This window comes from Chromobacterium sp. INPA-IVC, from assembly GCF_059047085.1.
In genome coordinates this window covers 623503-676041 of record NZ_JBTNLS010000001.1, presented here as the reverse complement: position 1 = coordinate 676041, position 52539 = coordinate 623503, and the positions used below count along the sequence as shown (strand labels likewise).

The 52539-nt window shown below is 62.3% G+C and carries 44 protein-coding genes and 1 pseudogene; 26 read left to right on the top strand and 19 right to left on the bottom strand.

What is annotated here, in order from left to right:
* Window positions 1-553 (top strand): ATP-binding cassette domain-containing protein (locus ACX17K_RS02850; protein ID WP_493773597.1); only part of this gene is annotated, 553 nt, incomplete at its 5' end.
* A gap of 52 nt (window positions 554-605) precedes the next feature.
* Here the strand turns inward: ACX17K_RS02850 and ACX17K_RS02845 are convergent.
* Window positions 606-980: a hypothetical protein gene (locus ACX17K_RS02845; protein WP_347371827.1), complete on the bottom strand. Its 375-nt coding sequence runs from the start codon at window positions 978-980 to the stop codon at window positions 606-608.
* Window positions 981-1168: 188 nt separating this feature from the next.
* On the opposite strand from ACX17K_RS02845, the gene ACX17K_RS02840 reads away from it, so the two are divergent.
* Window positions 1169-1471, top strand: coding sequence for a hypothetical protein (locus tag ACX17K_RS02840; protein ID WP_147297278.1), 303 nt, complete (start codon window positions 1169-1171; stop codon window positions 1469-1471).
* Between the two features lie 4 nt (window positions 1472-1475).
* Here ACX17K_RS02840 and ACX17K_RS02835 read toward each other — a convergent pair whose 3' ends face one another.
* Window positions 1476-2357 (bottom strand): LysR family transcriptional regulator, encoded by an 882-nt coding sequence (locus ACX17K_RS02835; RefSeq protein WP_046166576.1) that lies wholly within the window; start codon window positions 2355-2357, stop codon window positions 1476-1478.
* An 89-nt stretch (window positions 2358-2446) separates the two neighbouring features.
* Here ACX17K_RS02835 and ACX17K_RS02830 point away from each other — a divergent pair, with 89 nt between their 5' ends.
* The 8 genes from ACX17K_RS02830 (at window position 2447) to ACX17K_RS02795 (ending at window position 14557) form a co-directional block, all read left to right on the top strand.
* Entirely contained in the window at window positions 2447-2896 is a 450-nt protein-coding gene (locus tag ACX17K_RS02830; RefSeq protein WP_021474861.1) for a multidrug/biocide efflux PACE transporter, read from the top strand.
* Between the two features lie 3 nt (window positions 2897-2899).
* Window positions 2900-3232 (top strand): SMR family transporter, encoded by a 333-nt coding sequence (locus ACX17K_RS02825; RefSeq protein WP_021474862.1) that lies wholly within the window; start codon window positions 2900-2902, stop codon window positions 3230-3232.
* Between the two features lie 373 nt (window positions 3233-3605).
* Window positions 3606-4361: a cellulose biosynthesis protein BcsQ gene (gene bcsQ, locus ACX17K_RS02820; protein WP_493773596.1), complete on the top strand. Its 756-nt coding sequence runs from the start codon at window positions 3606-3608 to the stop codon at window positions 4359-4361.
* Window positions 4358-6949 carry a UDP-forming cellulose synthase catalytic subunit gene (bcsA, locus tag ACX17K_RS02815; RefSeq protein ID WP_493773595.1) on the top strand — a complete coding sequence of 864 codons (2592 nt, stop codon included), beginning with the start codon at window positions 4358-4360 and terminating at the stop codon, window positions 6947-6949. Before bcsQ ends, bcsA begins: the two co-directional genes overlap by 4 nt.
* A 2-nt stretch (window positions 6950-6951) precedes the next feature.
* Window positions 6952-9207 carry a cellulose biosynthesis cyclic di-GMP-binding regulatory protein BcsB gene (gene bcsB / locus ACX17K_RS02810; protein WP_493773594.1) on the top strand — a complete coding sequence of 752 codons (2256 nt, stop codon included), beginning with the start codon at window positions 6952-6954 and terminating at the stop codon, window positions 9205-9207.
* Window position 9208: 1 nt separating this feature from the next.
* Window positions 9209-10336: a cellulose synthase complex periplasmic endoglucanase BcsZ gene (gene bcsZ / locus ACX17K_RS02805; protein ID WP_493773593.1), complete on the top strand. Its 1128-nt coding sequence runs from the start codon at window positions 9209-9211 to the stop codon at window positions 10334-10336.
* Window positions 10321-14154, top strand: a complete 3834-nt coding sequence (locus tag ACX17K_RS02800; RefSeq protein ID WP_493773592.1) for a cellulose synthase subunit BcsC-related outer membrane protein — start codon at window positions 10321-10323, stop codon at window positions 14152-14154. The genes bcsZ and ACX17K_RS02800 overlap by 16 nt, the downstream gene beginning before the upstream one ends.
* Before the next feature lie 10 nt (window positions 14155-14164).
* Window positions 14165-14557, top strand: coding sequence for a hypothetical protein (locus tag ACX17K_RS02795; protein ID WP_493773591.1), 393 nt, complete (start codon window positions 14165-14167; stop codon window positions 14555-14557).
* 38 nt (window positions 14558-14595) lie between these two features.
* Here ACX17K_RS02795 and bcsG read toward each other — a convergent pair whose 3' ends face one another.
* From bcsG to ACX17K_RS02770, 5 genes are all read right to left on the bottom strand, one after another.
* Window positions 14596-16197, bottom strand: a complete 1602-nt coding sequence (gene bcsG, locus ACX17K_RS02790) for a cellulose biosynthesis protein BcsG (RefSeq protein WP_493773590.1) — start codon at window positions 16195-16197, stop codon at window positions 14596-14598.
* A 6-nt stretch (window positions 16198-16203) separates the two neighbouring features.
* On the bottom strand, window positions 16204-16419 hold the full coding sequence (locus ACX17K_RS02785; RefSeq protein WP_493773589.1) for a hypothetical protein: 216 nt from the start codon (window positions 16417-16419) through the stop codon (window positions 16204-16206).
* An 11-nt stretch (window positions 16420-16430) separates the two neighbouring features.
* Window positions 16431-18044, bottom strand: coding sequence for a cellulose biosynthesis protein BcsE (gene bcsE / locus ACX17K_RS02780; RefSeq protein ID WP_493773588.1), 1614 nt, complete (start codon window positions 18042-18044; stop codon window positions 16431-16433).
* A gap of 98 nt (window positions 18045-18142) precedes the next feature.
* Complete coding sequence (locus tag ACX17K_RS02775; RefSeq protein WP_493773587.1) at window positions 18143-19201, bottom strand: type 1 periplasmic-binding domain-containing protein; 1059 nt, start codon at window positions 19199-19201, stop codon at window positions 18143-18145.
* Between the two features lie 129 nt (window positions 19202-19330).
* The gene (locus ACX17K_RS02770) at window positions 19331-21277 is read right to left on the bottom strand and encodes an amidohydrolase (RefSeq protein ID WP_493773586.1); all 1947 of its coding nucleotides are present in this window, start codon (window positions 21275-21277) and stop codon (window positions 19331-19333) included.
* 242 nt (window positions 21278-21519) lie between these two features.
* On the opposite strand from ACX17K_RS02770, the gene ACX17K_RS02765 reads away from it, so the two are divergent.
* From ACX17K_RS02765 to ACX17K_RS02745, 5 genes are all read left to right on the top strand, one after another.
* Window positions 21520-24339: a valine--tRNA ligase gene (locus ACX17K_RS02765; protein WP_493773585.1), complete on the top strand. Its 2820-nt coding sequence runs from the start codon at window positions 21520-21522 to the stop codon at window positions 24337-24339.
* Window positions 24340-24406: 67 nt separating this feature from the next.
* Window positions 24407-25369, top strand: coding sequence for a hypothetical protein (locus ACX17K_RS02760; RefSeq protein WP_493773584.1), 963 nt, complete (start codon window positions 24407-24409; stop codon window positions 25367-25369).
* Window positions 25370-25460: 91 nt separating this feature from the next.
* Window positions 25461-26669: a tetratricopeptide repeat protein gene (locus ACX17K_RS02755; protein ID WP_493773583.1), complete on the top strand. Its 1209-nt coding sequence runs from the start codon at window positions 25461-25463 to the stop codon at window positions 26667-26669.
* A 553-nt stretch (window positions 26670-27222) separates the two neighbouring features.
* On the top strand, window positions 27223-27897 hold the full coding sequence (locus ACX17K_RS02750; protein ID WP_493773582.1) for a BRO-N domain-containing protein: 675 nt from the start codon (window positions 27223-27225) through the stop codon (window positions 27895-27897).
* Window positions 27898-28197: 300 nt separating this feature from the next.
* On the top strand, window positions 28198-28695 hold the full coding sequence (locus ACX17K_RS02745) for a GNAT family N-acetyltransferase (protein WP_493773581.1): 498 nt from the start codon (window positions 28198-28200) through the stop codon (window positions 28693-28695).
* Between the two features lie 140 nt (window positions 28696-28835).
* On the opposite strand, the gene ACX17K_RS02740 is transcribed toward ACX17K_RS02745, so the two are convergent.
* Together ACX17K_RS02740 and ACX17K_RS02735 are read right to left on the bottom strand one after the other, a co-directional pair.
* Entirely contained in the window at window positions 28836-29678 is an 843-nt protein-coding gene (locus ACX17K_RS02740; RefSeq protein ID WP_493773580.1) for a PhzF family phenazine biosynthesis protein, read from the bottom strand.
* Window positions 29679-29835: 157 nt separating this feature from the next.
* On the bottom strand, window positions 29836-30258 hold the full coding sequence (locus tag ACX17K_RS02735; protein ID WP_493773579.1) for an Rrf2 family transcriptional regulator: 423 nt from the start codon (window positions 30256-30258) through the stop codon (window positions 29836-29838).
* Window positions 30259-30450: 192 nt separating this feature from the next.
* Between ACX17K_RS02735 and ACX17K_RS02730 the strand changes: the two genes are divergently transcribed.
* A complete protein-coding gene (locus tag ACX17K_RS02730) occupies window positions 30451-31425 on the top strand; it encodes an alpha/beta fold hydrolase (protein ID WP_493773578.1) in 975 nt (324 codons plus the stop codon).
* Between the two features lie 348 nt (window positions 31426-31773).
* A complete protein-coding gene (locus ACX17K_RS02725; protein ID WP_493773577.1) occupies window positions 31774-32853 on the top strand; it encodes a calcium:cation antiporter in 1080 nt (359 codons plus the stop codon).
* Window positions 32854-33090: 237 nt separating this feature from the next.
* On the opposite strand, the gene ACX17K_RS02720 is transcribed toward ACX17K_RS02725, so the two are convergent.
* Together ACX17K_RS02720 and ACX17K_RS02715 are read right to left on the bottom strand one after the other, a co-directional pair.
* Window positions 33091-34638 (bottom strand): FAD-dependent monooxygenase, encoded by a 1548-nt coding sequence (locus tag ACX17K_RS02720; RefSeq protein ID WP_493773576.1) that lies wholly within the window; start codon window positions 34636-34638, stop codon window positions 33091-33093.
* A 350-nt stretch (window positions 34639-34988) separates the two neighbouring features.
* Window positions 34989-36581: an FAD-binding oxidoreductase gene (locus ACX17K_RS02715; RefSeq protein WP_493773575.1), complete on the bottom strand. Its 1593-nt coding sequence runs from the start codon at window positions 36579-36581 to the stop codon at window positions 34989-34991.
* A gap of 473 nt (window positions 36582-37054) precedes the next feature.
* Here ACX17K_RS02715 and ACX17K_RS02710 point away from each other — a divergent pair, with 473 nt between their 5' ends.
* The gene (locus ACX17K_RS02710; protein WP_493773574.1) at window positions 37055-37330 is read left to right on the top strand and encodes a hypothetical protein; all 276 of its coding nucleotides are present in this window, start codon (window positions 37055-37057) and stop codon (window positions 37328-37330) included.
* 124 nt (window positions 37331-37454) lie between these two features.
* On the opposite strand, the gene ACX17K_RS02705 is transcribed toward ACX17K_RS02710, so the two are convergent.
* The 3 genes and pseudogenes from ACX17K_RS02705 to ACX17K_RS02695 form a co-directional block, all read right to left on the bottom strand.
* On the bottom strand, window positions 37455-37835 hold the full coding sequence (locus tag ACX17K_RS02705) for a hypothetical protein (protein ID WP_493773573.1): 381 nt from the start codon (window positions 37833-37835) through the stop codon (window positions 37455-37457).
* 209 nt (window positions 37836-38044) lie between these two features.
* Window positions 38045-39181, bottom strand: coding sequence for an NHL repeat-containing protein (locus tag ACX17K_RS02700; RefSeq protein ID WP_493773572.1), 1137 nt, complete (start codon window positions 39179-39181; stop codon window positions 38045-38047).
* A 169-nt stretch (window positions 39182-39350) separates the two neighbouring features.
* Window positions 39351-41057, bottom strand: a pseudogene (locus ACX17K_RS02695) (PAS domain-containing protein); the annotation flags it as partial.
* Window positions 41058-41740: 683 nt separating this feature from the next.
* Between ACX17K_RS02695 and ACX17K_RS02690 the strand changes: the two are divergent.
* From ACX17K_RS02690 to ACX17K_RS02660, 7 genes are all read left to right on the top strand, one after another.
* The gene (locus ACX17K_RS02690) at window positions 41741-42157 is read left to right on the top strand and encodes a PaaI family thioesterase (RefSeq protein WP_493773571.1); all 417 of its coding nucleotides are present in this window, start codon (window positions 41741-41743) and stop codon (window positions 42155-42157) included.
* A gap of 164 nt (window positions 42158-42321) precedes the next feature.
* Entirely contained in the window at window positions 42322-43056 is a 735-nt protein-coding gene (locus tag ACX17K_RS02685) for a Phenylacetic acid catabolic protein (protein ID WP_493773570.1), read from the top strand.
* Window positions 43057-43090: 34 nt separating this feature from the next.
* The gene (locus tag ACX17K_RS02680) at window positions 43091-43894 is read left to right on the top strand and encodes a hypothetical protein (RefSeq protein ID WP_493773569.1); all 804 of its coding nucleotides are present in this window, start codon (window positions 43091-43093) and stop codon (window positions 43892-43894) included.
* Window positions 43895-44092: 198 nt separating this feature from the next.
* Window positions 44093-45505 (top strand): cytochrome P450, encoded by a 1413-nt coding sequence (locus ACX17K_RS02675; protein WP_493773568.1) that lies wholly within the window; start codon window positions 44093-44095, stop codon window positions 45503-45505.
* Window positions 45506-45578: 73 nt separating this feature from the next.
* Window positions 45579-45968, top strand: coding sequence for a GFA family protein (locus ACX17K_RS02670; protein ID WP_493773567.1), 390 nt, complete (start codon window positions 45579-45581; stop codon window positions 45966-45968).
* Between the two features lie 118 nt (window positions 45969-46086).
* Window positions 46087-46797 carry a helix-turn-helix domain-containing protein gene (locus ACX17K_RS02665; RefSeq protein WP_493773566.1) on the top strand — a complete coding sequence of 237 codons (711 nt, stop codon included), beginning with the start codon at window positions 46087-46089 and terminating at the stop codon, window positions 46795-46797.
* 76 nt (window positions 46798-46873) lie between these two features.
* Entirely contained in the window at window positions 46874-47218 is a 345-nt protein-coding gene (locus ACX17K_RS02660) for a tRNA-binding protein (RefSeq protein ID WP_493773565.1), read from the top strand.
* 46 nt (window positions 47219-47264) lie between these two features.
* On the opposite strand, the gene ACX17K_RS02655 is transcribed toward ACX17K_RS02660, so the two are convergent.
* Window positions 47265-47477, bottom strand: coding sequence for a hypothetical protein (locus ACX17K_RS02655; protein ID WP_493773564.1), 213 nt, complete (start codon window positions 47475-47477; stop codon window positions 47265-47267).
* Window positions 47478-47863: 386 nt separating this feature from the next.
* Here ACX17K_RS02655 and ACX17K_RS02650 point away from each other — a divergent pair, with 386 nt between their 5' ends.
* The gene (locus tag ACX17K_RS02650) at window positions 47864-48496 is read left to right on the top strand and encodes a 4'-phosphopantetheinyl transferase family protein (RefSeq protein ID WP_493773603.1); all 633 of its coding nucleotides are present in this window, start codon (window positions 47864-47866) and stop codon (window positions 48494-48496) included.
* Between the two features lie 15 nt (window positions 48497-48511).
* On the opposite strand, the gene ACX17K_RS02645 is transcribed toward ACX17K_RS02650, so the two are convergent.
* From ACX17K_RS02645 to dsdA, 4 genes are all read right to left on the bottom strand, one after another.
* Entirely contained in the window at window positions 48512-48970 is a 459-nt protein-coding gene (locus tag ACX17K_RS02645; RefSeq protein WP_493773563.1) for a hypothetical protein, read from the bottom strand.
* Between the two features lie 20 nt (window positions 48971-48990).
* Window positions 48991-50058, bottom strand: coding sequence for an extracellular catalytic domain type 2 short-chain-length polyhydroxyalkanoate depolymerase (locus ACX17K_RS02640; RefSeq protein ID WP_493773562.1), 1068 nt, complete (start codon window positions 50056-50058; stop codon window positions 48991-48993).
* Window positions 50059-50234: 176 nt separating this feature from the next.
* Entirely contained in the window at window positions 50235-51152 is a 918-nt protein-coding gene (gene dsdC / locus ACX17K_RS02635) for a DNA-binding transcriptional regulator DsdC (protein WP_493773561.1), read from the bottom strand.
* A gap of 6 nt (window positions 51153-51158) precedes the next feature.
* On the bottom strand, window positions 51159-52505 hold the full coding sequence (gene dsdA / locus ACX17K_RS02630) for a D-serine ammonia-lyase (RefSeq protein ID WP_493773560.1): 1347 nt from the start codon (window positions 52503-52505) through the stop codon (window positions 51159-51161).
* Window positions 52506-52539 lie beyond the last annotated feature (34 nt).

Here is a 52539-nt window from a genome sequence, read left to right as displayed (position 1 = left end):
CCACGCCTACAAGAAGCGGATCCAGATCATTTTCCAGAACCCGTACGCGTCGCTGAACCCGCGCTTCACGGTGGAGCAGATTCTGACCGAGCCGATGCTGCTGCACGGCATCGGCCAGGACGCCGGCCAGCGCCGCAAGCTGGCGCAGGACCTGCTGGACAAGGTGGGTCTGCCGGCGGGAGCTTTGGCCAAGTACCCGCACGAGTTCTCCGGCGGGCAGCGGCAGCGGATCGCGATCGCGCGCTGCCTGACCTTGAAGCCGGAAGTGCTGATCTGCGACGAATCGGTGTCGGCGCTGGACGTGTCGGTGCAGGCGCAGGTGCTGAACCTGCTGCAGGACCTGCAGGACGAGTACAAGCTGTCCTACCTGTTCATCTCGCATGATCTGGCGGTGGTGAAGCACATCTCGGACCAGGTGCTGGTGATGAACAAGGGCAGGGTGGTGGAGCAGGCGGACGCGGACGTGATCTACCGCGAGCCGCAGGACGGCTACACCAAGAAGCTGCTGGGGGCGATTCCGCAGGGCTGGAGTCCGGCGCTGGCGCCGGCGTAGCGCGGAAGACGCGATGCAGGACAAGCCGGCCCCGTGGGCCGGCTTTTTTGCGTCAGCTGTCGGCGAAGTCCATGGTCATGCTCCATGGCGTCTGCTGGCTGATGGAGTAGGCTATCTTGGCTTCGCCGCCGCCATCCGTCACGTCCAGCAGGCCGCTGTCTTCGTCCTGGCCTATGGTCAGCTGGTAGAAACCGTCGCCGCCGTAATCGTAGTCTGGGCCGTCGGCGAAAATCACGCCCATCATGTAAGCGTTGCCGGGGCCGCTCCAGTCCACGCTGATCCGGGCCGCGCGATCCGGTTGCAGCGCAAAGCCGCGCCGCAGCGGCTTGTCGTCCAGTAATAGTTCCTGATCGTCCCAGTTTGGATCGCTGTCGATGTATATGGCGCGGCTGGAGTGGTTTTTCACCGTCACGACGGGTGAGCTCATCTGTTTTCTCCTTGGGGGAAGAGTCGCGTTATTTGGCGGATTGGCGCTTGCTAGAATAGGCGGGATGTGGGAGCGGGCTGGTCTGCGCCACTCTTTCGGACAGGCATTGCCGACTGCGGCCATGGGATAGTGGCGAGTCATTTCATTGATGGCCCGCGAAGAGTGGGACAAGATAAATGGAGAGGAAAATGACGAGATGGATGATGATGGCCGGCGTCGCCTTGATGGGGTCATGCATGGCGCAGGCGGCGGAAACGCCTGTCTTGCCGGATGGCGCTTATGGATTCGACTGGTATGGCGCTACCCCTTGCCGCAAGATAGGCAAGGCGGATTTGCGGCGCTTTCAAACCTGCGAGAATGGCGGCAGCGGCTTTGGCCATGTGCAGCCGCTGTTGACCTGTCGCCATGGCAAGAACGACGAATGGGTGATTTACGCCAACAAGGCGCAATGCCGGGAGGAGCACGAGACGATGGAGGCCAACGCGCCGTGATCCTCTAGTCCGTCTTGGACCATTTCTCTCCGCCGGCCAATTGCCGCAGCAGCCATCCCGCCGCGGCGCCAAGCGGGCGGTGGGCGGCCCATACCAGGTCCACCGGCATCCGTTTGGGCCAGCCGGCCACATCCAGTTGTTTCAGCTCGCCGCCGCCAAAGCTTTTCACCAGCCAGCACGGCAGTTCGGCCCAGCCCACGCCCAGGCGCGCCATGTCCAGCAGCATCAGATAGCTGGGCGCGTACCATTGCCGTTGGCCGGTGCGCGCGGGGCTTTTGTCGTTGTAGGTGTTGAGCCGCAACTGGCGATGCAGGGCCAGTTGCTGTTCATCGACGCGGTCCATCTCAACCAGCGGATGCCGGTATGCGGCGTACAGGGCCAGCTCGCTGGCCTCGCGCTGGCGCTGATGGCGGATATCCGGCGGGTACTGATCCAGCGCGCCGACCAGGCCAAGCTGGGCGCGGCCGGACAAAATCAGGTCGAGCACGTCTTCCTGCTCCCCGGCCAGGCACTCCAATTCCAGCAAGGGGTAGCGCTCCTCCAGCCGGCAGGCGACGTTTTCCAGCGTCTCGGACTGAAAGGTGTCGGACAGTACGATGGTGAGCCGGCTTTCCACGCCGGCGCTCAACTGCTCCGCCTGCCGCTGCATGTCTTGGCTGGCGGTCATGACTTGGCGCGCTTGCGGCAGCAGCAGCCGGCCGGCCGGGGTCAGCGTGGGGGTCCGGGTGCCGCGGTCGAACAACGGGTTGCCCAGGTCGATTTCCAGGTTGGCGATGGCCTCGCTGACGGTGGATTGGCTTTTGCCCAACCGTCTGGCAGCGGCGGAGAAGGAGCCGAGATCGGCGGCGTAGACGAAGGCGGATAGGGCGTCGAGGGAAAGAGTCATATCGGCTTAACCGATGATTGGTATTTTTATAGTATCCGAAAACCCAATCATAATGCCAAGCATTGAATTTCAGCATTAGGGAGAAGTCAATGCAAACGACAAACAAGAAACTGGGCGAGCGGGTATTGCACGCCGTGCTGTACGAGGCTTGCGCGATGGCCTTGCTGGTGCCGCTGGCGGCGCTGGTCATGCAGAAAGACATGCTGCACATGGGCGCGTTGGCATTGATGATGTCGACGGCGGCGATGTTGTGGAATATGGTGTTCAACGCGCTGTTCGAACGCGTCGAGCGCCGTTTCCAGTGGCGTCGCACCGCCGGCGTGCGCTGTCTGCACGCGCTGGGCTTCGAGGGCGGACTGGTGGTGTTGCTGGTGCCGTTGGCAGCCTGGTGGCTGAACAGCAGCTACTGGCAGGCTTTCCTGCTGGACCTGGGCTTCTTTGTCTTTTTCCTGCCCTATACCTATGTGTTCAACTGGCTCTACGACCATCTGCGCGAGCGTTTCGTCGCCCGCCGGAGTCTGTCGGCCGCTGTGGAGTGATTGATGAAAGTCTGGCTGTTCCTGATGGGGGCCATCCTGTCCGAGGTGGTGGCCACCTCCGCCTTGAAGGCTTCCGATGGCTTTACCCGGCTGTGGCCGTCCGTGCTGACCGCAGGCGGCTATATGTTGGCCTTCTATCTGTTGTCGCAAACCCTGCGTCATATTCCGGTGGGCGTCGCCTACGCGCTGTGGTCCGGCATCGGCATCGTGCTGGTATCGCTGATCGCCTGGCTGCTGTACGGCCAGAAGCTAGACCTGGCCGCGGTGGCGGGCATGGGGCTGATCATCGCCGGCGTGGCGGTGATCAATCTGTTCTCGAAAGCGTCCGCGCATTGAGCGGCGCGGGCAAGTCAGCCAGGCGCTCGCCAGGCTGGACTTGCCCGCTCACCAGACTTGTCTTCGCAAGATATCCATGAGAGTCCATGCGCGGCATTTGTCCGCGCCGCGCATGGATGACGTCCATTCCCGATTTCTTCCGTCAGTCGCCAGCAGCCCATCCGTGGCTGCCGCCCAATTCGCCTGCTTATGGCGGGCGCTCGCTCCGCCGCAGCAATGAGCCGCCGTGCTGGAAAACTCATCCATACTATATTCATCAATATATTTCCCTTTTCGCATCCTACCGCGCCGCCAGGCTTGCCATCATCAGGAGCGGGCCCGGGCGTCGAGATGGGGGAAACAGCCGGCGATACGGTTTTGGGCGAGGCGAAGCATGGCGATTTTGGCGATATGCGGCGTGAAGGGCGGCTGCGGCGCGACGACAGTGGCCGCGTCGCTGGCCCTGTTGTGGCAGCGGCAGCAAAGGCCGGTGCTGGCGATGGACCTGTGCCGGCAGAACATGCTGCGTCTGCATTTCGGCATGGCCCGGGAGGAAAGCGATGGCTGGCGCGGCCGGCTGGATGCGGGCGCCGACTGGATGCGTGCCGCCTGGGAGGTGGGTAATCATCACTTGATGCTGGTGCCGCATGGCCGGGTGGGGCTGGATAGCGGCCAGGCCGGGCCCGAGGATCACTGGCTGCGCGAGGAGTTGGCGCTGCTGGAGAAGCGGGCCGGACAGCGCACCGTGCTGGATTTGCCGGCGATAGGCGTGGCCGAACGGCGGCAGGGCTTGAACGCCGCCAGCCACGCGCTGGTGGCGTTGTCGGCCGAACCCGCCGTCTGCGCGCTGTTGGAGATGACGGAGGCGGAGCTGGCGGCCAGCGGCTTGCGGCCCGAGCGCGTCTTGTTCGTCATCAATCAATTCAATCCGCTGCGGCGGCTGGACAACGATGCCGAGGCGATGTTGCGCGAAGCGTTGGGCCCGCGGCTGGCGCCATTGCCCATTCATCGCGACGAGGCGGTGAGGGAAGCCTTCGCCAGCCAGCAGCCCTTGTTCGATTACGCACCGGAAAGCCAGGCCGCCGACGATTTGCGCCAATTGGCGGCCTGGCTGTCGGTGCGCTTGGATGCCGGGGGGCATGTCTCATGAAGCTGTCGGCGGCGGGCTGGCTGGAGTGGGGCGTGCGGCTGCGCTTGCTGCATCCGGCCGATGCGCCGCGCTTCTCCTTGCTGCTGCTGTCCTTGTTCATCGTCACGCCTTCCCGGGGCTGGGCCGCCTGGAGCGGCAGGGCGCGGCAGTATTTTCCCCAGGTCGACTTCTCCCGGCCCCGGCCGGGCGATCCGGTGAGGATCTTGTTGCAGCTGGCTTGGCTGTCTCTGGTCAAGCCGCCGCCCGTGCGGCGAGCGGGAAGGACGGCATCCTGGCCTTACTGGCTTGGGCTTTGCCGTCGCGCTTTGGCCTCGGCCGCCGACTGGCGGCGCCGCGTCGGTTTCTGGCTGGAGGCGCGCTTTCCGCGGGCGTTCGATCCCGCCCGCTTGCGCGTCTCGGTAGAAGGCGTCGCCGAGCATGCTTGGTGGCGGAACGCCGCCATCCGCGCGGCTTGCTATCTGGCGGCGGCCTTGCTGGGCGCGCTGCTGGTGACCACGCCGTTCGACGAGTATTCGCAAGCGGTGTTCACCGTGGTGCTGTTGTTGCTGGCCCTGTGGGTGCGGCGCATTCCCGGTCCGGTGCCCACCTTGATTCTGATGGTGTTTTCCGTCGCGGTTTCCACCCGCTACATCTGGTGGCGCGCGACGTCCACCATCAATGACGACAGCTGGCCTAACTTGATCGCCGGGCTGATTTTGCTGAGCGCCGAGCTGTATGCCTGGCTGGTGCTGTTGCTGGGCTTTTTCCAGTCGTCCTGGATGCTCGAGCGCGAGGTGGTGCCGCTGCCTGCCGATGCCGCGCTCTGGCCCAGCGTGGACGTGTTCATCCCCATCTACAACGAGCCGCTGCGGGTGCTGAAGCCCACCGTGTTCGCGGCGATGAGCATGGACTGGCCGCCCGGCAAGCTGCGGGTGCACATTCTGGATGACGGCACGCGCGACGAGATCCGCGAATTCGCCAAACAGGCGGGCGTCGGCTACATCGTCCGCCGCGAACACAAGCACGCCAAGGCCGGCAACATCAATCACGCGCTGGGCGTCACCGACGCCAGCTTCGTCGCCATCTTCGATTGCGACCACATTCCCACCCGCTCCTTTTTGCACAACACGATGGGCGGCTTTCTCAAGGACGACAAGCTGGCGCTGGTGCAGACGCCGCACCATTTCTTCTCCGACGATCCGTTCGAACGCAACCTGGACACCCGCGGCGAGGTGCCCAATGAGGGCGAGCTGTTCTACGGCCGAGTGCAGGACGGCAACGATTTGTGGAACGCGTCCTTCTTCTGCGGCTCATGCGCGGTGCTGCGGCGCGAAGCGCTGTTGTCGGTGGGCGGCATCGCAGTGGAAACCGTCACCGAGGACGCGCACACCTCCTTGAAAATGCATCGGCGCGGCTATCGCTCGGCCTATATCAATATGGTGCAGGCGGCGGGGCTGGCCACGGAAAGCCTGTCCGCCCATGTCGGCCAGCGCATCCGTTGGGCGCGGGGCATGGCGCAGATTTTCCGCAGCGACAACCCCATGCTGGGCCGGGGGCTGACGCTGGGGCAGCGCTTTTGCTACCTCAACGCGATGATGCACTTCTTGTACGGCATACCGCGGCTGGTGTTCCTCACCGCGCCCTTGGCTTTCCTGCTGTTTCACGCCTATACCATCTACGCGCCGGCATTGGGGCTGGTGTTGTACGTGGTGCCGCACATGGTGTTTTCGGTGATGTCCAATTCGCGGATGCACGGCGAATTCCGCCGCTCGTTCTGGGGCGAGGTCTACGAGACGGTGTTGGCCTGGTACATCACGCTGCCCACGACTGTGGCGCTGTTGTTTCCCGGCCTGGGCAAGTTCAACGTCACCGCCAAGGGCGGGGTGGTGGAAGAGGACCATGTCGACTGGAGCATCACCAAGCCTTATCTGGTGTTGTTGGCGCTGAATCTGCTGGGCGTGGGGTTCGGCGTCTATCGGGCCTGGACCGGTCCCGCCGACGAGGTCGGCACCGTGGTGGTGAACCTGTGCTGGGTGGCTTACAACACGCTGCTGCTTGGCGTGGCGCTGGCGGTGGCGCGTGAATTGCGCCAGGTGCGGGTGTCGCACCGGGTGCAGAGCCGGCTGCCGGTGTCGCTGCATCTGCCGGATGGCAAGGTCTATCCCTGCCATACCCTGGATTATTCCGAGGGCGGCATGGCGCTGGCGCTGCCGGAGGGTTTGCTTTTGAGGCTGAAGCAGAACGCCGAGTTGACGGTGTCGATGCGACGCGGCGGCCGCAGTTACGCGCTGCCTTGCCGGCTGGTGTTTTCCAAGGACGGCCGTTTGAGCGTGCGCTTCGTCGGCCTGAGCCTGGAAGACGAGATGGCGCTGGTGCAATGCACCTTCGGCCGTCCCGACGCCTGGCAGCGAACCGCCGAGCGCGAGCACGAGGGCACGCCCTTGGGCGGCGCCTGGGACATCTGGCGCATGGGCGGCCGCAGCCTGTGGCAGCTGCTGCTGCAAGCGGCTTTGCCGCTCACCGTCCGCAGCGGCCGCTGGATGGGCTTTTGGAGCTGGCTGGGCAGCTTGCTGCCGCGGCAGCCGCATATCTATCGGGACAGCAAATGACCATGCGCATACCGAGAAAACCTCTGTCGATATTCCTGACCGGGCTGTTGCTGGCGGCGCAGACGCCGCCGCTCAAAGCCGAGGAAAAAATCTCCGCGTCCGAGCCGGCCGCATCGGCGGCGCTGGTTTCCACCCGCACGCTCAGCTTCAAGCAGATGGGCGCCGGCTACCCGCTGAAAATGCGCGGCGACAACAGCCTGGCGGGCGTAGGCTTCGGCAGCCGCGGCGATGAAGTGATCACCGGCCTGACGCTGCGCTTGCGCTACACCTTCTCGCCGGCGATGCTGGCCGATCTGTCGCATGTGCAGGTGCTGCTCAACGACGAGGTGGTGTCGGTGCTGGCCTTGCCGAAGGAGCAGGGCGGCAAGCCGCAGCAGCTGACCCTGCCGCTGGACCCGCGCTTGCTGGCCAATTTCAACCAGCTGAAGTTCCGCTTGATCGGCCATTACACCAATCGCTGCGAAGACGAAACCCACAGCAGCCTGTGGGCGGAAATCAGCAATACCAGCGAATTGCAGCTGATCGTGCAGGCTCTGCCCTTTGCCAACGACCTCGGCTATTTTCCCGAGCCGTTCTTCGACAGGCGCGACTTTTCGCCGCTGAAGCTGCCGTTCGCGTTCGCCGCGCGCCCCTCGACAACCGTGCTGCAGGCCGCGGGCGAGCTGGCGTCGTGGTTCGGCGCCCAGGCTGGGTGGCGCGGCGTGCGCTACACCGCCGCGTTCAACAGCTTGCCGGCGGCGCAGCACGCCGTCGTTTACGCAACCAACGCGCAGCGGCCGGATTTCCTGGCCAAGCTGCCGCCGGTGTCGGCGCCCACCATCAGCATCATGCCGCATCCGGAGCGGCCGGAACGCAAGCTGCTGTTGATCCTGGGGCGCGACGACAAGGATCTGCAGCTGGCCACCGACGCGCTGGTGCTCGGCCAGGCCGGGATGAGCGGCGTCCAGGTGACGGTGCGCGGAATGAAGCTGGACGCGCCGCGCCAACCGTACGACGCGCCAAACTGGGTGCGGCCGGACCGGCCCACCAAGCTGGGCGAGCTGGTGGACAATCCGCGCGATCTGCAGGCCACGGGCCAGCAGCCGGCGCCGATACGCGTGTCCTTCCGCGTGCCGGGGGATCTGTTCACCTGGGGCAGCCGCGGCATTCCGCTGGATCTGAAATTCCGTTACACCGGCCAGCAGCAGTCCGCTGGATCCCGTTTGAACATCGGCATCAATGAACTGTTCGTGCAAAGCCTGAACCTCAACGCCAGCGGACTGGGCAGCACCCAGACCAGCCTGCGCCTGCCGGTGCTGGATAACGGCCTGCTCAACAATATCGACCGCATCCTGCTGCCGCCGTTCCGCGTCGGCAGCCGCAACGAGATGCAGTTCCAGTACGTGTTCGCGGCGGAAAAACAGGGCGAGTGCGCCAACAACCTGGCGGATGGCAACCGCGCGGCGATCGATCCGGACTCCACCATCGATTTCAGCGCCTATCCGCATTACGCGGCGCTGCCGAATCTGGGTTTGTTCGCCACGTCCGGCTATCCCTTCACCCGCATGGCCGATTTGTCGGACACCGCCGTGGTGTTGCCCAGGCAGCCGGCGCAGCAGGATATCGGCGCTTTTCTCAATGTGATGGGCAATATGGGGCAATCCACCGGCTACCCGGCGCTGCGCTACCGGCTGGTGGACGAGGGTGGGCTGGACAGCGTCAAAAACAAGGATCTGCTGGTGGTCGGCAACGCCCGCAATCTGGGGCTGCTGAAGGTCTGGCGCGACAAGCTGCCCACCACTCTGGAGGGGAGCGAACGCAAAGTGGCGGAAGGCAAAGGCAACGCCTTGTCCCAGGAGCCGGCGCTTGGCTTGTCGGGCGGCGGCCGCGTCAGCGGCCAGGCTGACTTTTCCGCCAAAGGCCGGCTGGGGGCGATATTGGGCCTGGAGTCGCCGCTGGCCCGCGGCCGCAGCGTGGTGATCGTCACCGGCAACGAACCGGACGCGATGGGCGCCGCCACCGGCGCGCTGTCGGACGACGGCAAGGTGGCGCAGATGGCCGGCAGCGCGGTGCTGATCCGGGGCGACAATATCGACAGCCAGCAATTGGGGCCGGTGTATTACGTCGGCAGCCTGCCGCTGTGGACCTGGGTCTGGCTGTTCCTGTCGGCCCATCCGCTATTGCTGGCGGCGCTGTCCGCGTTGGCGGTGCTGATCTTCTCCTTCGCCATCCTGCGCCTGTTCAAGGCGCTGGCGGCGCGCCGCCTGAAGGAGTCTTGAGGTGGGCGCGCGGCTGCGGGCGTGTCTGGCGGGGCTGGGCGCGCTGGCTTTCGCCTCGGCCCAGGCGGCGCCGTGCGACGGCTGGCCGGCCTGGCAGGACTTCCGCCGGCACTTCGTTTCCGACGGCGGCCGGGTGCTGGACCGCAGCGCCGACGGCCAACCCACCACCTCTGAAGGACAGAGCTACGCCTTGTTCTTCGCGCTGGCGGCCAACGACCGGCCGGCATTCGACAAGCTGCTGCAGTGGACGCGGGACAATCTGGCCGGCGGCGATCTCAGCGCCAGGCTGCCTGCCTGGCAATGGGGCAAGCGGCCCGACGGTCAATGGGGCGTGATGGACGACAACAGCGCGTCCGATTCCGACCTGTGGATCGCCTACAGCCTGCTGGAGGCCGGCCGGCTGTGGCGCGAGCCGCGCTATACCGCGCTGGGCAAGCTGCTGGCCCTGCGCATCCTGCGCGAGGAGACGGCGGACCTGCCTGGCCTGGGGCCGACTCTGCTGCCGGGCCGCGAAGGCTTCCGCAAGCCGGGGCTGACGCGGCTCAATCCCAGTTATCTGCCGCCGCAACTGGTGGCGCGGATGGCGAATGCCTTGCCCGGCTCCGGCTGGGGCGCGTTGCGCGGCACTTCCCAGCGTATGTTGCTGGAAAGCGCGCCGGCCGGTTTCGCGCCGGATTGGATCGCTTATCGCAACGGCTTCGTCGCCGACGACGCCAGCAAGGCGTCAGGCAGCTACAACGCCATCCGCGTCTATTTGTGGGCTGGCATGCTGGCCCCGGACGCGCCGGGGCGCGCCGCCTTGCTGGCCAGGCTCAAGCCGATGGCGGAGCGGGTGGCCAAGACCGGATTGCCGCCGGAAACGGTGGATACCCGCAACGGCAAGGCCCAGGGCTCGGGGCCGATAGGGTTTTCCATGGCGCTGTTGCCTTTCCTGCAGGCGCAAGGCGACCAGGTAGCCCTGCAGACGCAGCTCTTGCGCGCCGAGGCCGTGCCGCTGTCCGAGCGGCCCGACGCCTACTACGACCACGTATTGGCCTTGTTCGGCCAGGGATGGCAGCAGGCGCGCTATCGGTTCAAGGCGGGCGGCGAAGTCGCGCCGGCCTGGGAGGGAGCATGCGCGCCATCCTGAGCGCCTTGCTGGCGCTGGGGCTGAGCGGGACCCTGCACGCCGCGCCCGCGGCGGTGGACCCGGTCCAGGCGCTGTTGGAGCAGGCCAGGCTGTGGCAATCGCTGGGGAGGCCGCTGGAGGCGCAACAGGCATTGGACAAATTGCAGCGCATCCATGCAGCCAAGCCGCAAGACAAGGCTGAAGCCCTGACTTTGCAGGCGCTGGTGCAAGTGCAGCAGCGCCAGGACCAGCAGGCGCAGAAGACGCTGGCGCAATTGCGCAAGCTGTATCCCGGCTATGCCGGCATCGCCCGCGTCGAGCAGTTGCGCCGGGTGATGGGGCCGGACCGCAACAAGCTGCTGACCGCCCGCTCCTTGTTCAACAGCGGCAAGTACGAGCAGGCTTACGCCGCCTTCAACGAGCTCTACCAAGGGCCGCCGCCGTCCGGCGCGCTGGAGCTGGAGTATTGGCAATTGGTGGCCCGCTTGCCGAATGGCGGCTGGGCGCGCAGCCAGGCCGCGCTGAAGAAGTTGATCCAGCAAAGCCCGTCCAATCATAGAAACCGGCTGACGCTGATAGGCATCCAGTTGCTGCGTCCGCCGCTTCCGCCGCAGGCCTTTGCCGAGCTGAAGGCGCTGAGCCAGTTCGCAGACAGCCGAAACGAGGCGCTGAGCCTGTGGCGCAGAGCATTGCAGCAAGCTGACATGCCGCAGGACGCCTACCTCGCTTATCTGCGTGCGGCGCCCGACGACGAGCAGATCCGCTCCCGGCTGGATGCATTGCAGGAAGGCCGGCGCAAGCAGCGCGAGTTGCTGGCGGACCCGGCCTATCGGGCCTTGTTGGCGGCGGACAAGCAATTGGACGCCAACCAGCTGGCAGCCGCGGAGAAAAGCCTGCAACTGGCGTCCGGCCGCTACGGCAATCAGCCGCAGTACCTGAAGAGCTTGGGCCGGCTGCGCGAGAAGCAGGGCCGTTACGCCGACGCGGCGGCCAGTTATCGGCAGGCCGGGCAGGCGGGCGACGACGGTTGGCGGCGCCGCGTCGCGGACGCGCAATTGGCGGAAACGCTGGCGCAGGCCCGGGCCGCGATCCAGGCCGGACAATGGCAGGCGGCGCGCGCCTTGTTGGACCAGGCGGGCAAGTCGCAGCCGGCCAGCGTCGATGTGTTGCTGGCCGACGCGGAATGGCAGACAGGGCAAAAGCGCGCCGATCGGGCGCGGCGGCTTTACCGCCAGGCGCTGGACCGGAAACCGGACAGCGGACAGGCGCTGGCGGGCCTGCTGCGCGGCTATCTGGACGCCGGCCAGTACGCCGAGGCCGATCAGATGCTGCGGGCCTTGCCGAAGAAGCAGCAGCGCGCGCTGGGCGCCTCGTATCTGTCCGCCCGCGCCGAAGTGGAGCGCGAGCTGGGCGACCGCTTGCTGGCCCAGGGGCAACTGCCGCAGGCGCTGCCGCATTTGCAGCGCGCGGTGGATTTGCAGCCGCAGAACGTCTGGAACCGCTTCGCCCTGGCCAATGCCTGGCTGGCGGCTGGGGAGGCCGATAAAGGCGGAGCCGTCCTGCGCCAATTGGCCGACGCGCCCGCAGCCAGCCCGGAAAGCCTGTACGCCTACGCCTTGTTCCAGGCCAAGCGGGATGAAAACCGCGCGGCGCTGGCCACTTTGCAGCGGGTTCCCCAGCCCGCGCGCAGCGAGGGCATGGCGGAACTGCAGCGCCGCGTCTGGCTGCGAGAAACCATGCGCCTGGCCGACGCCCAGCTGGCTTTGGGCCGCGCGGCAGAGGCGCGGCGCGGCCTGCAGGATGCGGAGCGCCGGATGCAGGGCGATCCGGAGCGGCTATCCGAGCTGGCGCAGGCCTGGCTGAGGGCTGGCGACGCCGACCATGCCCGCCAGTTGCTGCTGTCGCAGTATCTGGAACAGCCATCCACCGACAACGAACTAGCCTACGCCGACCTGCTGCTGGACCTGGACGACGCCGCGGCGGCCGAGCCGCTGCTGGCCGCCGCGGCTCAAACCCGGCAGGATATGAGCGAGGAGCAGAAACGGAAGCTGGCCGGCTTGCTGGCCACGCTGGCGGTGGCCCAGGCCGACCGGGCGCGGCAGGCCGGCGACGATGCCGGCGCGCAGGCCATCCTCAGCCAGGCTTGGGCGAACGCGCCGCAAGACGCGCGCTTGCAGCGCCGGCTGGCCGACTACGATATGGAGGCCGGGCGCTGGGACGCCGCCCGCGCGCGGCTGCAGCAGGTGTTGAGCGGCACGCCGGACGATGACGAGGCCCAATTGCAATTGGTGGATGTGTACATCAAGACCGGCAACCGCGCATCGGCCGGGCAGGGCATAGACCAGCTGCTGCGCGACAAGCCCGGGCGCAGCCTGGACTTCCGCTTGCGGGTCATGACCCGTTTGGGCGATGTCGGCGATACCGCCAGGCTGGATCGCGAGATATCCAGCTTGCTGGCGCAGAACGTCAAAAGCCCTGGTCTGATGGGACAGGCGGCGCGGCGCGCGCGGCAGAAAGACCAGCCGGAACAGGCGCTGGCGTGGTATCGCGCCGGTTTCGCGCCGGCTTCGGCCATGGCGACCGTTGGCGATGCCGGCCAGCGACAGCCGCTGCGGCCGGTTCCAGCAGAGCCGGCGCAACAGGAAAGCCTGCATGAGGAGTACGCTGAGCTGCTGGACGCGCGCAGCGTCAAGATCTGGCAGGGCCTGGATCTGACCTACCGCAGCGCAGAAAACGGCACGCCGGGCCAGTCGCAGATGACGATGTGGCAGGCGCCGCTGCTAGTGGAGCTGCCGGCCCCGCGCGAGGGCAAATATTTTCTGCGCGCCGACGCGACCAGCATCCGCGCCGGCTCTCTGGATAACAGCGCGGGCAATGATTACGCCTTGCAGCGCTTCGGCTCCGTCGCCGCGTGCGCCGCCCTGGCCGGCAACAGCGTCCAGAGCTGCGCGGGGCGGTTCGGCGCGCAAAGCGCGCAAGGCGCGGACTTGGGCCTGGGCTACGAGAACGATCAGTGGCGGCTGGACATCGGCAGCACGCCGCAAAACTTTCCGGTGTCCAATGTGATAGGCGGCATCCGCTATTCCGACAGCGTTTCCATCCTCAACTACAAACTGGAAGCCTCCCGCCGTCCGGTGACCAGCTCATTGCTCAGCTACGCCGGCGCGCGCGACGCCTATACCGGCCAGACCTGGGGCGGCGTGGTGGCCACCGGCGTCGGCGGCAGCCTGGGCTACGACAAGGGCGGACGCTTCGGCGTATGGTCTAATTTCGCCTACCAGCAGCTGACCGGCGAGAACGTGGCCGACAATCGCAAGGTTACTGCCATGGGCGGCGTCTACTGGCGTTTGCTGAAAGAGCCGACCCGGCAAGTGACGCTGGGCGTGAACAGCATCAATTTCTGGTTCCAGAAGAACCTGGGCGAATTCACTTTCGGCCAGGGCGGCTATTACAGCCCGCAGCGCTACAACTCGCTGTCCATCCCGCTAGGCTACGCGGCGCGCAACGAGCGCTGGAGCTGGACAGGGCGGGCCTCGGTTTCCGTGTCCAGCGCGCGCGAGGCGGCGTCGCTGTTCTATCCCACCCGGCCGGATCTGCAGGCGCAGGCCGGCAATCCCTATGTCAGCGCGAGCTCCGGCCCAGGCTGGGGGGTATCGCTGAGCGGGGCGTTCGAATACCAGATGACGCCGCGGCTGGCGCTGGGGGGCATGCTGGAATACCAGCATTCGCAGTACTACCAGCCGGGCCGGGCGCTGTTATACCTGCGCTACCAGCCGGACGGCGCGTCGTTGACGCTGCCGTTCCCGGTGGAGCCGCTGCAGCCGTATTCGAGTTTCTGAGGAGGGCAGGGTGAGCTTCAAGCCGATTACGCATTGCCTGGCCGTCGTCCTGTCGCTATCGGCGGGCATGGCGACAGCGGCTCCTGTGGAGCTGGAGGCGGCGCGCGCCTGGTATTGGCAGCATCCCTACCAACCGGAAGCCATCAACCGGCTGGCGCTGCAATTGCTGAAAATGGGCGACGCGGACAGCGCCGCCATGCTGTTGGAGCGCGCGCTGCGCATCGCGCCGGACCGCCAGGACATCCGCGCCAATTTGCTGAGATTGAAATCCGGCTCGCGCCAGGTGGCGGATTCGCCCTGGCAAGAGCCGGGCGCTGCGGCGAATGTGCCGGCATCCGCAAACCCGCAGGCTGGCCAGGACGGGCTGCCGGCGCCTTGGCCGCAACCACCTGTCCGTCCTTAGCCGCGTCTCAGGCGGCGTCTTTCCCCCCGCGTCGGCGCTTATTGAACCGGATATTCGGTCCAACTGCCTCCATCCTGTTGCAGCAGGAAGCGCTTGCCGCTCTGCATCACGATGGAGCTGGCGCTTTCCGACACATAGGGCGTGGCGGGGAGGTCGCGGCCGAAGTCGGCAGGTTGGTAGTCGGCGCCGAAGGGGCTCTTGTTCATCATCCGCGACAGGATGGTGGAGACCGCCAGGTAGCTGCTGGGCTGGTCTATCCGCATCTGGCTCGGATGGCCCTGGCCGCCTATCACCTTGATCGCCGCCGGCACGATGGTGATGCGCGGCGTGGGAATCTCGCGCAAGCCGCTGAACTGCTGCTTGTCGCCGCGCAGGGCCGCGCCGTGTTCCGGCACCATCACCAGGATCAGCTTGCGATGGCTCTTTTCCAACTGGTCGATGAACTGGCCCAGGTCGGAGAACAGCCGGTTGGCGCGGTATTTGTAGCTGTCCATGGTATTCAGCCCAGGCGCGGCGGGAATGGTGTTGCCGTCGTGCAGGCTGATGGTGTTGTAGTAGGCCGCCACATGGGCGGCGTTGTCCTGCTGCCGCAGCTCCAGCCAGCGGTTGAGCACGGCGTAGTCGTTGTAGATCGGGCTGCTGTCGAAGGAGCGCAGGCCCACCGGCAGTCCCTGCTGCGACATCAGCGGCTGGTTCAGCCGGCCGTCGTTGCGGACTTGCTTCAGAAAGTCGTCGAAGCTGCCGTCGTGGTTCAGCGCCAGCTCGGTTTTGAAGCCCAGCGCCGCCAAGTCCTGGAACAAATAACAATTGCCGGGCGCGCTCTGGTACAGCTCGCTGTGCTTGGGTTGGCCGCAGCCGGCGCGCAGCACGCGCAGCGCGGCCGGGCCGCTGTAAGGCGTGGCTGAGTTGAAATTGCTGAACAGGAAGTCGAAGCGACCCAGCAAGGGGTGCTGGTCCATGCCTACCGCGCGCAGATCGTCCCAGGCCAGCGAGCAGATATGCAGCAGCAGCACGTCGAAGCCAGGGTCGGCCAGCGGCCCCTGGAATTTCACGATGCGCTGGCCTTCGCTTTTGAAGAAGGCCGCCAGTTGCTGGTCTGGCGTCTGGGGCGCGGCTTGCGCGGCGGCGCCGCTGTCCACGGCGGCGCTTGCCGGCGTTTGCGGCCGATCCTGCCACAGCTGGCGTCCGCTCAGGCCCAGCAGCGCGATCACCACCAGCGTGCCCAGGCGCAGATAGCGCGACAGCAGCCAGTAGCCGCACAACAGGATCACCGCGCCGGTCAGCAGCGACAGCGACAATGCCCGGCCGGCGAGGTCAAGCAGGTAATGCAGGCTGAAACCCTTGAGCGTGGACAGTTGCTGCAATGCGATTTCCGGCGATGGCAGCCAGCTGTCGTGATAAAGCAGGGCCGCGCCCGCGATCCAGGCCAGCGCGGCGCGGACGCGCAGCCAAATCCTGCCGGAGACCGGCATCAGCAGCAGCAGCGCGAAGGCGAGGTTGGGCGCGGGGTGGAGATTGAGCGTGCCCTGCCAGGACAGCAGCAGTTTGGCGATGAAATAGACGCTCCAGGCGCCCAGCCCCAGCGAGGGAGAGGCTTCGGGAGCGGGAACGCTGGCGGCGGCGGAGTGGCTGGGCTTCATGGCGGCTTATGGCTCGGCGCGGCGGCTTTGGGCCAGCGGCGCGTCGTCCCGCCGCTTCAGCTTTTGCAGATAGGGATGTGGCTGGAAATGGCGCAGCCGGCGCAGCAGCAGGCTGCGGAGCCAGGGCAGCAGCCGGGCGCGCAGCTGGTAGCCGGCGATGCCGGCGGCCAGCGCGGCCAGCAGCACCATGAACTGCAACTGGCTCAGTTCGGGGTTGAACATGGGCTTTTCCTTTACTGGCCGCCGTGGCGGCGCAACGGGGCGCGCTGCAGGACGGGCGCGGCATAGGCGTGCCGGCTCTCGCGCAGGTGCGGCTCATCGGATAACTGGTGGCTCAGGTCCGGCAGTTGGTCGAATCCGGGTTGCCGGGCGAGTTGCGACAGCGCCAGCAGGATGCTGTCGCAGTCGGCGCTGCGGACTTCCGACTGGGCCACTTCGCCTATCGGCATGCGGAACAGATTCCCCAGCGCGGCGTCGGCGTCGCTTTCGCGGCAGGCGAACAGAAACAGATAGGCGTGGCCGCGGTCGGCGGTGCACAGATCGCCGGCGCGCTGGAAGCGGCCCAGCGCCAGCAGCTCGGCCGGCGTGGCGCCCAGCGCGGGCTGCAACTGGATCAGCATATTGCTGACATCGATGGCGCGGCTGCGCTGCACGGCGTTCTCCACCATCTCTACAAAGCGCGCGGGCGGCAGGTAGCCGCGGTCGGCCTCCGGATGGCTGGCGGCGTGCAAGGCCTCCGCCTCCGCGCCGCCGCCTTGGTAGACGGCCTGCCGCAGCGAATGGATGATGCCGGCCAGGCTGGCGAAACGCAGCTCTGCCGGCAGCACGGCGTTGGCGCCCAGCCGCAACAGCAATTGTTCCTCGTTCTGGCGCAACCGGCGGTTGCCCACTTCTCGCACCATGATCTTCAGCAGCTTGCCGTTTTGCCGCCGCAATTGCGCGACTGCCTGGCCCAGCGTCTCTTTCTTGGCGCTGGCGGTATCCAGCAGGACAGTGGCGGCCACCGCGTCGCGGGCCGCTTCCAGCAATTGGGGCAAGTCGTCGAATGTCCGCCACTGCGGGGTTGGCGGGGCATTGCCGCTGAGGGCGGCGCTGGTGGTGAGTACTTGCAAGGCGTCAGTGGCGAGGCGGGCGGAATGCTCCGCGCCGTCATCGGCAGACGCGTCGCAATCGCTGATTTCCGCTTGCGCGCTCAAGGCATGGCGCGGGCCCATCTCCAGCATGCGCAGTCTGGCGGCCTCCCCGGCCGGAGCGCCAAGCCAGTGGGATATCTGCCAGTTGTAGAGCCCGTTGCCCAGCGGAACGGCGTAGGCCATGCCGGCGCAGTCGCGGCCCAGTTGGCTCAAGGTCGCCAGCGCGGCGGCGTCCAGCCGGGAGCTGTCCAGCAGCAATAGCAGCGCATGGCCGTGGCGGGCCGCCCAGTCGCCGCAGGCCTGCAACGCCCGGCGCGCCGAAGCGGGTTGCTGCAGCGGCAGGTAGTCTTCGGCATGGTCCAGCGCCACGGTCATGCCGCCGGCGGGCGGCTGCAGGGTTTTGCGGCAGCGGGCCAGTTCATCCAGGCAGGCGCTTGTCAAATGAAGCGATGGCTTGCGCAGCCTGCGCGGCGACAGCAGTTGCAGATTGCCGGCGTGAATGCGGCGGTCCAGCCAGGCGGTGTCTTGCTGCGGAGCGGGCTGCTGTCTGCTGACGCAGAGCAGTGGCTGGCTGCCGGTGGAGGGAAGGTTGGAGAACAGCAGCGCCTGGGCCAGTCCGGAGTCGGGCGAGGCGACCAGGTAAAGCGCGCCGCAATTCAGGGCGGCGGCGGAGAGCGGGAGGCCCTCTATGCCCAGGCTTTGGGAGATGTCCATTGCGGTGTTCTGTTCCCGGATCATTTAACAGTATCAGCCGAATGCCGCGCAATCAAACCCGTTGAGCTTGGGCGGCGGAGTGGAATATGCGCCGGGAATCAGGGCTTTTTGAACCAGATGCCCAGGTAGGCTTGGCGGTAGCCCTGGTTGTCCTCGATATCGCCATCGCGGCCATGGCTCAGCAGCCGTTCCTGCGTGACCAGTATCGGTTTGCTGACGAAGCCGCTGGGGGGCTGGCGGGCGAAGCCGCGGTTCAGTTCGTCCGCCATCTGCCAGCCTTGTTGGTTGCAAGGTTCGGCCACGGTGGCCTTTTGCTGCGAAATGCCCTCGCGGATGCGGTTCATCGCCGAATTGGAGCCATCGCCGGCAGATATGTTGACGATGTCTGCCCGCCCGGCCTGGTGCAGCGGGAAGTTGATGTTGTCGTAGTAGAGGTCGTTGATGGCGAGGGTGTGCGTCCACGCCTTGCCGTATTGCCGCGCCAGCTCCGGCACCAGCTTGGGGATGATCTGCGCGGTCTGGCTCAGGTCCACGTCGCGCACGGCCAGCACCTTGCAGCGTTTGCAGCGCTCCAGCGCCGTCTTCATCGCCTGGGCTTTGCGCATGGCGATGGAAAAGTGGGAATCGGTGAAGATGACGGCGCCCATCGGCCCAGCGCTGCTGCCTATCGCGTAGTCCACTGCGGTTTGCGCGACGGCCAGCGGATCGGTGGTGATGTTGGCGAATAGCTCGGCGTTGGCGCCGGGGGCGCTGCCGGCGTGCCAGCCCACCGCGATCTTGCCCATCTGCTTCAGCATGGCCAGCTCCAGATGATAGCCGGCGCTGTCGGCGCCGATCAGCGCCACCCCGGCGATATCCTTGGCCGTGGCCTGCAGCAGCAGTTGTTCGCGCACCGCGTCGTTGCTGCTTTTGGCGTCGGCCACTTTCACCTGCCAATGCAGATAGCCGGCGGCGTTCAGGAAGCTGCGGGTGGTCTTGGAAATGCCGCCGTTGCGCAGGTCGTAGGCGATCAAGAGTACATGACGGCCGGTCTGGGCCGGCGGCCCGGAGACGGGGGCGACGGCGTCCGGCAAGGCGGCGTTCGTCGAGCAGGCCGGCCAGACTGTTGTTAGAGCCAGGATGAGACACCGGGTGGCGCGGACAAGCGGTGTGGCCATGTGGACTCCGGCAAGGCGCGGGGCGGCGAGGAGGCGGCTCCATGCTCAAATATAGCAAGCGGCCTGTCCGTTGCCGGACAGGCCGCTTCGCGCAGGAATGCGGCCGAGTGGCCGCATTTGGCGGTACGCTTATTGCGTGTCGGTGTTTCTATATACCCGCGCGCCGCCTCGCCAGGTTTCCAGAACGGGGATATCGCGCAGGTTTTCCACATTTACATCCAGCGGATCTTGCTTCAATACCACCAGATCGGCCAGCTTGCCGACCTCCAGCGAGCCAACCAAGTGGTCCATATGGCACTGCCACGCCGCGTCCAGCGTCACGGCTCTCAGCGCCTGCAGGCGGTTGAGGCACTCTGCCGAGTTCAGCACGGGTTTGTCTTCTCCCGGCGCGCCTTCCATCTTGCGGTAGTTGGCCTGTTCCGCCATGCGCAGCGGCCCCAGTGGCGAAACGAAGTGGTCCGAGTGCAGGCTGATCCGCATGCCGGCGTCCAGCGCCGATTTGCAGCGGTCCAGCATCTCGGTGCGGGTTTCGCCGAAAATGTTCTGCTGAAAGGTGTAGCCCCAATAGCCGACATGGCCGATCAGGAAGCTGGGCGAAATGCCCAGCTTGGCCATGCGGTGCAGCGCGGCGTCGGTCAGCAGCGAGGCGTGTTCAATGCGTGGGCGCAGCGTGGCGGCGTCCGCCTTGGTGAAGGCCAGCGCCTGTTGATAGCTGTCCAGCACCAGTTCCATCGCGTGGTCGCCGTTGGCGTGCACCAGCACAGGCCAGCCGCGACCCAGCGCCAGTTGCAGATAGGTATCCAGCCGGTCGGCCGGCTGTCCTTCTCCTGAGCAGCAATCCGCAGGCGGCAGCTTGAAGTTGTACAGCCCCGTGTCTGGCACGCCCGGCACCGTATGATCGGGCTGTTTCTCGTCGTCTTGATGGCAGGAGTGGCCCTGATCAGGATTGTGTGTATATAGGTAGGGCTGGTATTGAAAGCCGGTCAAACCCTGGTTGGAACCGTCCGCCACCAGCTTCAGCGCCTTGATCATGAAGTTGCTGTCATTCTGGCTGTTGAGGTCTGGTTTGTACTCGCTCATCCAGCGCGCCATCTGCGTCAGCTCATTGGAGAAAAGCGCCGCGCAAATGCGCACCGGCGATAGATCGAGATTGGCCAGCGTTTCCAGCAGCAAGACCTCGACTTCCTTGAGCGAGGAGCCCACGCCGGCGTCCATCACCGTGGTGATGCCTCGGCTGGATGCGTCTTTCAGCACCGGCAGCAGGTTGTTGACCAAATCCATCAGCAGCATCTTTGGGGGCATGACCTTTAGGATGTCGGCGATGCGGGCTTCGGTGAATACGCCTTGGCTGCTCTTAATCACATCGTCGGGGATTTTTGCCTCTTTCATGGCCACGCTGTTGGCGTAGCCGATATGGCCGGAGGAATTGAGCAGGAAGATGGCGATATTGCTGTCGGGGCCGGCCAATTCATCCAGCATGCCCGCGTCGATATTGGTCCACTCCTTCATCAAGGAGGGGTCGACGCCGAAACCCGTTATCCATTCAGGTTTCTTTCCAGGTTGGGGATGCGTGTTGTTGATATGTTCACCGAGAATCTTGGCTATGTAGCTGTAGCTATAGCCCGCAACCAGGCGCTGAGATTCCGGATGGGATTTGTCATGCTCGCCAAACGGCCCTAATTGCAGCCAGCCCTGGAAAATGGCGCTGGGCACGATGTGCAGGTGGGCATCGATCAGGCCGGGGATCAGGGTGGCATTATGCAAGTCGATCATGCGGTAAGGATGATGGCTGGCCATCTCGGTTTTCACCTCTTCCAGCGAACCGAGCGCGACGATGCGGCCGCCAGCCATGCCCAGCGCTTCCACTTGATCCGGGCCGGACGCGGCCAGCGGGTGGATGACGCCGCTGTGGAAAATCGCATTTTCCTTGTGCGGCAGCGGCGGGAAGCGTTTGGCATCGTCGGCGAATGCCTCCAGCTGCTTCAGCCAGTCGTCCTGGCCCTGCTGCGTGTGAACCAGCGTGCCCAGCAGGGGCAGGGTGCAGCATGCGCAACCAAGGTGATGATCGTGACTCATGCAATTCTCCTTGTCAGGTATGGATATGCGGCGATGACTTTGTCATCACTGCATATGTTATATTAATTAAAAGCAATTTCAATTGAATTGCGGTAGCGCAGCTTGTTTGGATAGAGGAGAGGGCGGAGGCGGGCGTGACGCGCGCAGCTTGCGCCGCTATTGGGCAAGAGGGGTCGGAGCGCGAGTCAAAACCGGGTATAATCGACCCATTTTTTCCATCCAGAAAACCAAGATTCAGCACCATGGAACAACTTGCCAAGAGCTATGAACCGGGCGACCTCGAGCGCCGCTGGTATCAACACTGGGAACAGGCCGGCTACTTCAAGCCGAGCATGGACACCTCCAAGCCGTCCTTCGCCATCCAGCTGCCGCCGCCCAATGTGACCGGCACGTTGCACATGGGCCATGCCTTCAACCAGACCATCATGGATGGCCTGACCCGCTTCTACCGGATGAAGGGCCACAACACCGTCTGGGTGCCGGGCACCGACCACGCCGGCATCGCCACCCAGATCGTGGTGGAGCGCCAGCTGGCCGACCAGGGGCTGAACCGCCACGACATGGGCCGCGAAGCGTTCACCAGCAAGATCTGGGAATGGAAGGAAAAATCCGGCGGCACCATTACCAGCCAGATGCGCCGCGTCGGCTGCTCGGTGGATTGGGACCGTGAATACTTCACCATGGACGACGTCCGCGCCGAGGTGGTGACCGAAGTCTTCGTCCGCCTGTACGAGCAAGGCCTGATCTACCGCGGCAAGCGCCTGTCCAACTGGGACGCCAAGCTGGGCACCGCCATCTCCGACCTCGAAGTGGTTTCCGAGGAAGAAGACGGCCACATGTGGCACATCAAGTACCCGGTGGTGGGCAGCGATGAATATGTCACCGTCGCCACCACCCGTCCGGAAACGCTGCTGGGCGACGTGGCTGTGGCCATCGCCCCGGACGACGAGCGCTACCTGCACCTGGTGGGCAAGCAGCTTGAGCTGCCGCTCACCGGCCGCACCATCCCGGTGATCGCCGACGAGTACGTCGACAAGGAATTCGGCACCGGCTTCGTCAAGATCACCCCGGCGCACGACTTCAACGACTACGAAGTGGGCAAGCGCCACAGCACCCAGCTGATCAATGTGATGAGCCTGGAGGCCAAGATTCTGGCCAAGGCACAAATCTTCGGCTTCGACGGCGCCGCCCAAGGCACCATCGAGCTGCCGGCCGCCTATGCCGGACTTACCGCCCAGGAAGCGCGCAAGGCCATGCTGGCCGATCTGCAAGCCCAGGGCCTGCTGCTGGAAACCAAGCCGCACAAGCTGATGGTGCCGCGCGGCGACCGCACCGGCACCGTGATCGAGCCGCTGCTGACCGACCAATGGTTCGTCGCCATGAACAAAGTCGCCGAAGGCGACGCCACCGGCCAGTCCATCGCCGCCAAGGCGATCGAGGCGGTGGAATCCGGCGAAGTGCGCTTCGTGCCGGAAAACTGGGTCAACACCTACAACCAGTGGATGAAGAACATCCAGGACTGGTGCATTTCCCGCCAGCTGTGGTGGGGCCATCAGATCCCGGCCTGGTACGACGAAGACGGCAATATCTACGTCGGCCGCACCGAGGAAGAAGCCCAGGCCAAGGCCCCGGGCAAGACGCTGCGCCGCGAGCAGGATGTGTTGGACACCTGGTTCAGCTCCGCCCTGGTGCCGTTCTCCACCCTGGGCTGGCCGGAAGAAACCCCGGACCTGAAGTCCTTCCTCACCTCCAACGTGCTGGTGACCGGCTACGAAATCATCTTCTTCTGGGTGGCCCGGATGATCATGATGACCAAGCACTTCACCGGCAAGGTGCCGTTCAAGGATGTCTATATCCACGGCATGGTGCGCGATCACGAAGGCAAGAAGATGTCCAAGTCCGAGGGCAACGTGATCGACCCGGTGGACCTGATCGACGGCATCGCGCTGCAGCCGCTGGTGGAAAAACGCACCACCGGCCTGCGCCGCCCGGAAAAGGCCCCGGCCATCGCCAAGGCCACCGAGAAGCTGTTCCCGGAAGGCATCCCGGCCTACGGCACCGACGCGCTGCGCTTCACCATGGCCAGCTACGCCACGCTGGGCCGCTCGGTCAACTTCGACTTCAAGCGCGCCGAAGGCTACCGCAACTTCTGCAACAAGCTGTGGAACGCCACCCGCTTCGTGATGATGAACGTGGACGGCAAGGACTGCGGCCAGGATGAAAGCCTGCCGCTGGAATACAGCTTTGTCGACCAGTGGATCATCGGCCGCCTGCAACAGGCCGAGATCGACGTCACCAACGCACTGGAAACCTACCGCTTCGACATCGCCGCCCAGGTGATCTACGAATTCATCTGGAACGAGTACTGCGACTGGTACGTGGAACTGGCCAAGGTGCAGATCCAGGGCGGCAACGAAGCCCAGCAGCGCGCTACCCGCCGCACCCTGGTGCGCGTGCTGGAAGTGGCGCTGCGCCTGAACCACCCGCTGATGCCCTTCATCACCGAAGAGCTGTGGCAGACCGTGGCCCCGCTGGCCAACGCCAAGAAGGCGGACTCGCTGATGCTGGCCCCGTGGCCGGTGGCGGATGAGAGCAAGATCAGCGCGGCAGCCAACGCCCGCATGGACGCGTTCAAGGACATGGTCAACGCGGTGCGCAATCTGCGCGGCGAAATGGGCATTGGCCCGGCCGTCAAGGCCCCGCTGTTCATCGAAACCGCCGACGCCTCCATCGCCGACTTCGTGCCTTACCTGAAGCTGCTGGCCCGTCTGACCGAAGGCACGCTGGTGTCCAAGCTGCCGGAAGACGACGCCCCGGTGGCGATGTCCGGCGAAGCGCGCCTGATGCTGAAGGTGGAAGTGGACAAAGCCGCCGAAACCGCGCGCCTGACCAAGGAGCAGGGCAAGGTGGAAGCCGAGCTGGCCAAGCTGACCGCCAAACTGGAGAAGCCGGGCTATGTCGACAAAGCGCCGGCGCATTTGGTTGAGCGCGACAAGGCTCAGTTGGCTGAGCTGAATGACAAGTTGGAGAAGGTTAGGGCGCAGTTGGTTAAGCTAGGCTGATTTGATTCTCGCAAGAGGCGGAATTCCGCCTCTTTTTTTTGTCTATTAAATATGACAAGGGGGTTTTGTGAGTAAAGAGAAATCAAGTGATGGAACGCCGCATAGGTGGTGGGAGGCATATCTTGTAAGGTATTTTTTTGGTTTTATTGTAGGGTCAATTTGTGTTTTTATTATTATTGAAAATAAGATAGATGTTTCTAGTTTTGATATTAAGAGTTTGAAGTCGATTCTGAAGGAGGGGCAGAGCTGGCAATTGGTTATGCTTTGCTTTCTTGGTTTTGTATATTGCTATTTTGCCAGTATGCCTATAGCTGTTATGCATTTCGGAAGATTTGGGGCTTGGAATGTTGAGAGGCTTTCTAGATATTTTTGGCTTGGTTTGGTTTTGAATTTGGTTAATTGCTTTTGCGTCGCTAAGGGCATTTTTTTTGGATTGCATGATTCATTTGTAATAGTCTTATTGTTGCTTTCATTGGTTTTGATGGTGTTTTGGTATGTAAAAAAAGATGGCAAGGTTGTTGATGGGGTTGGATATAAATTTTCAGCTCTATTTGTTATGCTGTTTTCCTTTGTGATGTTTTCAGTTTCATATTTATTCTCTGATTTGTCTGTGTGGTCATTTGTCGTTATGCCTGCGCTATGGATTGGTTTCTTTCAGTATGTGATTATATTTAGAATATGGAGTGCGGCTGGTAAGAGAGAGTTGTATCATTCTTATAAAATGCTGACGAGAGCAAGAGGTATGGAAGGGGCTCGTGATGTAAGGGATACTTACTCTCATTTGAGGGGGCATTCAAATGCGGTCTTTATTGTTGTTGTGGAAATTTCTGTTTTGGCTTTTTTGTTGAAGAATATGCCAAGATTGGAAAAGGTTGAGGGTGTGTCGGTAGGCATATTTATTGCCTGTGTAATAATTTGGCTAGTGCCTTCGCTGTTTCTATGGAGCGCTGCAAATAGATTTGAAACAGAATTTAAGAGGTATCCAGCTGCCTTTTTGGGAAAATATAATGGTACTCGTGATGGGTCGTAAGATTGGTAAATTGGATTGTGCGCATTCTGGTAAGTAGTGTTCATAAGGCGAATTAAAATCTAATGCTTAATTGTATTGAGGAGTAATGGATGTGAGATTGCTTATTTCCTATTTTTATATTGTTGGGGTGATGGTTTTTTTGGGTTTTTCAATTGCAGCGCATGCTGATGGTGGCTTGGGTGCGAAACTAGGAAATTCGACAGGGCTAGTTAAAGAGGAAGTTGTTGGTAATGGAAGCAGTGTTCAGCCATGGTTTATCGATACGCTTGAAAAAAGTGCTGAGCATGGAACGTCCATCAAGAAGAGAGAGGCAGGGTTATTTTTCTTGTATGATTTGAGTGAGCCTGAAAATTTTGTACGTGCAATGAAGTGGTTAACTGCGGCAAGTAATGAAGGGGATGCGACTGCTTCATATTATATAGGACTAATGTATTGGGAAGGTAAAGGAGTTGCTAAAAATGGCCCTGAGGCAGTGAAGTGGTATATTCTCGCTGCAAAGCGTGGCGAACCTATGGCGCAGGCTATGCTTGGTTCTCTGTATTTGAATGGCGACAAATTTTCTCGTACAGATGTTGATGGTAAAGAAGCTTTGTATTGGTTGAGTCTCGCATCCGAGAATAAAAATGCAATTGCTCAGAGAGTGCTTGGAGATATGTATGCCCAAGGGGTGGGAGTGGATAGGGATATAAACAAAGCCTTTCCTTTGTATATGCAAGCTGCAATGCAAGGGGATGAGGATGCGGAAATGCAGTTGGGAATGTTATACCTAAAGGGTATTGGTACTGAAAAGGATGCAGTTTTGGCTATGAAATGGCTAAACAAGGCTGCAGATGATGGTAGTGGGCGAGCTATGTGCTTTATCGGAAATCGGTATATGTATGGTGATGTTGTTTCGAAAGATTTTGAGAAGGCGATATATTGGTTTGAGCGATCTGCAAAAGCAGGGGATGCTTGCGGCCAAGATAATTTGGGCGAGATGTATAATGCCGGGACGGGAGTAAAACAGAGCGATGTTGACGCGGTTAAGTGGTATCGACTTTCTGCTGCACAAGGTACTGCAGATGCGCAGTATAATCTTGGGAGGAAGTTTGAAGAAGGAAAGGGGGTGGCTCATGATTTATTGCGTGCAGCTGCACTATTTAGACTTGCTGCAAATAGTGGGCAGGTGGATGATGCGGAAGAGGCTTGGAAAAGAGTGGCGTCTGTGATTGGGCCAGATAAAGGGAGAGCAGCATTGGAGCTTGTTAAAAAGCTTAGTGTCGCTGAGGATTTTCTTGCTGTATTAGACAGTGATAGATAAATGAAGGACCGTAGGTTGGGCTGAATGAAATAAGGCCCAACGTTTACCGCGTTGGTTTGTCAGTATTTTTGTGTCCGCTGCGCGGACGATTGTTTGGGTGCCGGTTCCGCCCGGCTGATGGGTCCATTTCTTTTGGCGGAGCAAAAGAAATGGACGAAAGAAAAGGCGGCCCAGCAGCGCTGCGAAACTGCGTCTTCAAAGCCAACTCAAGAAGCCGTCGGAACTACATGCGTGCGAATCTCTGATTCGCCCAGTAGTCGCGCGCTACCGTCGCGCCGCGTCGAACAACCGGCGACTTAAAGCCTTGAGTTGGCTTCGAAGCCGGCTTGCGCTGATGGGGGGGGCGGCGAGTCGCATCTGTTCTACCGCCAAGGATGCTTGGTGATGACTGACCTTCTTGTCAGCATTGATCGTAAAGCCCTGACTTGTTTCTGCTTTGCTCAGTAATTATCCTTTCTAAGTCATGCTGAATGGCATGACCGGGTTTGGCGACTCGAACTACATGGAAGTGCGCTGCACTGCGGCGCTTCATAATCTTGATGGAGTTCTAGCCATGACCCAATTGGCGCACTCTCCCATGCAGCCTGGGCTGCTGTCTTTTCCCTTTCTCAATCACACTATCCATCTCCTCCGTCGCCACAACGGCCTGTGGTTCTTCGCCGATGATGTCGCGGCGGCGATCAAATGCCGTACCACGGCGGCCTTGCTGAGCAAGCTGAACAAGGAGGAGGTCCGCGCCATGCCGCTGGGTGGCGGGGAGGTGGTTTGCCTGTCGGAAACCGGTGTGGTCACGGCGATTCGGCGCTATCGAAAGCCGGCGGCGCGGCGGTTTCGGCGTTGGTTGGAGGAGGAGTTGCTGCCAACTTTGCGGCGGGAGGGCGAGGAGGCGTTGACGGCGGATCAGCTGGAGCTGGCCTTGGCGCTGGCGGCGGAGGCCGCGCGGCAGGTGAGCCGGGCGGTGCTGGATGCGGTGTTGGAGAATGGCGAGGCGTGCTGGCAGCATAGCCGCTGGCTGGTGACGCTGGACTACGAGCGGCATAACCGCCAGAAACACCCGCTCGGCCGCATGATGGGCCTCAACAGCTCTGTCGCCACCTTGGATGCCTTAGCCGAGTTGATCGCTGTGCCGGACGGCATGCCGGCCAGCGATACCGAGCTGGTCAAGTTGGCGGCGGCTTGCCATTTGCGCCTAGCCGAGCGGATGAGCCTGCGGATAGCCGATGAGTGATTCGTAGGGTGCGTCACTCCGCGTCTTTGGCGGGGTGACGCACCATTTGTTTTCATGCCTCCCAAATGTTGATCCGTGGGATACGTCGCCGGCATGTTGCCTTTGCGGGGTGACGCACCCTTCGCTGGCGGGGCCGGTCGGCGGTGCATCGTCCCGTTTCGCTTCTGAAAAATGCAGTTGGAGCCAGTATCAAAAATTGGCAGAACAAATTCCAAGCAAGCTTTGTCAGATCAAAATGGCTTGTGGCGCTGTTCAAGCTTGTGCGTGCCGCTTTATTAACAACTTAATATCGGTGGTTTTATGTCCTGCCGCTTGGATGGCTTGAATGAATTTGATCATGCGTCAATTGTACGGCTGTATACCGATCCGCAAATCCGTGCCTGCCTTGGTGGTCCAGTTGAGATTGGCATGGCAGAAGCGCGTGCTAGCGCGCTTTGCCTGAATCAGCGCGAATTACCCGCCTGGGCTATCCGTCGATCAGATGAGGCTGACTCTCGTTTGCTCGGCATGATTTCGCTTGACCCACACCATGACGGCTTGGATGTTGAGGTGTCTTATGAGCTTTTGCCAGAATATTGGGGGCAAGGTTATGCCGATGCCGCCTTGAAAATGGTATTGCGCCATGCGTTTGAGACGCTTCACTTGCGCCGGCTGGTTGCTGAAACGCAAGCTCGGAATCACCCATCCATTCGCTTGCTAAGGCGTAATGGTTTCCGCTTGGAAAAGACTTTGATGCGATTTGAAGCGGTTCAATATTTTTACTCGATTGAGCTGGGCTCGGATATATTGATCCGATGAGATGGGTTGGCGGTGCGTCGCCCCTGCAGGGTGACGCACCCTACCTGTGAGAAGGCCCGCGCCATGCCATTAGGTGGCGGGGGGATAGTTTGCCGGCGGGAAACCGGCGTGGCCACTCACACCATTTCGAACTTGGGCGGCTATAGTGTCAGACGGCCTTCAATGCAGCTTACGGCATTGCCGCCGATCCACACATCGTCGCCTACCTGCTCCACCTCGATGCGCCCGGCCCGTCCCATGCTCAAGCCCTGGCTGACGCGATAGCGCGCTGGCGCCATTCCCGCCCCCAGCAACCACTGGGCAATGCCGGCGTTCAGGCTGCCGGTGGCAGGGTCCTCGGGCATGCCATCGCCTGCGATAAAGGCCCTCACCTCGAACTGCGCATCGCTATCGTCATGCTGCGGATCGCAAGGCGCAATCACCCCCACCGCCAACCCACTTAACGCCGGATAGTCGGGTTTGAGGTCCAATACCTGCTGGCGCTGGGAGAGCATCACGGCCAGCCAGCCGGCACCGTTGTCGACCCACTGGGCATCTACAATCGCCCCGGGGGCCAAGCGCAAGCCGAGGCGCACCCGCTCCAGAAGCTCGGCCGCCACCGGCCCGGCGCGCAGCAAGGGGGGTGCAAGAAACGCCAACTGCTTCTCCTTGCGGCGAATCCGAATCAGCCCCACCTCGCATTCCTGGATGACGTCCTCCCCCTTCGGCACCCCGCCGGATTCCAGCCAGGCGTGGCAACTACCCAAAGTAGGATGGCCAGCGAACGGCAGCTCTTCCAGCGTCGTGAAGATCCTAAGGCGATAGTCAGCCCGCGGGTCTCTGGGTTGAAGGATGAAGGTGGTCTCGCTGAGATTGGTCCAGCTGGCAAAGGCCGTCATCTGCTGATCATCAAGCCTATCCGCATCGAACACTACGGCCACCGGGTTGCCCTTAAGGGGAGTGGAGCTGAAGACATCGACCTGCTTGAAGCTCATGGAAGTCATGGAATGTTCTGTTCATGCACGGGTAGGGCCGCTAGTCTACGCGCAATTCCCCACGCGCCGCTGTTAATGGATGTCATATTTGTCTCCGTCAACCGCGCCCAAGCCATCAAAATCCGTTTCGTCCGCGCCTTGCTGGTGATAGAGGCCTTCATGCGGCTCAGCCTGCCGATGCTTTCGCGCGCAGGGCCAAATCGGAAAGACGTATCTGCGCGAGATGCTGAAGCAACGCCTCTTCAGCCGAGCCCAAGGCGGAGTCGAGCACCCGGTTGACCGTGGTTTCTACCGGGCAGGCCGGATTGTCATGGGCCGCGCTGATCGCAAACGCGCTCCTGTGCGTGATCGCCACGTAGATGTCCCGCACAGTCAGATCTGCCAGTTCACGGCAAAGAGTCCAGCCACCTTTGGGGCCTGGAATCGATGCTACATAGCCGGCTTCACGCAGCGCGGCCATGGTGCGGCGAACGAGCGAAGGCTGGGTGTGCAGCATTTGCGCGATGGTTTCGGAGGTGGTGGCGCCGCCGCGCAGGTGCATATGAACGAGCACGTGAAGCAGCCGGGCTAGCCGAGTATCTCTTTGCATAATTCTTTAGACCCGCTAACAAAACCCCTGATCCTGCGTTGCGCCTCCTTGTCGTACTCTCTGTACTGCCTGCGTCGGCGCGCCTTGGCTCAGGGACTCTGCGAGGTTTTGTTAGCGGTTCTTAGTGGTGGAAATTCGTTACATTTAATGTTACGGTTTTGCGTGACTTTAGGCAACTATCGGAGCGCGATCATGTCTGCATTCAATCAATCCATTCTTGAAATCAACGGTATTCGCCTGAGCGTCGCCGCGCAGGGTGCCGGGCCGCTGGTATTGTTGCTGCATGGATTTCCCGAGACGTCGCACGCGTGGCGGCACCAGCTGGCGGCCCTGTCGGCCGCCGGGTTTCGTGCGCTTGCGCCGGATTTGCGCGGCTACGGCGCCAGCGATAGTCCGGAGAACCCGCAGCAGTACACAAGCCTGGACATCGTTGGCGATCTGGTGGGAATCTTGGACGCGCTGGGGGAGGCGGATGCGGTGGTGGTCGGGAACGATTGGGGGGCAACTATCGCATGGCAGGCCGCGCAGCTGCGGCCCGATCGCTTCCGCGCCGTGGTCGCCCTCGGCGTGCCGATGATGGGCCGGGCGCCGATGGCGCCAAGCCGGCTGTTCCCTCTGAGCGAGCAGGCGTGGTTTTACACGCATTATTTTTCCCAGGCTGGGCTGGCTGAGAACGAATTCGAGCGCGATGTTGCCGCCACGCTGCGGAAAATTTATTTTTGGGCCTCGGGCGAGGCCGGCCCGCGTGACGACCGGACGCCGAATCCTTTCGGGCTGGTTTCGCGCGAGGCTGGGCTGCTGGATGCTTTGCCCGATCCGGGAGCGCTGCCCAATTGGCTGGATGGCGTGGACTTCGAGGCATTTGTGAGCGCATTCACGGCGTCGGGTTTTCGCGGCGGCTTGAACTATTACCGCAATCTGGATCGCAACTGGGATCTGCAAGCGGCATTCAACGGCATGCTTGTCCAGGTTCCCACCCTGTATCTGGTTGGCGAGCATGATCCCGGGCTGGCGATGCCGGGCATGCGCGACATTATCGACGCCATGCCGAAGTTTGTGCCCGATCTTCGGGATTCTTTGGTCATTCCAGGAGTGGGCCACTGGCTGCAGCAAGAAGCCCCCGATCAAGTCAACGCAGCCTTGATCGAATTCTTGCGCCAACTGTAGGGTGCGTCACCCCAAGGGGGGCGACGCACCATTTGTCTCAATACCCCACCGCTCAAATATTGATCCGGCGAGGTATGTCGGAGGTGCGTCGCCCCTGTGGGGTGACGCACCCTACATCGACCAAGCGGATGAGCCTGCGGGCGGCGGTGTGTGACGCACCGTTTGTTTACAAAAGCCTGAACCCATGGGCCGCGTCATGGTCTATTTACCTAATGCTGCTATGCTGTGGCTAAAGCAGCCTCCATGCTGGTTTCTCGATTGCTCTCCCAGAACGGTTGCCCATCTCGCCCTGGCTAGGTCTTTGCCGGGCGAGTTATGCGGCCGTTCGCCAACAATAAGGAAAATCCATTGATTCATAACACGATTCCGCGCTGGACCATTGTCACCCCTGTTTTGGCCTGGGCCGCCATCGCCGCGTCTTCGGCGGCCGGCGGGCACGCTTTCTATCTGACGCTGCTGGCGGTGTTGCTGGCGGGAACGGTATTCGCCGCCGTGCACCACGCCGAGGTGGTGGCGCATAAGGTGGGCGAGCCTTTCGGCACGCTGATCCTGGCGCTGGCGGTGACGGTGATCGAGGTGGCGCTGATCATTTCCTTCATGCTGGGCGGGGGCGAGGAGAAGCTGGCGCTGGCGCGGGACACCATTTTTTCCGCCATCATGATCACTTGCAACGGCATTCTGGGCATTTGCCTGCTGCTGGGCGGCCTGCGCCATCGCGAGCAGAACTTCCAGCTCAGCGGCGCCAAGGCGGCCTTGACCGTGCTAGCGGCGATTTCGGTATTGGCGCTGGTGCTGCCCAACTATGGTACCAGCCAGCCGGGGCCATTGCTGTCGTCGTCGCAGCTGGCGTTCACCGGCGTGGTGTCGCTGGTGCTGTACGGCGCTTTCGTGTTTGTGCAAACCATCCGCCACCGCGATTATTTCCTGGTGGAAGGCAGCCATGACGAGGATGAGCACGCGCCGCCGCCGTCCAACAAGGTGGCCATGCTGGCCGTGGCGATGCTGCTGATTTGCCTGGTGGCGGTGGTGACCCTGGCCAAGCTGCTGTCGCCGTCGATTGAGAGCTTCGTGGTGGACGCCGGCGCGCCGGCCGCGGTGGTGGGCATCATCATCGCAGCCCTGGTGCTGTTGCCGGAAGGGCTGGCCGCCGCCAACGCGGCGCGGGCGGACCGGGTGCAGACCAGCCTGAATCTGGCTTTGGGGTCGGCGCTGGCATCCATCGGCCTGACCATTCCCACGGTGGCGATGATTTTCGTGTTCATGGGCGAGCCGCTGATCCTGGGCTTGGAAATCAAGGAAACCATCTTCCTGCTGCTGACGCTGGTGGCGTGCTCATTGTCGTTGTCGGTGGGCCGAACCACCATTCTGCAGGGCATCGTGCATCTGGTGATTTTCGCGTCTTTCGTGTTCTTCGCGATCAGCCCCTGAGCGAAGCTAGTTGAGTGAAAGCAAAAGCCGCCGGCATCTGTGCTGGCGGCTTTTCTGTTTATGAACGGTGTTTTTGATGGTGGATGATAGCTGCTGCCATTTGAGCTATGAGCCATGGCCGGCCACGTAGGGTGCGTCACCCCGAAGGGCGACGCACCGTTGGTTTTCCATTTTCTTCAACGTTGGTCCTGCGAGGTATGCTGTTGGCGGTGCGTCGCCCCTTTGGGGTGACGCACCCTACCTGTGATCGCCCGGCTCGCCAAACCATTGAGCCAGCGGCGTCGCGATCTCTTCGATGTCGGGAGGCGCGTCGCTGGCCCAGGCCACGACGCCGTCAGGCCTCACCAGAACGGTGCGCAGGCCAAGGCTGTTCTTGGCATTGGCTGCGACATAGTCGACTCGCCCTTGCCAACGCTCCATCCAGGCTTGAAGCGGCGCAGCTGGGTTGAAATCCAGCAACAAGCCCCGGCCATTGCGCATCAGGTTGCCGGCTTTGGTCCCGTCTTCAAACTCGAAGTCCGGCAGGCTGCGGCCTGTCAGCGGATGCTCGCCGGCAAGATCGTAGCGCAGCGACACGCCCCATACCCGCCCGGCGAAGTAGGTCGCGCCGTCGCGGGTGGCGACCAGATCGCGGATGACGGCCTCCAGCGCGCGCGTGCTTGGCGTGGGGCGCATCAGCGCCACCTGCGCGCGGGACCAATCGAGCACGCGCGCGCCAACCGGATGCCGCTCCTGATGGTAGCTGTCCAGCAGCCCGGCCGGCGCGTTCCCGCGTATCGTCGCGGCCAGCTTCCAGCCCAGGTTGATCGCGTCGCCAATTCCGAGATTGAGACCTTGGCCGCCCAAGGGGGAATGGATGTGCGCGGCGTCGCCGGCCAGCAGCGCGCGTCCCTGGCGATACGCCGTCGCCTGGTAGGCGCGGTCGGTCCAGGTGGTGGCAAGCTTGAGCTCCATCAGCGTCACGTCCATCCGGGACACGCGGCGCAACACGGCTTGTATGTGCTCCCGCGTGATCGGTTGGCGATGGCAGGCGCCGCCGTCGAATTCGACCATGGCGATCACGCCGGGCCGCGCGTAGGTGTACATGCCGGTCGGCGTGTAGTGCCGGCCGGGCTGCAGCGCGTGCGGTTCCGCCAACACGGCGTCGACGGTATAACCGGTGAATTCGGGATCGGTGCCGGCGAACTCAAAGCCGCCGGCCTTGCGGACCGCGCTGCGTCCGCCATCGCAGCCGACCAGCCAGCGGCCGCGAAAAACATCGCTGCCGGCGTGAACCGTTACTTGTTCGTCTGAGGCCGCATAGCCATCGACGCCGACGCCGCGCACGATTTTCGCCCCCATGGCGGCTGCTCGGCGAGCCATCACCGTTTCGAAAACTTCCAGGGTTACCGCCATCGGGGTGTCGGCAGGGCCGGGCAGGCGGAAAGGCCAATGCGAGGCGTCGATGTCGTCGTGATAGAACGGGATGCCCGCGAAATGCCCGGCCGCGCGGCGCGGTTGCTGCATCCAGTGCGCGTTGGCTTCCGCCTGTTTGGCTGCGCCGCTGGCATGGGTCTCGGCGATGATTTCGTCCAGCAAGCCGCGGCGATGCAAGGCTTCGACGGTGGGCACTGATAGGCCGCGCATGCCGAATGGCAGGCGCTTCAAAGGAGAGTGTGGTTCCGCGGCCTGCTCCAATATCAGGACCGAAAGGCTCAATAGGCGAAGCTCGCAAGCCAGGAAGAGTCCGACGGGGCCGGCACCAGCGATGATGACGTCGTAGTGTGTAGGGCGGTGATGGGGCATGAAAGGCTCCTGAGTCGATGTTCGGGTTTCGATGTTCGACCGGAGCGTTTCTCGCCTGTAGACCCGCATGGACGAACAATGGGACGCTTGCGGCGTCTGCTGTTCGTCGCGGGGATCTTGTGCGCGAGGCCAAAGACCAGAGCTTTCGTTACCGAAAGAACTTGGGCTTACCAGACCAAGTCTGCCTTTTCCGACGCCGGCTTTATACCATGGCGATGCGGCGGGTTGCAATGACAGGCCGGCGGGAGGCCGAGTGGGCGCGCCACTCTGAACGGCGCGCCGCTTGTTCCTGCTTGTGTTGATTGGGCGAGATGGCTTGGCGGCCCGCCGCCCCTGCAGGGCGGCGAGTCTTACTTGGCGGGAATGGACTGCGCGTGGTGGAAATAGTCTTGCGGGTCCCATTGCCGTTTTACCTGTACCAGGTTGCGCGGCGCGCTGCGAAAGTTTTCTTTGAAATACAGCTGCATGGCTTGGTCGATATGACCATTTTCATGGGTGCCCAAATCGCAATCGGGGTAGTTGTAGTAGCAACCGTCCACCACGCCGTTCTTGTCCTGCTCGGGATTGGGTGTGCCGCCATATTCGGCGTATACCGCCTGATAAAAGTGGTTGATCCAGTCTAGGTGTCCCTGAGCCTGTTCCTGGTAGCGGGACTGATGGCGCTGTCCTGGAGTCGAGGGATTATTCCAGTAGGTTTGGTATTGCAGCTTCATGATGGAGCTGCGTTGCGGCACCGGGGTGGCGGTACTGCTGCGCTCGTTGACGACGCCGCCGTAGCTGTCTACTTGCAACAGGCTTTGCGCCAAGGCGCCATTTGCCAGCCCGGCCGGCTTGTCGTGCAGCCAGTGGAAAATCTCATCTTTTTGGTTTTGTGGAAAGCCCTTGTTCATATAGGCGGATTTGTATTTGCCAAACTGGTTGGGGCCGGAGCCATTCACCGTTTGCAGCGCTTCCAGGTAGGTTAAATGCTGAGCCGACGCGCTGGCGGGCAGTGCGGTCATCCAGCCTGGATGGCCTCCCATCGGCTGGCGCAGCGTGGTTGTGGGAGCAATGGAGGCGAAGCGCTGTTGCAGACTCTGGATGCGCGTCTCGGCCTGTTGGCAGTGCTGGTGAAAGCTGATGCCTGCGGGGGACGCGATCTGCAACAGCAGACCGATCTGCCCGTTATCGACATGGTTCAATTTCAGCAGGCTGAAATCGTTGTTGGACATATGCGCGCACACCTCCGCGTACAGGTCCAAAAAATGACCGAAGGCTGGCTGTTTGATCGAGTCCCAATTCCAGGCCAATGTCCATTGGGTGGCATGGTCGGGCGCATCCGGAAGGGAGGCAAAATAGTAGCGCGCGATCACGCCGAAATTGCCGCAGCCGGCGCCGCGCAAGGCCCAGAACAAATCGCGTTCCGCTTGGTCGCTGCTTTGTTCGGAAACATGGCGCAATTTCGCCTGACCCAGCGCAGCGTCCCAGGTGACGATGTCTACGCCGGTGAGATGGTCAACCGTCAAACCATGCAGGCGCGACAGCAGCCCATAGCCGCCGCCGGTGATATGGCCGCCGGCGCCCACCGAGTAGCAGGAGCCGGCCGGCAGGGTTTTGCCGTAGCCATTGAGCAAGGCGCGGTACACGCTCCAGTTTTCACAGCCGGCATCGACAAAATACGCATTGCGCTCCGCGTCGAAACCCACCTGGTTCAGGGCGGACATGTCGATGACGGCGCGGGTGCTGTCGTTGTAGACAAAGTTCTCGTAGCAGTGGCGGCCGGAGGCGATTTTGACATCGCGGCCATATTCGCTCAGCGCCGCGCCGGCATATTCGGCAACTTGCTCAAGGCGGGTGGGCACATAGACCGCTTGCAGCTGCGGCGCGAACCAGCGCCGGTCAAAGCCTTGCTTGTCGCTCAAGATCAGCGGCTGATCGCCTCCTCGCGTGGGTATTCGTTTCATTCGCCGCTCCTTTGTGTCCAGTGTCAGATGGCGGATGCCGCGGTTTGCTGTCGCTGGCAACCGATGTACGTAGTGCCTAACCCGTGCAGGTATTTGTAATCTATATCAATTAATTTTTAAAATACAAATAAGTATGCGTTTATACTTAAACGAGTCTGCGCGAGTCGTCACGTTGTTGTCGCCATTTGAATACGAAGGACGATACCGGGGAGCATATCGTTCAAGGATGGGTTTGAGAGGGTGCGGGAGAGGGAGGCGTTGTGCCGCTGAGGGGGGATTCTGGCTGCGCTGCTTGGAGCGGGATGCATTGCCTTGCTATGTCATTAGGATTAATTTTAAATTTAGATGCTTACGTACCAATACTTAAGCTCTTTCCTGTTCAGGAGCGCTTCAGCTATACCGGTGCTGAGCCAAGGCGGGCGACGTCCGCCTTGCTGTCCTCAATGACGAACTTTCCTTATGGGAGCGCAGCGATGACTGAACAAGTGCCCGGCGGCTGGTCTGGCTTTAGGTTGTTGACTGAAAACGACCGCAAAGTCTTTCATCAGGCAACGGAGGGATTGCTGGGGGTGAAGTATGTGCCGCTGGCGGTGTCCACCCAAATCGTGGCGGGTGAAAACTTCATTTTCTTGTCGAGCGCGGAGGTTGTGCATCCGGGCGCGCAGCCGCATCTGGTCGCGGTATATGTTTACCAGCCGCTAGGCGGCAAGCCGCCGTATGTAACCCGTATTGAGAATATCCAGCTCTGATCGTTGGTTTCTGCAAATGGGAAAGCACGCCTTTGGCGTGCTTTCTTTTTGTGCGCAGGCATTCGATCGTCTCGCGGTTAGGCGCGGTAAAGCGGTCTAGGAGCGCTCGCAGTTGCGTGTCGGATCAGAGAGATGTGATCAGCGCGTCGGCTTGATAGCTGGCGGTAGCGGTGCCGGATGCCGAGCTGAACGTCACCTGGAAGCGGCGGCCAATTTGCTGGATGGCCAAGACTTTGAAGGATACGACTAGATCGTCGATTCGTTGGGTGATCAGGTCACCTTGTTTGAGTTCTTTGATTTTCATATTTATTTCCTGCTTTCCACGCTTTTGGCATGGTTGCTTATTGTTAAAGCGAGTCCTTTCTGCAAGGACGGCTTGCGATGTTTTCATGAGTTTTGTCCGGATGTCATGGAGGCTGTTAAACAGCGGATTCCAACCAGTCGGCGCAAGTTCAATGCGTTTCCGCTTGACGGTTTGCAATTGCTGCTGGGCGATGCGCGACAATTACCTTCGCGTGCCAACGACTGATGATTCTGGGGAATTAAAGCTTGGCTTGAGAAGAGGAGCTTGACAGCTCTTTGAGCGGGACAACATGAAGTAATGCTGGATGATGTTGCCGTTAATTTTATGATTTGTCAACATTTTTGGAAGGGCGCGCCGTTTGTGCGGCGGCGCGCCCGGTTTTGTTGCTGCTTCGGCAGACTGGTTCCGCCCTAGCGTTCCCGCTCCGGTCCGTGGTAACGGACCATTTGGCCAGGGACGCCGCAGCCCCATAACGAATAGGCATCAGCCACTTCATTGATGCCCTCGCCGTATGGGGAGGAGGCGGGAGCCAGGTGGGCGAGGCAGCAGGCGCCCAGCTCGGTGGCGTAAAGGCTGCGTTCGGTGCAGAGCACGCGATGAGTCATGCTCTGTTGCGTAGGGAAGGCGATGGTTTGCTGGGGGCCGATCTGGCTGTAGTCTTCGTTCAGCATGACCTGCACTACGCCGTTGAGCGCGGCGTCGTCGGCCATCGATGAGGCCAGCAGATAGATCGTGTTTGATTTGGATGGGTCGGGCGAGAACCCCAGGTGGATGAAAGAGGCCCCCTTGGCTGGACCAGCGGTGAGTTGGAACCAATTGATTTCGCCATTGGCCAGGATGCGGCCGAAACTGCCGTTTCCGCCCGAGGAGCTGCCCAGCAGGGCGAGCCACAGGTTGCCGTCCGGCCCAGGCACCATCCCGACCGGGGTATTGCCGATCTCTCCGGGGATGGCGATTTCGCCGGGCGCTTGCGCAGGGTTGGCGGGAATGCGGAACAGCGCGCTGGATTGATCCAGAGTGGCATAGACATCCCCGCTGGCGGGGTGCACTTGCACGAAGATTGGCCTGGGCGGGCAGGGGATGATCCGCGGATGGCCGGGGTCATGGGTGTCAATCCGCACCACGTGGTGGCTGTCCTTGCAGGAGGCCCATAGGATGTCGCCGTCCTCCGCGACGACGTGGGGACCGCGGGCGGGTTCCGGCAACTGGATTCTTTGCAGCGTTCTGGGGGCGGCAGCCAAGTCGTGCGCGACCGGATCGATCAGCAGCAGCTCCGATTGAAACTGCAGCGTGACCCACAGGCAGCCGGGATGGCGTTTCGACACCGTCAGCCCATGCAGGCCGGAGAATGGGTTGTCGATGACGTGGACGACGGATTCAATTGGGCGCCCTGTGCCGGGATCCACCCGCATTTTCACCAAACCGCCGGATGGCTGCTGCGAGATTAGGATAAGGTCCGGCGCGATGGATACGACTTCGTGCGTCTGGCTGGATGCGGGGAGCGGGTACTCGATGACGCGTTTGAAGCTTAGCTTGGCGGCAGACATGGAGGGTTCCTCAATCATATGAAGGGGCGCTGGCACCCCGGCGATCAGGGCGCGTCATTCCACTGAGGCGACGCGCTGCGATGAATGACGGATGCGATCATGATTTGGCGTTTGTCTTCAGGTTGTTCAGCGAAGCCTCCAGTGTTTTTATCCTGCCGATGGATTCGTCCACCAGGTCGGCGATTTCCTTCGATGACTTGGTTGATTCAACGGAAAGCTTTCTCACCTCGTCGGCCACCACCGCGAAGCCTCTGCCCATTTCTCCGGCTCGGGCGGCCTCAATGGCGGCGTTCAACGCCAGCAAATTGGTCTGGGCGGCAATGTCGTTGATGGTGCCGATGATCGACGATATCTTTTCGCTGGAGGAAATGACCTGGCGCATTTCCTGATCGGTCACTCTTTCCGCTTCCATCTTGGCGGTAACGTCCACGCCATAGGTCACGATATTCTTGACGATGCCCTGTTGAGAGGTGAGGGGGCAGACGGTGACGTTCATCAGCACCATCGACCCGTCTTTTTTCCTCATCTTGAACTCTTCCGTCAGCATTTCGCCTTTCAGCGCGCGGCTGAAGTTGTCCGACCCTATGATTTCCGACAACGGGCGGGCGTGCTGCTGGAGTTCTTCATTGTTCTTCAACTCCAGGTGGGAAACCATGTATTCATTGCCTTGCAGCACCTTGCCTTCGGTGTTCCATTCGCAGATGGCGTTCGACATGCCTATGGCGGCGAATTTCTTGCTGTATTCCTCTTCCCGCTCCTTGGTTTCGGTGATGTCGGCCTGGATGGAGATGTAGTTCGCCAGGCTGCCGGTTTCGTCGAACACCGGATTGATGGCCAGCGAAACCCAATAGGCCTTGCCGGCCTTGGTGTAGTTGAGGATTTCGCCATGAAAGGGGCGCTGCTCCCGCAGGCAGGAGCCGATTTTCCGGACGGTATCGGGATTGGTGTCTTCGCCTTGAAGAATGTGTCCCGGCTTCTTGCCGATGATCTCGTCTGCCGCGTAGCCGCTCATTTTCGAGAAGCCGTCGTTGGCGAAGATGATCACGCCATTTCTGTCAGCCACCAGCGCGGCGTTGTCGGTCTGGTTGATGATCAGCGACATCAGCTTGCTGGAATTCCGGGCGTTGACCGCATCGGTGATGTCCGTTGCGTATTTGACGATCTTTATGATCTTGCCGTCAGGGTCGAAGATCGGATTGTAGGTGGCTTGAATCCAGACCTTGCGGCCACTCTTCGCCACGCGGCAGAACTCCCCTTCGTGAAACGCGCCTTTTCTCAGGCTGTCCCAGAATCTCTGATACGCCTCGCTTTGGCTTTCTTCCGGCAGTACGAATAGCTTGTGATGCTTTCCAATGATCTCTTGCTCGTCATAATTCAGCGTCTGGCAAAAATTCTGGTTGGCACGGGAAACGATGCCTTCGGTAGTGAATTCAATCACTGCCTGCGAGCGATTGATGGCTTCAATCTGCCCATTCCGGTCGGCGGCGATCATGACGTCGTTAGTGATATCGGTTGCGAATTTAATGACGCTGGCAATGCGATTGCCTTTTCGAATCGGAATGTAGGAAGCCTGTATCCATACATCTTTTCCATTTTTGGCAATTCGCCTGAATTGCGCGGTTTGATGCTTGCCTTGTTTCAGCTCCGTCCAGAATTGCTGGTAAGAGGGGCTGTTTTTATCGCGTTCCGACAGGAATATGCCGTGATGTCTGCCGACTATTTCATCCAGCGTATAACCCAGCAAGTTCAGGAAAATGGGATTGGCGTCGATGATGGTCCCGTCGGGTTTGAATTGTATGACCGCCTGGGCCGATCGTATGGCTTTGAGAATGTCCTGGTTGCTGCCTGTGCTTGAAAAATGCTTGGTAATTTCCATTTTCCCTTTCCTTGTTTTGGGCGCGAGTGAGCATGGGCAGAGCTTCTCGGCAGGCCAGGCGTGTGCGTTTTTGTGAAAAATTCAGCGCCATTTTTCAACTCAATGCATTAAATCCATCATTTTGTAGAGCCGATCGCTTTCATGCATCGCCAAATGCTCTGCGGGGCTGGCGCGTCAAACGGATGGATCGCTATTCTTTTTAGACTAGCGCCTCGTTATTCGCATGACATTTCTCGCCCGTCATGCGTCATGGAAGGGGGCGAGATCCAAGCGCTGTCAGTTCTTGGCTTGGCGCGGACACGGGGCGTGGCTGGAGCAAGGGCGAGATGGGGCAGGTGGTAGAAACTGAAGGAATGGGGGAGTAGGAATTTTCGGTTTGGCGATTTATCTTTTCCGCATGCATTTTATTTGAATGGCAAAAGAATAAAATTATTTAAAATAGTCCGGGAATATTGGCAATCAAATAATCGTCTCTATTCTTCCAGGCAGCGCTTCTAATTGGATATTCACGTTTCCAGGCATAAAGTACAGTTGAAAATCCCTGCGGCATAATTGTTTTCACCTGTCCAAAATGACTGTAGCTAATATGGCCAGTTCTTTGAGAAAGCGCTTGTTGGATAGTTTTGGTGCGCATACTCTATTTGGCAAAATGCCGAATAAGAACAATTTATATGGAGGGGTTAATGGGCAAGGCGACACCATTGCTGGAAACGGTCGAGCAGGCAGTCAGAATTTTGCAGGAAGCTCCCTTTGTCGCGATCTGGAATTACAAGGTCTTGAGCGTGCAAGCCGGGCAGGTGGAATTGGCGTTGCCGGCGCAGCCACAGTTTTATCGCCCGGGAGGCATTATCCAGGGAGGTTGTCTGATGACTTTGGCGGACACCGCGTTTTGGCTGGCAGCTATGACCGAGTTGGGCATTGATGCTCCGATTGTCACTCTGGAAATGAAAACCAATTTCCTGCGGGCGGCGCAGGCAGATGTTTACTGTCGCGCCGAAGTGATGAAAAGCGGCAAGCGTGTCACCTACGGCACGGCCACCACTACCGATGGGGCCGGCCAGACGCTGTCACATCACACCTTGACCTACCTCGCCGTCTGAACCTATCGCCGGGAACAATTTCATCGGTCGGACTTGGCTTGCTGCATTGGCCATCTCCGCCCGCAGGCCGACTTGCGCCTGTTTAAGCGACGCGCCGCGCTCCGGGAAGCAGTTTTGCCGTTGCGGACCATCGTCGCCATTCACTTTGGAGAAAGGAAAGCACGATGGAAAGCGCGATCTATTCGCATGACGTAAGCCTGAAGGATATCGGCGCGATGCCGGATGACTACCGCGAGACCTTGATTCACCAGCTGTTGGCCAATGGCGAAGGCGAATTGAGCGCGGGAGACACCTATATCGATTCCTTCTATCCCTTGGCGCCGGATGCGGACGAACGCTATATCTGCGCGCAGTTCGCCGCGGAGGAGGTGGATCACTTCCGGCGTTTTTCCCGTCTATTGGCCGAGCTGGAGGTCGATACCTCCCATATGCTGGGCCAGAAAAAGGAGGATAGGCGGTATTTTGCGGCGGAAAGCATGACGACGGAGTTTCACAGCTGGGAGGAGCGGGCGGCTTTCAGCTTTTTGTGCGAGCTGGAGGGGCATTACCAGATCAAGGAGATGGTGAGCAGCAGTTACCAGCCGCTGCGCGAGGAGGCCCAGGCGGTGTTGAAGGAGGAAGCCCGGCATTTCAGCCATGGGGCGCTGCTGATGCGGCGCGCGGCAAAGGACAGGGATGCGCGGGCGCGGGCTCAGGAGGCGCTTGACCGCTTGTATCCGATGGCGATGGACATGTTTGGCCGCTCAGACTCGCGCCGCAGCGAAATGGCGGTGAGATGGGGACTGCGGCAGTACACCAACGGCCAATTGCGGGACATCTATCGCGATGACGTCCGCGGCCATATCCAGCGTCTGGGTTATGCAGTTCCCGACGAGATGGCGCATCGCAAGTATTTCTGATCCCGCAGTCCGAACCTGTCGACAGGAGAGCATCATGAACGATATGGCAATGGCAGTGGAAGCGCTGGCCCGGAAAGTGATGAACCACCGGGTGTTCGACCATCCCATGTACCGTCACTGGGCCTGTGCGCCGCTGCCGGCGGCGCAGTCGGCGGCCTTGTTCCACCAGTTGCAGAATTTTTGCGCCTCGACCCGGTTGGGAATGGCTTTCCCGCAGGGATTAAGGAATATGGGCCTGCCCAAGCAGGCGGAGCTGATGTCGGAAATAGAGGTCTCGGAAGGCGGCCACGGTCCTGATCTGGCGAGAATGGCGGGGCATATCGTCAATCTGGCCGGCAAGAAGCAGGTGTTCGATGATCTGGACGACCAGGAGGAGGTGGAGGCTGGACTGAAGCGCTACTCCGACCAGCTTCTGGGCGACCTGCCCGGCTATGATCGAGCCAGCGGCTTGACCCGCCAGGCGCGTGAGGCCATCGCCGTGTTTCAGCAAAGAAGCCGGTCCGACCCCGAATCCACCATCCGCAATCTGGGCATCGCTTTCGCTTTGGAGTTGATTTCCAACCGCTCGCTGATTCCGGGCGAGAAACGGGCTTTGATTGATTCCGGCAACTATGGCGTTAGCCTGGACGATCCGGAAATGTATTATTTGCTTGATCATTGGGGGGAGTGCGGAGCGGAACAGCAGCATGAGCTGAATGTGCGGCAAGCCATCGCAGGCGTGCTCAATGCGGAAACCGAACCGCTGGTTTTATCCGGCGTCGATGCTTTCCTCGATGCGCTGGCGGCCTTGTGGGACGTGATAGACAACCAGTTGTTGCCGGCGGAGGCGGCGGTCTGAAAAGAAAGCCTCAGCGCTATTGTGTTTTTGTTCCTGTCCGGTCGACGGTTTGATCGTTTTGTCGCGGTTGTCTTGAAACATGCGCCGATTCGCGGCAGGAAAACAAATGCATTCATTATTTTTTAGGCGAAAAGAATAATACTTATGGTTTTTATTTTGATTCGCCACATTTTAATGGATGAATGGTATGATTTTTGAATGAAAACGCCACAGCAATCTTCCTGCCCGTTCCATGCCGGCGGCAATCCGCCGGCATCGCCCAAATCGTCCGCCGGGAATTGGCCGCCGGGTCCGGAGTCCGGCCTGACCGGCTGGGGGCTGCTGACGCAATTGTCGCGCGATTTGATGGGCACGCTGGCTGGTTGGCAGCGCGAGTTCGGAGATCTGGTGCATGTGCGCACCTGGCCGGAACACCAGATCATCGTTTCCGATCCGCATCTGGCGCGCGAATTGCTGGTCAATCAGGCCGATTCGCTGCGCCGCTGGGAGCGGGCGCTGAGCGTGTATGGCCGGGTGCACGGCCATAGCGTGTTGATCGCCGAAGGAGAGGCCTGGCGCGAAAAGCGGCAGGCGCTGCAGCCAGACTTCACGCGCAAATCGGTGCAGGCTTTCTCGCCGTCCATCGTGGCAGCCGCCCGGCGGGCGTTCGAGCAATGGCCGGATCGGCGCGACGCCTGGCCGATAGAGAGCGAGCTGACGTCGGTGACGATGGAAGTGATTCTGCGGATGATGTTCTCCAGCGGCGTCGGAAGCGAGGCGCGGGAGGCGGAGGAGGCCGTCCATACCCTGATGGTGGCCTCCACTGAAGAGCTGTGGCGGCCCGCCAGCCTGCCGGACTGGGTGCCATGGCAACGCAAGCGCCGCCGCGCGCGGCTGCTGATGAACGGCTTGATCGAGCGGCACTTGCAGGCAAGGTTGAGTTTGCCGGAGGACGCATGGCCGGAGGATCTGCTGTCCCGTTTGCTGCGTCTTCATTTGCAGCAGCCGAAAAGTTGGCCATTGCAGGCGGTGCGGGACGAGTGCAAGACGGCCTTCCTGGCCGGGCATGAGACGGTGGCGGCTTCGCTGGCCTGGTGGGCCTGGTGCATGGCGTCCCATCCGGATATCCAGGAAAAGGCGCGGACCGAGGCGTTGGCGGCGTGGCCCGGCGAGGAAAGCGGGGACGCGGACTTGTCCGCGCTGCAATACGTAAGCCAGACCTTGCTGGAAACGATGCGCCTGCACCCGGCGGTGCCGCTGCTGATGAGCCGCCGCGCCGTCAAGCCGGTGACGCTGGGAGACTGGACCTTCCCGGCAAAGACGGTATTCATGGTGCCAATGCAGTTGATGCAGCATGACGAGCGCTGGTTCCCGGAACCGCTCAGCTATCGTCCGGAGCGTTTCGATCCCGATGCGGCAAGGCCGCAGCAGGGCGCCTATCTGCCCTTCGGCGGCGGGCCGCGCGTGTGTCTGGGGCAACATCTGGCAGTGGCGGAAATGACGCTGGTGGCCGCGCAGTTGCTGCGCAGATATCGATTGTCGCCGCCGGCCGGGATGGCGCCGCCGCGAGCCGTGTTCCATGTTTCGCAACGCCCGAGCGCGCCTTTGGCGCTGGATATCGCGCGCATCTGACCCGCGGCGGATGATGCCGCGCGCCGGCGGCATGTTTGGCGGTTGGCGCGACAGAACTTCGAGGAGACCGCTGATGCTCGAGGGAGGCTGCCTGTGCGGCGCCGCGCGGTATGCGGTCCGCGATGAATTCCGCTATGCGTTCAATTGCCATTGCGGCCAGTGCCGGCGGGCCACCGGGGCGGCCTTCAAGTCCTTCGCCGGCATCGAGCGGAAAAAGCTGATGCTGATCCGGGGACGGGACAGCCTGTTGATTTATGGCGACGAGCGCGCGCATGACGCGCGCTGCGGGCAATGCGGATCGCTGCTGTATTCGGTAGTGCGCGGCGGCGAGTTCGTCCATGTGACGCTGGGCACTTTGATCGACACTCCGGCCATCCGCCCCTCCGCGCATATTTTCGTCGGCTCCAAGGCCGCGTGGCACGATATCACCGACAATCTGCCGCAGCACGACGAGTTTCCCTGAGGCTTGGATCGCCCGCGCTGTTTGCGGCGGGAGCCGGGCCGGCTTGGACGAGGCTGTCCGTTCGGCTATCCTTTTCGGCATCGATTCGACCGCCGACCTTTTTACGATGTCTCACCCCATGTTTTCCGCCCGCATTAAACTGCTGCATTACGGCAGCGACAGCATCCGCCACGCGCATGACGGCCATCACCAGTGGGTGCTCGGTCTGGCCGGAGCATTGGAGCTGGAAATGGAAGGGCGGCCCTATCTGAATGGCGCGGGTTCCGCGGTGCGCATTCCGGCCGGCGTTTCCCATTGCTATGCCGGCGCGCCGGGCAACTGGCAGCTGGTGCTGAACGTGCCCATCTCGGAAAGCGGCGTGGACGCGGCTGCATGCCAGTTGGTTTTGCCGGACGCGGCCAGGGAGCTGGCCGACTGGGCCGCGCGGCATCCGCAGCCGGGAGCGCGGCAGTCCATATTGGCTGGCATGTTGCTGGATTTGCTGCTTCCCGGCATGCCGGCAGTTTTCGCGCTGGCCGCGCGGCTTGACCGTTTCCTGGACTCCCGGTTGGGGCGGCCGTTGACTGTGGCGGATATGGCGGCCGCCTGCCATTTGTCGAGCAGCCAATTCCACGCCCGGCTCAGAACGGAAACCGGACTGACGCCGATGGCCTACCTGTGTCGGATGCGAATGGAGCGGGCGCGGCGCTTGCTGCTGAGTAGCCGCGCTAGTGTGCTGGAGGTGGCGCTGCAGGTGGGCTACCAGTCGGCTTCCGCTTTCAGCGCGGCGTATCGGCAGCGCTTCGGCGCCAGTCCCAGCGAAGAGCGGGGCAGAGTCCGGCGCGCTTAAATCGTAGCCCGGCGCGCGTTGCCTTCGCGCGCTTCGGCCATACTGCGGCCATGTTCGATCACATGGAAAACGCAAAATGTCCGATTCAAGCAACATCAATTGGGAAGATTTCCTCAAGGTGGAATTCCGGGCGGGGACCATCGTCCACGCCGAGCCCAATGCGCAGGCTCGCAAACCTGCCTATGTGCTGAAGGTGGATCTGGGCGAGCTGGGGGTGAAAACATCCAGCGCCCAGATCACAGACCACTACCGCCCCGCCGACCTGATCGGCAAGCGGGTGCTGTGCGTATGCAATTTCCCGCCCAAGCGCGTGGCCGGCGTGCGCTCGGAGGTGCTGGTGACCGGGGTGCACGACGAGGCGGGCGGGGTGATGCTGGCCGAGTTTCCGCTTGCGGCGCCGAACGGCGGCCGGCTGATGTGACGCGATTGGCCGCGGCCGCCCCGCGGAACGGGGCGGGCGGCATGGTTTAGCTCAAACGCTTGATGATGTTGCTATTGCCGTTGGCGCGCACCACCACCCAGCCGGCCGGCACTGGCGAGCCGACCATGATCCATTGGGTCTGGCCGAAGGAAAGCGGCGAGATCCGGGATTGCGGCGTCGCGCTTTGCGTCGGCGCGGCGGATGCGGCGCCGGCTGCGGCAAGCGCGGCGGCGAGAATCATCAATTGACGGCAGTTCATGTTTGCTCCTGACAAGATGGTTGCGGTGGATAGAGCCAAGGCTGTATTTTGCCGCCATGATATGACATTTGATTTTTGTTGGGTGGTTTTCGCGGGCGGAATTGACTAGGAGCAGGCGAGTTTGGTCTGAAGCGTTGTTTGCCTGACGGCTTGCCGCGCGTCTGCGCTCTGGCGCGCGAGGCTTGGGCGGCGTGGGATGGGGCTGGCCTCCGAGGTTTCCCGCCGTGGGCGCTTGCGCCGCCATGCTTGCTGGTTTACCTTGCAGCTTTTCGCCGGACAGTCCGGCTTCCCTTTCTTATCCCATGTCGATCGCCATAGCTGAATTAGCCGAATTTTTGCCGGATGTCGCCCCCTATCCATTGGAGGAATGCGACGGCGTGGCCGTGATGCGTTGCCGTTTTCGTATTTCAGCCTACGACGACGCCTGGTTCGCGGCGTTGGGCGTGGCGCGTCCGGATACGCTGGAGCGGGCTGTGTCCAAAAGAAAGGCGGAGTATCTGGCGGCGCGTTATCTGTGCAAGCTGTTGCTGGAGGCGCGCGGCCTGCCGCCCGGCGTCGGCAGCGGCCGGCATCGGCAGCCGTTGTGGCCGGCGGGCTGGACAGGCGCCATCACCCACAGCGACGAAACCGCGATGGTGGCGCTGGCACCGGCCGAGGGCGGCTTGATGCTGGGCATGGATCTGGAGCGCTGGATGTCGGACAAGACCGCCGGCAATGTGCGGACCGGCATTCTGGTGGAGGGCGAGGATGAAGTTCTGGCGGGGCCGTGGACGTTTCCGCATGCGCTGACGCTGGCCTTTTCCGCCAAGGAAAGCCTGTTCAAGGCGCTGTACCCGACAGTGGGCGAGTATTTCGATTTCGACGCGGCGGAAATGGTCCGGGTGGATTGGGACCAGGGCCGTTTCTCCATCCGTCTGCGGAAGACGCTGGCGCCCGGCCTGGAGGCCGGGCGGACGTTCGATGGCGGTTTCCATCTGCGAGACGGCCAGGTGCTGACGCTGATCCGGGCGTCTCTCTGACCCGGGGCTTGCCGCTCAGCCGGCTGGCCGCTCGGGATCGCTGCGCTGCAGCTGCGCCCAGTAACCGTAGTTCACTTCCAGATTTTCCTGCAGGTCCGACAGATTGACGGCGTAGTTGCCGACGATTTGCACCGCTTGCATCGCCAGATTGCATTCCTGCTCCAGCAGTTTGGACAGGGTGTTGGCGTTGCGCAGCTTCTCGGCCTCTCCCAGCCAGCCCAGCCAGTGTTCCACCCAGGCGTTTTGTTGCTGCTGCAGTTTTTGCAGCGCGGACTGCTGCAGCTGGAACAGGCTGAACCAGGTTTGAGGCTGCGCGGCGCTGGGCAGCAGGGCGAGCGTGGAGCCGGCGTTGTTGAGGCCGCGGGCCAGCCAGTTGCTGAACAGGGTGTCGACCTTGGCCGGCGCCGCCGCGTTGCGGGCGGTGGCGTCCAGCGCGGCGGACAATTGACGGACGTTGTCGTCGGTATTGGACATGGCGATTCCTTTCTGCGCGCTCAGCCGCCCAGGCGGTCGAGCATGGCGTGGATGGCGCGGATTTGCACCGCGTTGCGCGAGTAGTAGTCCGGATTGGCCGGATCGTCGCTGGAATAGCCCCACCAGTCCCAGCAGCCGTCGGGATTTTGCGCCTGGTTGTCGTCGCTGCCGCTGGCCTGGGGGTAGAGGACGATGATGTTGTTGCTGTCGGCCAGATAGTTGTAGCCGGTGGTGGTGACGTAGCGGTTGCCGTAGGGCGGTTGGCTGGAAATGTCGGCGCGGCCGTAGCTGAAGTCGACGTAGCTGTAGCCCTGCTTGCAGCCGTGCAGCGCGATGTGCACGCGGGCGGGCGCGCCGTCGGCCACGGCTTGCGGCACGTAGGCGTAGCCGAACTTGCCCATGCTGGCGTAGGCCTGCTGGCCGTCGAGGAATTCTGACTGGTCGAAGCGCAGCAGGCGGCCGCTGAGCCTCTCCGCAGGCGGCTTCAGGTCAGGATAGATGTGGTTGAGCATGCTGTGGGACTGCATGAAGCCGCCATTGTTGAGATAGGGTGGCTGGTTGAGCGCCAGGGGCGAATCCTCGGGGTTGTCGGTGATCAGCGAGTGGCCGGCCGGCAGGTTGTCGTGGTAGGCCAGGTTGGCGTCGGACAGGCCCAGCAGCCGGTACAGCTCGCGGGTCTGGGCGACCACCGGGGAATGAACCACATTGTCCTGGGTGCCGGTGAAAATATAGACGCGGTTGTCGCGCAGATTGGACAGCGCGTCTATTTTCCCTGCCTGTTCGGCCTCCTGGGCTAGTTGCAGCGAGCGGCGGGCGTTTGGGGCCAGTTCGGGCAGCAGCGGCGCCATGCACAGCTGCAGCGCGTTCAGCTCGTAGGCGTCCTCCGCCAGCGGGGCCGCGCCGCGAAAGGTTTCCACGCCGCGGTACGGGCCGCCGGCCACCACGCCTGCTCCGGCGAAGCTGGCGGAGTGGGCCAGATGCAGCTGCACCGTCATGAACGCGCCCGAGGACAGGCCGGAGACCGAACTCTTGCCTTTCTCCACTTCGTATTTTCCCAGCCGCACCACTTCCGGGAATATGTTGGGCATCGCAAACCTCCTGTCTGTTCAAGCGTTGGCAAACGGAACCTGCGCGAGGCATTCTCTGCGCATTTATTGACATTTGCGTGACCGCGGTCATCTGGTATGACGGCGCGTTGACAGAGAGGCGGTTTGCGTGTTGTGCGGCGCACAATGGGTAATCGGGATGCGCGGGAAGGGACGATCTAGCCGGCGGCGGACTGCTGCAGCCAGTCGATCACCGCCTGCAGCCGGGATGGCATGGGGTCGAGTTTGGGGTGGACCAGATAGTAGGCATAGCGCTCCACCGGCTCGAACGCGCCCAAGGGCAGCGCGAGCTGGCCGCTGTCGAGCAGCGGCTGGGCGAGCCTGCGGCGGGCGATGGCGACGCCGGCATGGCCGACCGCGGCGGCCAGGCACAGATCCGAGCGGTCGAGCGTCAGTCCGCGCGGCGGCAGCAGGGATTCGCCGCCATGCCGGCGGGCCCACAACGCCCATTCCGCATCGTGGGCGGCCTGCCGCCAGGCTTGCGCGTCGTGCAGCAGCCTGCAGTCGCGCAGCCGCGCCGGATCGGCGGCCAGGCCATGGCGTTCCGAATAGGCGGGGCTGCAGACCGGCGCCATCTCCTCGTCCATCAGCTTGCGGGAGGCCAGCCCCGGGAAATGGCCGTCGGCGTAGTACAGCGCCAGATCGGCGCGGCCGCCGCGGAAATCGGCGTCGCCGTTGCCGGTGCGGATGTCGAGATCGATCCGCGGATATCGGTCGGCGAAGGCTGCCAGGCGGGGCGCCAGCCAGCATTGGGCGATGGAGGGGTGGGCATGGAGGGCGACGCGGCCGGAAGGCTCGGCGCCGGCTTCGGAATAGAGCGCCGCGTCGAGTTCGGCCATGCTTTTTTCCAGCGCGGCGAAGATGCGCTCGCCGTCCGCGGTGAGGCGGATGCCGCGGGTCAGGCGCTGAAACAGCCGCAATCCCAGCGAGCGTTCCAGCCGGGCGATGCGGTGGCTGACGGCGCTCGGCGTCAGGCAAAGCTCGTCGGCGGCCGCGGCGAAGCTCAACCGGCGCGCGACGGCTTGGAAGGTGTGCAGATTGGCGAGCTGGCCGCCGTCCAGCCGTGTCGGATGCATCGTCGCTCAGCCCGGCAAGCCGCGGCCGCGCCGCAGGTAATCGTCCATTTCCGCCTTCGGAACCATGCTGCCGCCCGTCGCCCAGATCAGGTGAGTGGCGCGGGCGAGCCGTTCCGCGTCGAGTCCCATGCGCTGGCGATAGCCCTGGTTTTCGTCCAGCACGCGGGCGATGCCGGGCGCGCCTGCCAGCGCCGAGGGTTCCAGGCGCAGGCCTTCCGCCTGCTCCAGCATGGCCAGCAAGCGGAACAGCTCGTCGTCGTCCACCGTGTAATAGCCGTCGATCAGCCTTTGCATCGCGCGGCCGACGAAGCCGGAGGGGCGGCCGACGGCTAGTCCGTCGGCGGCGGTGCGGTTGTCGATGCCGAAGTCCTGCACCGAGATCCGGTCGTGCAGGCCGGTGAGCACGCCCAGCATCATGCAGGGAGAGTGAGTGGGCTCGGCGAACAGGCAGTGGACGGCGTCGCCGAAGGCCAGCTTGAGTCCGAAGGCCACGCCGCCGGGGCCGCCGCCGACGCCGCAGGGCAAATAGACGAACAACGGATGCTCGGCGTCGACGCGCGCGCCGGCCTCCGCCAACTGGACCTTCAGCCGTTCCGCCGCCACCGCGTAGCCCAGAAACAGGTGGACGGAGTTCTCGTCGTCGACGAAGTGGCAGGATGGATCGCCGGCGGCCTGCTTGCGGCCTTGCGCCACGGCCGCGCTGTAGTCGGAGTCGTATTCTTCCACGGTGACGCCGTGCGAGCGCAGCTTGTCTTTCTTCCACTGCCTAGCGTCGGACGACATGTGCACGGTAGCCTGGAAGCCCAGTTTTGCGGCCATGATGCCGATGGACAGGCCGAGGTTGCCGGTGGAGCCGACGGCGACGCGGTGGCGGCCGAACAGCGCACGCGCTTCCGGGCCGTCCAGTATCGCGTAGTCATCGCCGGGGCGAAGCAGACCGTGAGCCAGCGCCAGCGCCTCCGCGTGCTTCAGCACTTCGTAGATGCCGCCGCGCGCCTTGATCGAGCCGGAGATCGGCAGATGGCTGTCGGCCTTCAGCCACAGGCGTCCGGGCAGCGCCATGCCGTAGCGGCGCTCCAGCGCCTGCTGGAAGGCGGGCGCGGGCAGCAGCGGCGATTCGATGATGCCGCCGCTGTCTGCGGTCTCGGGGAAGGCGCGGCGGATATAGGGCGCGAAGCGTTGCAGGCGGGCGGAGGCGTCGGCGACGTCGCCGGCATCCAGGCCGGCGTCGCCCAGCGCCTGGGCGGCGGGCGCGACCGCGGGATTGAACCAGGCGCATTCGCGCAGATCGGCCAGGCGCCGGATTTCGGGGTGGATCTGTCGCCATTCGTCCAGCGTCTTGCCGTGAATCATTTGGATGTCCTGTCTTGGCCGCGGAAGTCCGGCG

Excerpts from the sequence above, each read along its gene's own strand:
- ACX17K_RS02750 (WP_493773582.1), top strand. The coding sequence starts at position 27,223 with ATGACCCAATTGGCGCACTCTCCCATGCAGCCTGGGCTGCTGTCTTTT.
- ACX17K_RS02640 (WP_493773562.1), bottom strand. The coding sequence starts at position 50,058 with ATGCCCAACATATTCCCGGAAGTGGTGCGGCTGGGAAAATACGAAGTG.
- ACX17K_RS02700 (WP_493773572.1), bottom strand. The coding sequence starts at position 39,181 with ATGTCTGCCGCCAAGCTAAGCTTCAAACGCGTCATCGAGTACCCGCTC.
- ACX17K_RS02825 (WP_021474862.1), top strand. The coding sequence starts at position 2,900 with ATGAAAGTCTGGCTGTTCCTGATGGGGGCCATCCTGTCCGAGGTGGTG.
- ACX17K_RS02710 (WP_493773574.1), top strand. The coding sequence starts at position 37,055 with ATGACTGAACAAGTGCCCGGCGGCTGGTCTGGCTTTAGGTTGTTGACT.
- dsdC (WP_493773561.1), bottom strand. The coding sequence starts at position 51,152 with ATGCATCCGACACGGCTGGACGGCGGCCAGCTCGCCAATCTGCACACC.
- ACX17K_RS02670 (WP_493773567.1), top strand. The coding sequence starts at position 45,579 with ATGCTCGAGGGAGGCTGCCTGTGCGGCGCCGCGCGGTATGCGGTCCGC.
- ACX17K_RS02650 (WP_493773603.1), top strand. The coding sequence starts at position 47,864 with ATGCGTTGCCGTTTTCGTATTTCAGCCTACGACGACGCCTGGTTCGCG.
- ACX17K_RS02690 (WP_493773571.1), top strand. The coding sequence starts at position 41,741 with ATGGGCAAGGCGACACCATTGCTGGAAACGGTCGAGCAGGCAGTCAGA.
- ACX17K_RS02840 (WP_147297278.1), top strand. The coding sequence starts at position 1,169 with ATGACGAGATGGATGATGATGGCCGGCGTCGCCTTGATGGGGTCATGC.
- bcsA (WP_493773595.1), top strand. The coding sequence starts at position 4,358 with ATGAAGCTGTCGGCGGCGGGCTGGCTGGAGTGGGGCGTGCGGCTGCGC.
- ACX17K_RS02720 (WP_493773576.1), bottom strand. The coding sequence starts at position 34,638 with ATGCCCCATCACCGCCCTACACACTACGACGTCATCATCGCTGGTGCC.
- ACX17K_RS02845 (WP_347371827.1), bottom strand. The coding sequence starts at position 980 with ATGAGCTCACCCGTCGTGACGGTGAAAAACCACTCCAGCCGCGCCATA.
- ACX17K_RS02835 (WP_046166576.1), bottom strand. The coding sequence starts at position 2,357 with ATGACTCTTTCCCTCGACGCCCTATCCGCCTTCGTCTACGCCGCCGAT.
- ACX17K_RS02745 (WP_493773581.1), top strand. The coding sequence starts at position 28,198 with ATGTCCTGCCGCTTGGATGGCTTGAATGAATTTGATCATGCGTCAATT.
- ACX17K_RS02785 (WP_493773589.1), bottom strand. The coding sequence starts at position 16,419 with ATGTTCAACCCCGAACTGAGCCAGTTGCAGTTCATGGTGCTGCTGGCC.
- ACX17K_RS02715 (WP_493773575.1), bottom strand. The coding sequence starts at position 36,581 with ATGAAACGAATACCCACGCGAGGAGGCGATCAGCCGCTGATCTTGAGC.
- ACX17K_RS02665 (WP_493773566.1), top strand. The coding sequence starts at position 46,087 with ATGTTTTCCGCCCGCATTAAACTGCTGCATTACGGCAGCGACAGCATC.
- ACX17K_RS02645 (WP_493773563.1), bottom strand. The coding sequence starts at position 48,970 with ATGTCCAATACCGACGACAACGTCCGTCAATTGTCCGCCGCGCTGGAC.
- ACX17K_RS02770 (WP_493773586.1), bottom strand. The coding sequence starts at position 21,277 with ATGAGTCACGATCATCACCTTGGTTGCGCATGCTGCACCCTGCCCCTG.
- bcsB (WP_493773594.1), top strand. The coding sequence starts at position 6,952 with ATGCGCATACCGAGAAAACCTCTGTCGATATTCCTGACCGGGCTGTTG.
- bcsQ (WP_493773596.1), top strand. The coding sequence starts at position 3,606 with ATGGCGATTTTGGCGATATGCGGCGTGAAGGGCGGCTGCGGCGCGACG.
- ACX17K_RS02730 (WP_493773578.1), top strand. The coding sequence starts at position 30,451 with ATGTCTGCATTCAATCAATCCATTCTTGAAATCAACGGTATTCGCCTG.
- ACX17K_RS02685 (WP_493773570.1), top strand. The coding sequence starts at position 42,322 with ATGGAAAGCGCGATCTATTCGCATGACGTAAGCCTGAAGGATATCGGC.
- ACX17K_RS02800 (WP_493773592.1), top strand. The coding sequence starts at position 10,321 with ATGCGCGCCATCCTGAGCGCCTTGCTGGCGCTGGGGCTGAGCGGGACC.
- ACX17K_RS02655 (WP_493773564.1), bottom strand. The coding sequence starts at position 47,477 with ATGAACTGCCGTCAATTGATGATTCTCGCCGCCGCGCTTGCCGCAGCC.
- ACX17K_RS02740 (WP_493773580.1), bottom strand. The coding sequence starts at position 29,678 with ATGACTTCCATGAGCTTCAAGCAGGTCGATGTCTTCAGCTCCACTCCC.
- bcsE (WP_493773588.1), bottom strand. The coding sequence starts at position 18,044 with ATGGACATCTCCCAAAGCCTGGGCATAGAGGGCCTCCCGCTCTCCGCC.
- ACX17K_RS02680 (WP_493773569.1), top strand. The coding sequence starts at position 43,091 with ATGAACGATATGGCAATGGCAGTGGAAGCGCTGGCCCGGAAAGTGATG.
- ACX17K_RS02830 (WP_021474861.1), top strand. The coding sequence starts at position 2,447 with ATGCAAACGACAAACAAGAAACTGGGCGAGCGGGTATTGCACGCCGTG.
- ACX17K_RS02675 (WP_493773568.1), top strand. The coding sequence starts at position 44,093 with ATGAAAACGCCACAGCAATCTTCCTGCCCGTTCCATGCCGGCGGCAAT.
- ACX17K_RS02765 (WP_493773585.1), top strand. The coding sequence starts at position 21,520 with ATGGAACAACTTGCCAAGAGCTATGAACCGGGCGACCTCGAGCGCCGC.
- ACX17K_RS02735 (WP_493773579.1), bottom strand. The coding sequence starts at position 30,258 with ATGCAAAGAGATACTCGGCTAGCCCGGCTGCTTCACGTGCTCGTTCAT.
- ACX17K_RS02775 (WP_493773587.1), bottom strand. The coding sequence starts at position 19,201 with ATGGCCACACCGCTTGTCCGCGCCACCCGGTGTCTCATCCTGGCTCTA.
- bcsG (WP_493773590.1), bottom strand. The coding sequence starts at position 16,197 with ATGAAGCCCAGCCACTCCGCCGCCGCCAGCGTTCCCGCTCCCGAAGCC.
- ACX17K_RS02660 (WP_493773565.1), top strand. The coding sequence starts at position 46,874 with ATGTCCGATTCAAGCAACATCAATTGGGAAGATTTCCTCAAGGTGGAA.
- dsdA (WP_493773560.1), bottom strand. The coding sequence starts at position 52,505 with ATGATTCACGGCAAGACGCTGGACGAATGGCGACAGATCCACCCCGAA.